The sequence below is a fragment of the Thiocystis minor genome (genome assembly GCF_016653465.1).
Taxonomy (GTDB): domain Bacteria; phylum Pseudomonadota; class Gammaproteobacteria; order Chromatiales; family Chromatiaceae; genus Chromatium; species Chromatium minus.
Genome location: NZ_NHSQ01000132.1, coordinates 1 through 57,671, shown reverse-complemented (window position 1 = coordinate 57,671; position 57,671 = coordinate 1). Strand labels below are relative to the sequence as shown.

The following is a 57,671-nucleotide window of genomic DNA, read 5'->3' as shown; positions in this document are numbered from 1 at the left end:
CAGCCCCCTTCATCTTTTCGGTGGATCCGCCGTCGCTGGTGTTGAGTCACTGCGCGGCCACGGCCGCTGCGGCGTCCCCGTCGGCGGTTGCCTTTAACGCCGCCACCGACTGATCCCGAACCTGCCACCGCGAGGAGGGCGGAGGCAGGTCGCGTCCATGTAGTGGGCGCTCACCACCTGAATGTATCCCTTTGCGATTCCCGCCTCGCTTGTTGCCGCGATCCGCCAGGGGCGCAGACAACATGGCGCGATTGACCACGAAAATAGGCTAAAAACCGAGCGGTTTTTTTGTGGAAATCGTTATCCATACTTTAAATCGAGTTGACCATCCTGTGTTGGGGGCGGCGCGGAGACGATTGCTCGCGGGTTCTGCCGTTCGGGCACAGGGGTCAAGGTATGCATGATATTTCGTGTTTCCACTTGATGAGGTATCGAGATGAAGACGAAAGGCAGTTTTGCGCTAGGCTTGCTTGCGGCCGGTCTGTTGCAGACGAGTCTGGTGTCGTCCTCAAACATGCCCGAGTACGGCGAAGCGGATCGTGGCGGCTTCGAGGGATGGAGCGGTTGGCGAACCAACAACTTCCTCAACTACGAATCGCCTTACCATGGGACGAGCGGGGAGCGGGCCGAATTCTCCGCCTTTGAATCGTACAGCGGAGGATCGAATCCGCACGGTGTCGGGGGGTGGAGCGGTTGGTATACCAACAACTTCCTTAACTACGAGTGGCCCTACAATCGGACGAGCGAGGAACGGACCGAATTCTCCGCCTTCGAGCGCATGCCGATGGGATCGTCATCCAGCACGTCATCCTCCGGCATGTATGCGTCCGGCACGGGCATGGGATCGGCTGGGAGCGATTTTTGGCGTCAAGATTCGGACAGCAACATCTTCTTGCGCTATGAGGACTAACGCGCATCCAACGTGACGTGTGGCTCCGGGGCGGTCATCGATCGTCCGTGGAGCTTCTCAGGTCGGGTTTCGCCCATCTCCCGTCGGGGGAAATGGGTCTGATCATATCTCGACCTGGTCCGCATCGGTCGCCCCGATTGATTCACGGGATGGATTCATGAACGACGACCGCCGTATCGACATCCAGATCGGTCAGGAAGAATGCCTGGCACGGATCCGTGCCAACCCACTCAATGTCGAGGTCTTGGCCGCCCGTTATGGACAGGAGGGACGGCGGGCCTCCGATGCCCTCTCCGAGGACAGCATTCATGAACGACTCGAAACGCTCGTGTATCGGGTGCTGTCGATGCGCCGCAGTGTGCGCCCGCCCGCCGAGGCGCTGGCCTGGTTCCCCGCCGCTCGGGTAGAGGCGATGTTCGGCCATCTGGCACGGGTCGCCCGCACCAGCCTGGAGCTGACCTATCATCTTTGCATCCACGCGCCGGAGATCCTGCGCCATCTCCCGGACGACGAGATCCATGACTGGATCGTCCAGCTCTTGGACACCTACGACCGCTCGGGTACCCAGGGCGGCATCCGCGTCATGCAAGGGGTTGCCGACGACGCCAGAACCTTGCGCGAGCGTCGCTGCCAAGTGCGTTTCGCTGAGGTTCAGCCGGTGCTGGAGTCATGGACCATCGGCCTTGCGGGGCGCGGGCTCCGTCTGGAAACCGACGCGGTCATCCATACCGACACCGAAACGCTCTTTCTGCCCCCGTTCCTGAGCCAATTTCCCGACCCGGCTGATAATTTTCGACTTTACAAGGCGATCGTCGCCTACCTCTGGGCCCAGACCTGGTGCGGCACCTGGCGCGAACCCGCGTTAGTCCATCTGGCGACGTATCCAGATTCCAGTCGCGCACTCGCCCTGTTCCAGTCGATCGAGAGATTCAGGCTGGATGCCCGGCTCGCCACCGAACTCCCCGGTCTCTGGCGCGAGATGCGTCGACTGGCGGGCCGCGAGTCGCTCTCGCCGAGCTGGCGCACCATCGCCGAGCGGGTGACCCGTCCCGAGGCCGACGCAGCCCTGAGTTGGGCGCTGGTCGCCGAGCTGTACGCCGCTGATGTCGTTCCGCTGGCGCCTCTCTGCTATCAGGGCGACCTCCGCCCGGAACGGGTGGCCGAGATCGCCGCCGTGCGAATCGCCCGCGAACGCGAGTTGTTGCACGCGACGCTGGCCCAGATCGTCGCCGAGCAGGCCGTCGGCCGTCGTTCGCCCGCTGGCGAAACGCCGACGTTTCGGGTCGATCCCGAGCCCGATGATGACTGGCCCGACGGTTTCGCCTTCCAATTGCGGCTGGGCGACCAGCCGGTGCGCTCGATCCCCGCGACCGTGCAGCTCCTGCAATCCATCGCGCAGGACTTCGGCCATATCCCGCCCGAGTATCTGGAGGCGGCGGGGCAGGGCGTCTATCAGCGCCAGTCGGTCCAGGCGCGGGATGATGGCGCGCCCACGCACGCGCCCGATACCTTCCTCTACGACGAATGGGACGCCGGCCGTCAGGGCTATCGCAAGGGTTGGTGTCAACTGCGCGAGAAGGATGTTCACCCCCAGCCGGATGACTTCGTTGCCGCGACCCGTCACAAATACCGGGGACTGTTGAAACACCTCTACCGCACCTTCGAGGCGATCCGCGGCGAGGAGCGGCTGATCAAGCGTGAACCCTTCGGCGACGATCTGGATATCGATGCACTGGTCGAGGCCCACGCCGATCAGGCACAGGGACTGGAGATGACCGACCGCCTGTTTCTGCGTCGCCGCAAGCTCGACCGCAATCTCGCGGTGCTGTTCATGGTGGACATGAGCGGATCCACCAAGGGCTGGATCAACGACGCCCAACGCGAATCGCTGGTGCTGCTGTGCGAGGCGCTGGAACGTCTGGGCGACCGCTACGCCATCCACGGCTTCTCCGGCTATACCCACACCCGCTGCGACAGCTATCGAATCAAGAATTTCGACGAGTCCTACGACGCCAAGGTGCAGGCCCGTATCAGCGGCATCCGGCCCCAGGACTACACCCGCATGGGCGTCGCCATCCGCCATCTGACACGCAAGCTGCTGGCGGTCGAGGCGCGCACCCGCGTCTTGATCGTCCTGTCCGACGGTCGACCGGACGACGAGGATGGCTACCGTGGCGATTATGGCATCGAAGACACCCGCCAGGCGGTGCTGGAAGCGCGCGGTCGGGGCGTTCACCCTTTCTGCATCACCATCGACGACCAGGCCCAGGAATACCTGCCCCACGTGTTTGGACCGGCTGGTTACGTCCTGGTCGAAAAGGTCGGTAAGCTACCGTTGCGCGTCTCGGAGATTTATCGGCGGATGACGGTGTAGGCTCACTCTTTATAGACGGGATCCCGTTGTATCTTGCATCGCCATCATGCACTCGACCCATTGCGCCGCCGGCTCTATGCGGCCCCGTCGCCGATTCATGGTCAAGGTTGTTTTGCCCGCATGCGTTTCGCTGTCGGGGATTACATCGGAACCTTCGAAGGCGTCGAGGTCGATGAGGACGGCCCTCATGTGCTCTGGCTTTATGCGGCCGAGACGGGCGTCCTGATCGGCCGGCGCGGCAATAATCTGCTGCGCTGGCTGAATCACAGCGATCGGCCGAATGCGGAATTCGACGGTTTCGACCTCTATGCCCGGCGGACGATCGCCGTGGATGAGGAAATCAGCATCGACTATGCCGCCGGATCCTGAACCAAACCGCTTCGTCTCGCGTTCCGCGCGGTGCGTCCCCATCTGTTCAGAACATTTTAACGGAGCAAGCCGATGCAAGACCGTCCAGCGATCAAGACCGCGATTCCGAAACGCCGTTATCAGGTGGGCGACCATACCGCCTCGCTCCTGGGCGAGATCGAGAGCGGGGATAGCCGTTTCTACCGGTATATCCTGGCGCTCGTCCCGCCGGCGCAGCGCGAGCCCGTCCTCTATGTCTGCGCCGAGCAGACGCCAGCCGCCGAGCGGGCCGATGGCGCCTATCGACTGCGGGTCGTGAGCGCGCTCATGTCCGAGGTGGTCGATACGAACGACTGCTGGGGCGATCTGGAGACCTTCGCCGAACAGGCGATCAAGCTTGGCAGGCAGATGCTTGGGCTCCAGCAGGCGCCAGTCGTCAGGCAACTGTAGACGCGAGATCCGTCGGCAGATTCGGTTGCCTCACGCGCGTCGCACCGAGCAATGGCGGTCTACTCCAGTCCCAGGATGAACCGCCACTGCTCCGGGCTGACCGGCATAATCGAGAGCCGATTGCCTTTGCGCACCAGCGGCATCCCATCCAACTCGCCCTGCGCGTATTCCTTGAGTTGCGCAAGCGGGATGGTCCGTTTCAGATGACGTACGTAGCGCACATCCACCAGATACCAGCGTGGCTGTTCGAGACGGCTCTTGGGATCGAAATACTTTGCCTCGGGATCGAAAGCGGAGGGGTCCGGACGGGGAGCGCTCGACGCCTCGGCGATCCCGACCACCCCTGGCACTTCGCAATTGGAGTGGTAGAAGAGAATCCGGTCGCCGATCCGCATCTGATCGCGAAGCATGTTGCGCGCCTGATAATTGCGTACCCCGTCCCAGGGCTCGGTTTGATCGGGGCGCGATGCCAGATCGTCGATGCCGAAGGTCTCGGGTTCGGATTTGAAGAGCCAGTAGTTCATGCGTGATTTCAAATTTGTTCAGGTTGGATGCGATTCAGCTCGGTGCCTGAGCCTGGATCCGTGCATCGATGTCGCTGAAGGATCCGCCAAACGATTCGGTGGCGTAGCGGGACACCCGCAAGGTGTCGGACCAATACCCGAAGGGCAGCCCGGCCTTGCGTTTGAGATGTTCCAGGAAGGACGCGGGATCCGGCAACTGTTCCCACACGGACGGTAGGAAGGTTCCGCGCCGTCCCTGGTCCGTGAGAATGAGTCCGTCAACCCCTGGACGGATGCGGTCGAGCAGATCGGACTGGGAGGCGAACTCCAGCGGTTCCGGCGGGGTGAGGATGGAGAGCTTGATCGTCAGCCGGGGAAATTCGTCCGGGTGCAGCCGGGGGAAGCGGGGATCCTGGAAGGCGGCGGCGAAGGCATGGTGGGCGACGTCTTCCACCAAAGGGCGACAGGCGTCCAGGACGCCGATGCAACCGCGCAGCGCGCCGTCAATCTCAAGGGTGACGAAGGTGGCGCGGATTGTCTGCAGCGGCTCGGGGTAGTCGGCGGGATCCAGCTCCAGCGGCATCCCGCGCTCCAGGCCGGTGGCGATGGAGCGCACCGCCACCTCCAGCAAGATCCGGCGTTGCTGGTTCTGAGCGATGTCGAGTGGCTCGGTGTCGTCGGCCGGCTTGGACTCAATGGAAGACATAGGCGCCATACCCCACGACGTGATCGCGCGATCCGGCGGTATCGCCCGAATTGCGTAGGTCCAGAGTCCGCGCCTGCAAACCGCGCCGTTTCGCCACCGTCAGGAGTCCGTTGACCGGGGTGCGGCCGCAGGCCTGGTCGTAACTGATATCGTCCGGACGCAGCGCCTCGATGGCCGCAGAGGTGGCGGCATCCAGGCGTCGCGCGGTGCGGTCGTCATGATAGTGGCTCAGGTCGGAGCTGATGACGATGAGTGTTTCGGGACCGCCCCAGAGCAGTTCCAGCACCTCGGCCACCGCTTCGGGGCTGGCGTCGCCGACCACGAAGGGCGCCAGGCTGAAATCCGCCAACACCCGCTGCAGAAAGGGAAGCTGAACCTCCAGGCTGTGTTCCAGCGCGTGCGCCTCGTCCATGGTCCGGACCTGGGGCAGGGCGAGCGCCTGATTGATGGCCGTCCGGTCCAGCGGCACCGCGCCCAGCGGGGTGTCGAACCGGTCGGCGCTGCTCGTCGCCAGACCGCGAAACGGAACCCGGTGGCTTGGTCCCATCAGGATGACGCGGGTGACGCTCTCGCGTGCCGGCGCCAGCGTGGCGTAGGCGGTCGCGGCGATCGGGCCGGAGTAGATATAACCGGCGTGCGGGACGATCACGGCCTTGGGCGGCGGGGTGCGCGGCGGCGTGTCGGCCAGGAAACCGTCCAGCATCCGCGTCAGTTCACGCGGGTCGCCGGGGTAGAAGCGGTCGGCCACCGCGGGTTGTCGAACCAGTAACATGGCGGTACCTCCTGCGGATCTGGTGTTGGACAAAACCGGTTGCAGGCAAAATCCATACAGTAACTATAACGTCTCTCGCGCAGAAGGTTCATGCCTCTCCGGTGCCGAGCCAGCGATCTTAAGGGCGTCCCGATTCATGCAGGCTGGCCCGCGGCGGACGCCGATTCAGTTCGCGGTGGGCTTGTGGCAACCTGCGGCATCCTCGATCCACTCGATTCCCGCCTCGACGGGGACGGCGGCGCTTTGCGCGCGAATTTCGGCGATGGCGATGGTTCGTGCCTTGGATCGTGACCATGCTCAAATCGGGGCTGGAGTTCAAGGTACACTGGGCTCCTTGCGTATCCATGACTGGTTTCCGCCATCTCACGCGACCGATGACTGCCAACCTCCCTTGTGTTTCTTCTTCCCGGCGTCTTGCCTCCGATGTCTTGCGCCTAGTGCTGGCCAGCCTGTTGACGTTGACCGCAATGGCGGCCAGCGCGGACGGTCGGGATGATTTTCTCGCCGCCGAGCAGGCGCTCAAGGATGGCGATCGGGCGCGTTTCGAGTCGCTGGCCGACACGCTGCGCGAGCATCCACTCTATCCCTATCTGCGCTTCGCCGATCTGACCGGAAACCTGAAGGCGGCACCGGACGCCGCGATCGAGGACTTTCTCGCCGCCGATCCGGATTCGCCGCTGGCCGACCGTCTGCGCCTGGCCTACCTGCGCCGGCTCGCCGACGCCGGACGCTGGACCGAGTATGCGCGGATCTATCGGGCGGACGAGTCGGTCGAACGTCGCTGTCTGTTTCTGCGCGCGCTGATCGAGTCTGGGCGCGCCGAGGAGGCCATGCCCCAGGTCGAATCGGTCTGGCTGTCGGCGCGTTCGCGGCCGGATGTCTGCGATCCCGTCTTCGCGGCCTGGCGGCAGGCCGGTCATCTGACGCCCGAGTTGACTTGGCGGCGTATCCGGTTGGCGATGGAGTCTGGCGAGGCGGGCTTGGCCCGTGGGCTCGGGAAGCTTCTGCCCGAGGCCGAGCGTGCCTGGCTGGAACGCTGGCTGGACGTGGATCAGAACCCCGTCCAGGTGTTGGAGTCGGCGGGATTTGCCGGGGAGCATCCGCTGCGCGCGGCGATTCTGGCCCATGGGATTGTGCGGTTGGCACGGCGCGCGCCGGATGACGCGGCCTGGGCGCTGATGCAGTGGCGCGAGGCGCTGTCGGTCGACCCGGTGGCGCTCGACCGCGCCCATGCCGCCGTGGGTCGCGCGCTCGCGCGCACCGGCGATCGTCTGGGACTCGCCTATTGGGACGGTCTGCGGGAGACCGGGGAGAATCTCCCGGATCAGGAGGTGCGTCTGCGCGCCGCCATCGAGTTGAGCGCGTGGGACTGGGTGGCCAAGTGGATCGCGCGCATGCCGGACAGCGAGGAAAAACGCGACCGCTGGCTCTACTGGCAGGGACGCGCCGAGGAGCGGCTTGGCCACGCGGCGGAGGCTCAAGCCAGTTTTGAGCAGGCGGCACGCCAACGCGGTTTCTGGGGCTTCATGGCGGCGGACCGAATCGGACAACCCTATCGTCTGGATCATGCGCCGACCCCGGCGGAGCCGGCGCGGATTCGCCGTCTCGTCCTCACGCCGGCGTTTCAGCGGATTCGGGAACTGCATCCATTGGGGCGTGAGACCGATATCCGCCGCGAATGGCGCGCCTTGACCCGGAATCTGGAATCGGCGGACCTGCTGGCGGCGGCCGTGATCGCCGATGCGCTGCGCTGGCACGATCAGGCTATCTTCACGCTGGCGCGCACCGGTTACTGGGACGACCTGCATCTGCGCTTTCCCGTGACCTATCGCGATCTGGTGACCGAGCAGGCGTGGCAGACCGGAATCGATGCCGCTTGGATCTTCGCGGTGATGCGTCAGGAGAGCGTCTTCGCGCGCACGATCGCCTCGAACGCCGGCGCCATCGGGCTGATGCAGCTGATGCCAGCCACCGCGGCGGAGGTGGCGGCGGAACTGGACCTGGACGCGCCCTCGCGCTGGTCATTGCTCGACCCCGCACTGAACATCGCGCTCGGCAGTACCTATCTGGCACGGATGCGCGATCGCTTCGGGCATGCCGCGCTCGCTACGGCGGCCTATAACGCGGGACCGAGCCGGGTCGCGCGCTGGCTGCCCGAGGAGTGTCTCGACGCGGATCTCTGGATTGCCCGGATCCCCTTTGCCGAGACGCGCGCTTATGTGGAGCGTGTCTTGACCTATCGCGTGATCTATGCGGATCGCCTGGGGCTTGCGCCGGTGCGCCTGAGCGAACTGTTGCCGCCGGTGCCGGCGGCCGTTTTCTGGCGTGAGGCGCGGCTGGAGCCCTGAACGTGATCACCCGACCCTGGAGTGATGGGCGCGGCATCCTGATGCGAAACAGCCCCTGCGCGCCTGGCATGACGAGGTGCTGTGCCCAATGGCGCACACCAGCCGGCATCAAAGCACTTTTTCCAGCGCGCGTATCCTCAAGGGCCGCCGCGTCGTCTTCAAGCTCAAGGGCAACGACGACCGCCTTGTGGTCGCGCTGGCATACATGGCCGTCCGTCCAGCGACCGAGCGGCTTTGCGGTTCCAATTGCCGAACTCAGGCTGAACGATTCGGCATGGCGATCCGCTCGGAATGCGCCCTGGTCTGTTAGACTCTCGCACTTGACGCATTCCGTTAAAGCGGCGTTAGCCTGGCCGACCGACCGTGATCCCCGAGCGTCGCCGTTCCGGCTTTGTCTCGCTCTCCGTACCCTTGGTTGAAATTCTGATGATGTCGATCGCGTATCGCCGTTCCCTTCCGCTCGTCGCGCGATTTCTCCTGGCGCTTGCGCTCTCGTTCGGTCTGACGGGGGGCGCGTGCGCCGAGCAGACGATGGCCGAGGCCATGGCCAATGCGATCGCGCGCATGATGGAATCGATGGGCTTCGCCAATACCGGCGTGGGCGGGCCGGGCACGGGCCTGCCCGCCATGGGTCAGGCGATGCCCTACAATCCCATGAGCATGCCGGGGATGACGGGTCTGCCTTCGCCCTTTGGCGCCGTCCCTGGCGGTCAGACCATGCCCGGCGGCGCCCAAATGAATCAGATGGCGGATCGTTTCTCCCAGAGCCTGCCGCTGTCCGGCGGGGCAGGGGCGACGCCCTGGAGCGGTTCGTCGCTGGAGGGAATCTGGGAGGACAACCAGGGCGGTTTGCTCATCGTGCAGGGCGCGTTCTATCGAATTTACTCCGCCTGCGACGGTTTCATCGAGGGCGGGATTGGCATCGGACCGACCCGTATCGAACTGACCAACTCGCGGGAGAATTTCACCCAGACGTTCGAGTTCGCGCTCGATCAGGGCCGTCTGGTGATGCGCAGTCAGGGCGGCGAGGTCTTTCTCTATCGGCGTCTGGTGCTTGGTCAGGGGGCTGGATCGATTAGCCGCTGAAGGCGAGCCGGAGCGCGACCGCAAGCAGCAGGAGTCCGAAGAGACGTTTCAGAAGATCGACCGGCAGCGCGTGGGCGAGACGTGCCCCGAGCGGCGCGGCCGGCATGCTGGCGAGCAGCATGACCCCGACCGCCGGCCAATAGACGAAACCGGTGCTGAACGCGGGGAGCCCGACCCGCCCCCAACCGGCCAGGATCAAGCCGATGGCGCCCGCGATCGCGATGGGCAGCCCGACGGCGGCGGAGGTGCCGACCGCCTGACGCATCTCCAGCCCATGGCGATTCAGAAAGGGTACGGTCATGGTGCCGCCGCCGATCCCGACCAGCGCGGAGAGCATCCCGATCCCGCCACCGACCGCCCACAGACGGCCTGTTCCAGGCAGCGGGACGCTGCGTTTCGGTGCTGACCGGATCAGCATGCGCAGGCTCACCAAGATCAGAAACCCCGCAAAGAGCCGTTTCAACCACCATTCCGGGATGACCGCGACCAGTCCCGCCCCGGCCCAGGTGCCGAGCACGATGCCGGGCGCCAGCCGGGCCACCAGTTCCCAACGGACACCGCCGCGGCGATGATGGGCGCGGGTCGAGGCGGCCCCGGTGCCGATGATGGTCGCCAGCGAGGTGCCCACCGCCAGATGCGGAATCCAGTCTCCACCGATGTCCATCCGGGTGAAGATCAGGATCAGGGCGGGCACGATGACCACGCCGCCGCCGACCCCAAAGAGTCCGGCGAGCAGGCCCGACAGGATGCCGAGCGTCAGATAGGCGGAGAGTTCGACGGCTGGCATCTGATCTGATCGCTTGCGAAGGGGTTCGAATCCGGGGATGGAGGAGGAAACATCGTCAAGAGCTTTGTGGCTCGGTGGCTATAATACGCGACACCTGCTCAACCCTGATGGCGCTCTGAGCACGCAATCGCGCGATCGCACCGCAACGCGGCGAATCGGCGCTTCAGCACCCCTGCATGAGTCACAACTGAGATGAAACATCACCGCGTCTTTGTCCTTGGAGGAACCGGCTTCGTCGGCCAGCACCTGTTGAACCGTCTGTCCCGCGCCGGGATGGCGTGCCGCGTGCCGACGCGCCATCCGCACCGGCAGCGTCATCTGCGACTGATTCCAGGCTGCGAGCTGTGCGAGATCGCGGGTTGGGAGACGGCGCCACTGGCCGAGGCGATGGCCGGCTGCACGGTTCTGATCAACCTCGCGGGGATTCTCAATGAAAGCGGCGGGCGCACCTTCGAGCAGACCCATGTGCGGACGGTGGAGACCGCGACCCGCGCCGCGCTTCAGGCCGGCGTGACGCGCTATCTGCACATGAGCGCGCTGCACGCGAATGCGGAGAGCGGACCCAGCGACTATCTGCGGACCAAGGGGCGCGGCGAGGCGCTGGCCTTCGCGGCGGTAGGGGAGGGGCTGGCGGTGACCAGCTTCCGCCCGTCGGTCATCTTCGGCCCCGGAGATAGCTTCTTCAACCGCTTCGCCGGGCTGTTGCGACTGCTCCCCGGTCCCTTTCCGCTCGCCTGTCCGGATGCTCGTTTCGCGCCCGTCTACGTCGGGGATGTGGTGGAGGCCATGCTGCGTTGTCTGGATGACCCTGACACCCATGGCAAGACCTACGAACTCTGCGGCCCGCGCGCCTTCTCGCTCCGCGAACTGGTCGTCTATACCGGCGAGCGGATCGGGCGCGAGGTGTGGGTGGTGGGGCTCGACGATCGGCTGTCGCGGCTGCAGGCGAGTGTCTTTCAACGTTTGCCGGGCAAGCCATTCACCCTGGACAACTATCTGTCGCTTCAGGTGGACAGCGTGTGCGCGCGCGAGGGACTCAAGGAACTTGGGATATCGGCCACGGATCTCGATTTCGTGGTGCCGAGCTATCTTCATTAAAAACGCACCCGGCATGGCATGCCGTGTGCGTGGATGGGTTAGATCTTGGTGTAATGGAGCCCGCCGTTTGGCGGGCTCGCCGCGTCTGGATTGTAATCGCCCTATGCGCCGCGGGTCAGCTCCTGGGGCGTTCGGTAGATGGATACGGCATCGAGATGCCCCCATTGATGAGGTGTCCCGGCGGGTAGCTCTCTGATGATGCGCTGAATGCCGGTGTATGAACCGAGGCGATACCGGACCTCGCCATGTTGAGTCGTCGCGACATAGCAACTCGCCCGTAACGATGGTTTGCCGTCGACCGCAACCCCGGCGGCGATGAGTTTTTCGTATCCTTCGCGATGTTTGCCGATTCGATACAGGAGGAACAAGGCGACGACCGCGACAACCGCAACCCTGGCAAAGGCATCCGAGATTGACGCGGATCCAAACGCATCGAGAAGAAAAAAGACGCCGACGATCCCAATCACCCAGGCAATCACCGTTTGCTTACTCAGCATGACTCTCCACCCCTTCGTGATAATCACATTCCCGCCGACAGCGGCGAGATCCCCTGCTTCGATCAAGGTTAACTCCCATCGTCGACCGTGACAATCCTCGAAGCGCTCAGCTTCCCTTGGGTTACTCGTGCTTCTCGTCCTCGGTTTCCTCGGTCTCGATGGCGGCCGCGCTATAGCGTTGACTGAAGCGAATGATGAGGATGGCGAGACTGACCAGCAGGAGGGCACCGCTCTCGTAGAGGAGGTTCTCGGGGGCAATGTTCTTGCCCTGAAGCACGATCAAGCGCGAGAGCGCGGTGACGGCGATGAACATGGGATAGGTGAAGGGCACGGACCGGCGGACGAAATAGACGTTCGCCATCGCCATGATCTCGATGAAGATGAACATCAGGAGCAAGTCTTCCAGTTTGACTTGTCCATGCTGGTAGATGCTCTGGATGAGTTGCCCGATGCCGACGAGCGCCAGCGCGCCGACACCGACCAGAACCGCCTTTTCGATGTAGTGAAAGAGCGTCGACAGCCAGCGATCGATGGGGTTATGTGACTTCATCGTGAGGTCTCCGGGAAATAATCAGTTATCAGATAGTGTGCGCAGCGCCCTGTCTCTCGCCGATGCGCCGATGACTCGTCGGCGAGAGCAGCAGATAAAATGCCGGCACGACAAACAGCGTGAAGACCGTGCCGATGCCAAGTCCGGTGACGATTACCAGCCCGATGTCGAAGCGGCTGACCGCGCCCGGACCGCTGGCGGTGAGGAGCGGGATCATGGCGACCAGCATCGAAACCGTTGTCATCAGGATGGGGCGCAGCCGGATGGCCGATGCCTGCTCGATCGCCTCGCGTCTGGCGAGTCCCTCGCGCTCGCCGAGCTGATTGGCAAATTCCACGATCAAGATCCCATTTTTGGCGACCAGTCCGATCAGGGTAATGAGCCCGACCTGGGTGTAGATGTTGATGCTCGCGAAGCCCAGGAACAGAAACGCCATGGCGCCGGCGATCGATAGGGGTACGGACATCAGGATGACAAAGGGGTCGCGCCAGCTTTCGAACTGGGCCGCCAGGACCAGATAGATGATCAGCAGGGACAGGAAGAAGGTGACCTCCAGCGCCGCGCCTTCGCGCTTGAACTGGCGCGATTCGCCTTTGTAATCGATACGCGCGCCACGGGGAAAGATGGTTCGAGATTCCTGTTCCAGATAGCCCAATGCATCGCCCAGGGTGACGCCGGGGGTCATGACGCCGGAGAGCGTGACCGCATTCAACTGCTGGAATTGGACGCGCTTGGAGGGTTCGACCTGGTGGCGGAGCGTCACCAGCGCGCTGACCGGCACCAGTTCCCCGGCGGCGGTTCGCACCTGATAGTCCAGCAGTTCCCCGGCATCATTGCGATAGCCCCGCTCGACTTGGGGGATGACCTTGTAGCTGCGGCCCGCCAGGCTGAACCAGTTCACATAGTCCTCGTTGAGCATGCCCGAGAGGCTGAGCCCGAGATCCTGCATGCTGATCCCGAGGTCGCCGGCCAGATCGCGGTCCACTTCCAGCACGGTGCGAGGCCGTTCCAGCTTGACGTCCTTCATCAGAAACATGAACTTGCCGCTGGCCATCGCCTGACCGAGTAACTGGTCGGCGAGGCCGGCGAGTTCCTCGGCTCCCCGGTCGGAGAGGACGACGAATTCCACCGGCATCCCGCTGCCAGGGGTCGGCAGGCTGGGGAGCGAAAAGGCGACGGTATCGAGTCCGGCGATCTGGGACAGCGCGCCCTGAAGCTGGGGCTGAATCTCCATTTGCGAGCGCTCCCGCTGGTTCGGCGGGGGCATCTTGAAGCCGCCGAAGGTGGTGCTAGCGTCCCCGAAGCCGACCAGGATGAAGCTTTCCTGGTACTCAGGGAAGGACTCGAAGAGCGGGCTCATTTGCGCGACAAAACGCTGGTTGTAATCGATGGTGGCGGTCTGGGGCGCGGTGGCCATGAAAAACAGAATGCTCTGGTCCTCGGTCGGGGCCAGTTCTTTCTGGGTCATGCTGTACATGCCATAGATGGCCGCGAGCACCACGACCGCCACCAGGAGGGTGGCGCTGGGATAGCGCAGCCAGCCATGCAGCAAGCGCCGGTAGCCGTTGGCGAACCGCTCGAAAAAATGCTCGACCGTCTGCTCGAACCGCCCCTGCTGACCGCCTTCGCGCAGCACCGCAGCGGACAGCATGGGCGAGAGCGTGAGCGCGACGATCCCCGAGACCAGCACCGCCCCGGCGAGGGTGAAGGCGAATTCGGTGAAGAGCGAGCCCACCAATCCGCCCATGAAACCGATGGGGGCATAAACCGCGACCAGGGTGGTGGTCATGGCGATGATCGGCAGCGCCAGCTCGCGGGCCGCGTCCACCGCCGCCTGAATTCGGGGCTTGCCCATTTCCAGATGTCGGTGCACGTTCTCCACCACCACGATGGCGTCGTCCACCACCAGACCAATGGCGAGCACCATGGCGAGCAGGGTGAGCAGGTTGATGGAAAAGCCCATCAACAGCATGAGAAATCCAGCCCCAATGATCGAGAGCGGCACCGCCACCGAGGGGATGAGCGCGGCGCGCAGCGAACCGAGCGACAGAAAGATCACCAGCAGCACGATCAGCACCGCCTCGGCCAGCGTCTTGAAGACCTCCTTGATCGACTCCTGGATGAATTCGCTGGCGTCGTAGGGGATAAAGGCGTTCAGCCCTTCGGGGAAATCGGCCTTGAGACCCGGCATCAGATCATGGACACGCTCGGCGACATCGAGCGGATTGGAGCCGGGCGCGGGCTCGATACCGATGAAGATGGCGGGGATGCCCTTGTACAGTGTGGTCGAGTTGTAGTCGGCGGCGCCCAGCTCGATCTCGGCGATGTCTTCGAGCCGGATCAGGGTGTCGGATTCCGCGCGCACCACCAGCCGGCGGAAGTCCTCGACGCGGCTGATATCGGTCGTGGCGGACAGATCCACCTGGACCAGCTCGCCCTGAATCCGTCCGACACCCGCGAGATAATTGTTGGTCCGCAGCACCCGCGCCACCTCGTCGCCGGTCACCTTGAGTGCGGCCATGCGCGCCGGATCCAGCCAGATCCGCATGGCGAAGGTCTTGTTGCCGATCAACTCGGCCTTGGCGATCCCCTGGAGCGCCTGAAGCTGGGGCTGCACGACCCGGATCAGATAGTCCGTGATCTGGGGCAGATCCATCTCCTCGCTATAGAACGCCAGATACATGAGCGCCGTGCTGTCCCCGGTGGTGGAGTCGATCACCGGATTCTGGGCCGACTCCGGCAGGACGTTGAGCTGGCTCGCGACCTTGGCCTGGATCTCCGCGACCGCCGCGTTGGGGTCATAGTTGAGGCGCATGTTGGCCTCGATGATCGAGACCCCGGCGGAGCTGGTGGACGCGAGGAAATCGATCCCGTTGGCCTCGGCGATGGCCTGCTGGAGCGGTTGGGTGATGAATCCCTGCACCAGATCGCTGCTCGCTCCCGGATAGGCGGTGGTGATGGTGACCACGGTGTTTTGCGTCTTGGGGTACTGACGCAGGTCCAGATCCAGGAAGGCGCGTACCCCCAGGATCAGGATCAGCAGGCTCACGACGGTCGCGAGCACCGGGCGGTGGATGAAAGTGTCGGTGAAGGTCATTCGGGTTGCGCCGGCGCGGCGGCCGCCTCGTCGCTGTCCGAGACGATGCTGACTTCCTGCCCGTTGGTGAGTTTCACCTGACCGGCGACGATGACGCGATCCCCTTCGGTCAGTCCGTCGAGGACCGCGACCTCATCGCCGCGCACGGCGCCGGTGCGAATCTGGCGGCGCTGCGCCAGGGTTTTGCCGTTTGTTTCCTCGATCAGGAACGCCGAATCGCCATAGGTATTGAAGGTGACCGCCTCGCGGGGGAGTGTGAGAACACGTTCCTGGACCGGCAGTTGGGTGGCGACGCGGGCGAACATGCCAGGGCGTAGCGCGAGATCGGGATTGTCGAAACGGGCGCGAATCAATACATTGCGAGTGCCTTGATCGATGCCGGGACTGATCGCCTGGATTTTGCCCGTGAAGCTCCGGTCGGGGTAGGGCGCCGCCCGCACGCTCACCGGTTGACCGACGCGCAACTGGGCCAGATGGCGCTCGGGCAGCGAATAATCGACATAGACCGGGTCGAGCGCCTGGAGCGGCACGATTGCCGAACCTTCGGCCAGGTATTGCCCCAGATTCACCTGGCGGATGCCCAACTGACCGGCGAAGGGCGCACGAATCGCCTTTTTCTCGATGCTCGCCTGCCTGGACTTGACCTGTGCGCGCGCCTGATCGAGCTGAGCGGCGATCTCGTCGACATCGCCTTGGGCGACGGCGCGATCCTTGAGCAAGGCGCGGTTGCGGTCCAACTGGATCTGGGCCAGACGCTCCGCCGCCTGCAAGCCTTCGAGTTCGGCCCGGTCCACATCGTCCTCCAGACGCAGCAGAATCTGCCCCTGCTTCACCTTGGCGCCGGAGTCGAACAGGATCTGTTTGACCTGTCCCGCGACCTCGTTGTTGAGATCAACGCCCTGGACCGCCCGCACGGTCCCGACCGCGTTCAGTGCTGGCTCCCAGGCGCTCGTCTTCACGACCGCTGCGGTGACCGTTGGGGCTGGCATCGGCTGGGAAAACAGCGCGATTTCGGTCTGGATCTGACGGTATTTGAGAAAGGCAAGACCGGCGACGATTGCGGCGAGTGCCAACAGCACCAGTAGGAGACGGACGAACATAGGCGGTCAATGCCTCTTGGCGGAATCGATCAATGTGAGGGGGCGGTCACGGGGGCCAGCTTCAATCAGCAGTTCTAATTTTGGCGTCAAAATGAGAATTGCTGAGCCTCAATCGCTCTTTGCGGCTCGAATGACAGCGTTTTGTAGTATAGGCTGCCATGGCAGTGAAACGAGAACCGAAACCCTGGAGTTTTTATGGCGTCCATCAGCCATCCGATGCAAATCAATGACCCCACCGCCTATCGCCGCAGCGGCGAGCTTGAGGTGATCGAGGATCTGCTCGGTGTGCGGGGGTCGCGGGTTCTTGAACTCGGTTGCGGCGCCGCCTGGACGACCCGCGAGCTGGTGACGCGACTGGGTGCGGCCCAGGTAACGGCGACCGAGGTCGATGCGATCCAGCACGCGAAAAACCTCGCCTTGACGGATCTGCCGGCGATCGAGTTCCGTGTGGGCGGCGCCGAGTCGATCGCCGATCCGGACGCATCCTATGAGCGGGTGTTCATGTTCAAGTCGCTGCATCATGTCCCTATCGAATTGATGGATCAGGCGCTCGGCGAGATCCACCGGGTGCTAACGCCGGGTGGGTTGCTTTATGTCTCCGAACCGGTCTATTGGGGCGATTTTAACGAGATCATGCGTCTGATCGATGACGAGCGCGAGGTGCGAACCGCCGCCTTCGCGGCACTGGGACGCGCGATCGACGCGGGTCTGTTCCGGCTGGAACGCGAGGTTTTCTACGAGTCCGAAGGCGTCTATCCCGACTGGGAGAGCTTCGCTAACAGGTTCATCCAGGTGACCCACAGCGAGCGCAACCTTGATGCCGCCCGTCTCGCCGGGATCCGCGCCGCCTTCGAGCGTCATCTGACGCCGGACGGCGCGCGGTTTTTCAAGCCGCACCGGGTGGATCTGTTGTGTCGGATATAAACCGCGTCCGTCGTGGTATGCGTCGTTGCGAGTGATCGGACGCGGTTTATCGGATAAAAATTATAAACCGCGCCCGCTCCGACCTTCGCGAGTCCTGACAAGACCGCGTGAAGCGCGAATTTCGCATGCCCCACGAGGCGTGGTTTATTGTGATTCGCGCCTCCTTGCCGCATCATGCCCGCCCTGTTTGCGACCGAATCCAAGATGACCCATGACGGATACCCTGCTGTATAACGCGGAGGGCCTGGAACGCCGCCCTCTGAAAGATTTCACCGAAAAGGCGTACCTGGATTATTCCATGTACGTCATCCTCGACCGCGCGCTGCCCTATGTGGGCGACGGACTCAAACCGGTGCAGCGGCGCATCCTCTACGCTATGTCCGAGCTGGGCCTGTCGGCGACGGCCAAGTTCAAGAAGTCGGCGCGCACCGTCGGCGATGTGTTGGGCAAGTTCCATCCACATGGCGATTCGGCCTGTTACGAGGCCATGGTGCTGATGGCCCAGCCCTTCAGCTATCGCTATCCATTGATCGACGGGCAGGGCAACTGGGGCTCGCCCGACGACCCTAAATCCTTCGCCGCCATGCGCTACACCGAGTCGCGCCTGACGCCCTATGCCGAGCTGCTGCTCGGGGAGGTGGATCAGGGCACGGTCGACTGGCAGCCGAACTTCGACGGGACGCTGGAGGAGCCCCGGCTGCTGCCCGCGCGTCTGCCGAATCTGCTGCTCAATGGCACCACCGGGATCGCCGTCGGTATGGCGACCGACATCCTGCCGCACAATCTGCGCGAGGTGGCCCAAGCCTGCATGCATCTGCTCGAACATCCGGATGCGACGGTGGAGGATCTGGTCCGGCTGATTCCGGGGCCGGATTTCCCGACCGCCGGCGAGATCGTCACCCCGCCGGATGAACTCCTGAAGCTCTATCGGACCGGCGGCGGCAGCGTGAAACAGCGCGCCCGCTACGAGATCGAGCGGGGCGAGATCGTCATCACGGCGTTGCCCTATCAGGTCTCGGGCAGCCGGGTCATGGAGCAGATCGCCGCGCAGTTCAACGCCAAGAAACTGCCGATGATCGAGGACTTCCGCGACGAGTCCGACCATGAATTCCCGACCCGCTTCGTGATCGTGCCGCGTTCCAACCGGGTCGATGTCGAACGCCTCATGTTACATCTGTTCGCGACCACCGATCTGGAGCGCAGCTATCGGGTGAACATGAACGTGATCGGCCTGAACGGCCGCCCGCGAGTCATGAGTCTGCGCGACATCCTGGTCGAATGGCTGATCTACCGCACCGAGACCGTGCGCCGGCGTTTGCAGCATCGTCTGGACAAGGTGCTCGAACGCCTGCACCTGCTCGACGGTCTGCTGATCGCCTTCCTGAATCTCGACGAGGTGATTCGCATCGTGCGCGCCGAGGACGAGCCCAAGCCGATTTTGATGGCGCGCTTCGCCCTGACCGACGCCCAGGCCGACTATGTGCTGAACACCCGACTGCGCCAGCTCGCGCGGCTGGAAGAGATGAAGATCCGCGCCGAGCAGGCGGAACTGGCTGCGGAACGCGATGGGTTGCAGCGGATCCTGGGCGATGAAGGTGTGCTGAAAACGCTGATCTGCGACGAGATCGCCGCCGATGCCGAGAAATACGGCGACGCGCGCCGCTCGCCGCTGGTCGCGCGTCGCGCGGCGGCCGCGATCGACGAGAACGAACTGGCGCCGAGCGAGCCGGTGACCGTCGTTCTATCCGAGATGGGTTGGATCCGTGCCGCCAAGGGGCACGAGGTGGACGTGGTTGGACTCAGTTACCGCTCTGGCGACCGCTTTCTGGGTGCCGCGCGCATCCGCAGTCATCAGACCGTGGTCTTTCTCGACTCGACGGGGCGTGGTTATTCGCTCCCGGCCAACGGACTCCCCTCGGCGCGCGGGCAGGGCGAACCGCTGACAGGTCGGCTCGATCCGCCGCCGGGCGCCCGCTTCGTCGCCGTGCTCGGGGATTTGCCCGAGAGCCGCTATGTGCTCGCCTCGGACGCGGGCTATGGGTTCATCGCCCGGATGGAGGATCTGTTCGCCAAGCCCAAGGCCGGCAAGGCGATCATCAGTCTCTCGCCGGGCGCCAATGTGCTGGTTCCGGTTCCGCTTGGCGACGCCGTCGGCGCGCGGCTGGCGGCGACCACCAGCGCGGGCTATCTGTTGGTGTTTCCGGTCTCCGAACTGCCCGAGATGGCGCGCGGCAAGGGCAACAAAATCATCGGGATTCCGACCGCGAAAGTCGCGGCGCGCGAGGAAGTCATGGTGGCGCTGGCGGTGGTGCCGGCGGGCGGCAGCCTGAAGATCCTGTCCGGCAAGCGCGAGTTCACGCTCAAGCCGATCGACCTGGAGGTCTATCAGGGCGAGCGCGGACGGCGCGGACGCCTGCTGCCGCGCGGATTTCAGCGGGTGGAAGGATTGGAGGCGAACTGACTTCCGCCAGCCGCCAGCCGAAGCACGGGCGTCAGATCATGTGGTTCAGCGCTTCCTCGCCCGGATGCGAGAGCCCGGCGATGCGCCAGGCCTCGCGGCAGGAGCCGAACAGCCGCTGCACCGCGTGACGCTCCAGGCCGTGGGCGCGGCAGATTTGCGAGGTTGGCGGCAATGCGCCATAGGTCAGGCGGTGCTCGCGCAGATAGTAGATGATGTTCCAATGCTCGGGACCGAGCGGCCAGACGCCATCGAGTTTGGCGATGAACTTCGCCATGCCCCGATTCCAGAGTTCCGGATCGACTAAAAATCCGTCTTGATCGAGTGGCAAGGGGCGCCCCCTAGCGGGCGTTTGCTGCTGTATGCTGGACTGAATCATCGTGCCGCGCTCCCATGTCAGTTGATAGGCAGTCATTAATTTGATTTATGCCATGATTGATCGATCTTCTTGACCTATTAATTTAGTCGGAAACGCGGCTGCGTCAACCCCTGTTTATACCGCGTTCGCTCGCCGGCCAAGCGAAAAAGGCAAGGTGACAGACCTGATTGGGTGTGTGGTTTATGAAAAATCCATGATAGTTTTATGGTCGAAACATGCCGCGAGGCTGCCGTTCGCCGATTATTCCTCTATGATATCCGTCCACCGTCAGGGATAGACGCATAATCCCCATCTTTTTAGGAGGTTGAATGCTGGACGGAGCCCTGCCGACGATCTTGATCGTCGATGACTCGCCCGAAAACCTCACGGTCTTGAGCGAACTCTTGCAGCTCGACTATCGGGTACGCGCGGCCACGTCCGGCGAGAAGGCGTTGCGGATCGCCGCCACCGCGCCCTGGCCGGATCTCATTCTGCTGGACGTGATGATGCCGGGCATGGATGGCTACGAGGTCTTCACCCGCTTGCGCGCCGATCCCCTGACCCGCGAGATTCCGGTGATCTTCGTCACCGCGATGGACAGCGCCGAGGCCGAACTGCGCGGTCTGGATGTCGGCGCGGTGGACTACATCGCCAAGCCGATCGTGCCGTCGATCTTATTGGCGCGTGTCCGCACCCAGTTGGAACTCAAGCAGGCGCGCGATTGGCTGAAGGACCAGAACGCCTATCTGGAGGCCGAGCTCGCGCGGCGCATGAGCGAGAATCTGGTCGTGCAGGAGGTCAGCATTCATGCGCTGGCGCACCTGGCCGAGATCCGCGATCCGGAGACCGGCAACCATCTGCGGCGCACCCAGGGCTATGTCCGCACGCTGGCCCATCAATTGCGCGATCATCCCCGCTTCTCCGAGTTCCTGACCGACCGCGTGATCGACCAGTTGGCAAAGTCCGCCCCCCTGCACGACATCGGCAAGGTCGGCATCCCCGATTCCATCCTGCTCAAGCCGGGCAAGCTCACGCCGGACGAGTGGGAGATCATGAAGACCCATGCCAAGCTGGGCAGCGACGCCATCGAGCAGGCCGAGCGCGATGCCGACCGGCTGGTCGAATTTCTTGTCCTGGCCAAGGATATCGCCCACTATCATCACGAGAAATGGGACGGTAGCGGCTATCCCGAGGGCCTTGCCGGCGACGCCATTCCGATCGCCGCGCGCCTGATGGCGCTCGCCGACGTCTTCGACGCGCTCATCTCTCCCCGCGTCTACAAACCGCCCATGACCTTCGAGGATGCCTTCAACATCATCGTCGCCGGTCGCGGCAGTCATTTCGATCCGGACGTGACCGATGCCTTTCTCGCCACCTTCGAGGAATTTCGCGAGATTGCCGTTCGTTACCTTGAAAACGAGCCAGACTTGCCAACAGGTAACCGCCCCGGCCGAGCGTGATCGAGCCGGTCTCGATCCGAGCGACGGAGAATCCCGCTCGCGTCCATGCTGACGGCAAGGAGATTGCAGTGACTGACGACCCTGATCGTCGCGCCAGATCGGGCGCTTTGTCGGCGATTCTCGCCGTGGTGCTGGCGTATGCCGCGTTCGCCGGGATGTGGATCCTGTTGTCCGACCGTGCGGTGTCCTGGCTGGTCAGCGTCCCGGCCCAGGTGACTCTGATCAGTACGCTGAAGGGTTGGTTGTTCGTCGCTGTCACCTCACTGCTGCTCTATGTCCTGTTGCGTCGTTTGCCGCTTCCCTGCGAAGCTGCCGCGGACACCCCGCTTCCCGAGCCGCCGCTCCGCGCCCTGCTGCTGCCCTTCATCCTGCTGGCGGCGGCGATTGTCATTCTGACGCTCGGCGGCATTGCGATCGATTTCAGCCACCAGAAGGAGAGCGAGGCCGCCCGTCTCAAGACCATCGCCGAGCTCAAGACCCGGCAAACCGCCGATTGGATGGAGGAGCGGCTGGGCGACGCCCGATTCCTGCAACACAGCCGCCTGTCCACGGAGCTGGATGCAAGCCTCTTCGCGGCTGACGGACCGGAAGCGAACGGCGAACTGCTGGAGCATCTTAAGACTTTCGCGCGCTACAACGCCTTTCATGGCGTCATGCTGCTGAATGCGCTGGGCGAACCGCTCTGGGATCTGGATGGCGCGGAAACGGCCCTTGATCCACGCCTGGTCGCGGCGGTCAAAGCGTCCGTCGCCGACCGGAAGGTCCGTCACTTCGGTCCCTATCGCGACGAGCGAGGCGCGACCCATCTGGATTTCCTGGTCCCTCTGCCAGCGCGTGACGGCCAGCCCGGACCGGTCGTCGTCCTGCACACGGATCCGACGGCTCGTCTCTATCCCGCGCTTCAGAGTTGGCCGATTCCCACCGAGACGGGCGAGACCCTGCTGGTCCAGCGTGATGGCGATCATCTGTCGTTTCTAAACGAACCGCGCCATCGGACCGATGCGGCGTTAATGCTGCGCCTGCCGCTGACGAACCCGCGCCTGCTGGCCGCGCGGTATCTGCTTGCCCCGGCCAATTTCGGCACCCTTCAGGAAGGCGAGGACTATCGCGGCAAGCCGGTCCTGGGCGTGGCCATGACCGTGCCCGAGACCGACTGGTTTCTGGTGGTCAAGCTCGATCGCGCCGAGCTGTACGCCAAAGTGGCGAACAATGCCGTCTGGATCTGCCTTGCCGGTCTGCTGGCGCTCTTCATGACCGGGACCGGAGCCTTTCTGCTGCGTCAGCGTCAGCAACTGGCGCTTGCCGCGTCCTTGCACCGCTCCCAGATGGAGCGGTTGAACGCACTGAGCCTCCTGGCCGCCATCGCCGAGGGTTCCACGGACGCCATCTTCGCCAAGGATCGCGAGGGTCGCTATCTGCTCTTCAACCGGGCCGCCGCCAGGTTTGCCGGGACATCCGCCGAGGCAACTCTGGGCGGAACCGACGACGAACTCTTTCCCCCCGAGCAGGCGGAACTGATCAAATCCAATGACCGGCGGGTGATGGACGACGATTGCAGCCTGACCTTTCAGGAATTCCTGACGACCACCGAGGGGATGCGACTCTTTCTCGCGATCAAGGGGCCCCTGCGCGACGCGGATGGCAAGATCATCGGCGTGTTCGGGATCTCCCGCGATATCACCGAGATCGATCAGGTGTCGCGCGCGCTCGCCGACGAGACGGCCCGGCGACTGGCGCTGATCGAGGGTTCGCGCGACGGCGTTCTGGTCTTCGACGAGCAGCATCGCATCGTCGAGGCCAATCGACGCTTTGCCGAGATGCTTGGTTATGCGCCGGGGGAACTCATCGGCTTGTACAGTTGGGATATCGACGCGGTGATGACCGAGTCGCAGGTGCGCGAAGGCTTCACCGAGTTTCCGTCTTCGGGCAGGATGTTCGAGACCCTTCACCGACGCCGGGACGGTTCTGTCTACGCCGTCGAGGTCAGTGCCAGCAGCGTCAGTTGGGGCGGACGCAAGCTGGTGCTGTGCATCTGTCGGGACATCAGCGAACGCAAGAAAGCCGAGGAGGAACTGGACCGGTACCGCCATTGTCTGGAGGAACTGGTCGAGGAGCGCACCGCCGAGCTGCGCCGCCAAAGTCAGGCGCGGCGCGCGATCATCGACAATATCCCGCACATGATCTGGCTGAAGGATCGCGAAGGGCGCTTTCTGGCGGTCAATCGGGCGTTCGCCGAGGCGACTCGTCACGCGGCCGAGGAACTGCTGGGCAAGACCGACCTCGACATCTGGCCCCGGGAGATGGCCGAACGCTACCGTGCCGACGACGCCGACGTCATGGCCACGCGCCGCCAGAAAACGATCGAGGAAGGCATTCCCAATCGTCCCGAGGCCTTCGAGACCTTTAAGGCGCCGGTCCTCGACGCGGATGGGAGCGTCCTGGGCACGGTGGGATTCTCGCGCGATATCAGCGTCCAGAAGGAACTCGAACGGATCCAGGAGATGGCGCGGGAGTGGGCCGAGTCCGCCAATCGGGCCAAGAGCGCCTTTTTGGCCAACATGAGCCACGAGATCCGCACGCCCATGAACGCCATCGTCGGCCTGACCTATCTGCTGCAACGCAGCGGGGTGACGCCCGAGCAGGCCAGACGCCTGGACAAGATCGAGTCGGCCGCCCAACATCTGCTCTCCATCGTCAACGACATTCTCGATCTGTCCAAGATCGAGGCGGGTCGGCTGGAACTGGAGCAGACCGATTTTCACTTGATGGGCATCCTCGACCATGTGCGTTCGCTGATCGCCGATCAGGCTCAGTCCAAGGGGCTGAAGATCGACGTGGATACGGACGACGTGCCTCCCTGGTTACACGGCGATCCTACCCGCCTGCGTCAGGCGCTGCTCAATTTTGCCGGCAACGCGGTCAAGTTCACCGAACGCGGAACGATCGTCCTGCGCGCTCGTCTGCTGGAAGAATACGAGCATCGACTGCTGGTGCGCTTCGAGGTGGTCGACACCGGCATCGGCATCGCGCCGGATGAACTGACACGTCTGTTCACACCCTTCGGACAGGCCGACGTCTCGACCACGCGCAAGCATGGCGGTACGGGTCTGGGGCTCGCGATCACCCGCCGGCTGGCGCAGCTCATGGGCGGCGACGCCGGCGTCGAAAGCGAGCCGGATCGGGGCAGTACCTTCTGGTTCACCGCCCGGCTCGGCCGCGGTCGGGGGATCGCGCCGCCGCCATCCGCCATGCCGTCGACCGATACCGAGTCTGCGTTACGCCGCCGCGCGACGGGCGCGCGCATCCTGCTGGTCGAAGACAATGCCATCAATCGCGAGGTGGCGATGGAACTGCTGCATGCGGTGGCCCTGGCGGTGGATGCGGCCGAAAACGGTCGGGAGGCGGTCGCCATGGTCGCCGCGAACACTTATGACCTGGTGCTGATGGACGTTCAGATGCCTGAAATGGATGGTCTGGAAGCCACGCGCACGATCCGCGCCCAGGCCGGACATGAAGCCGTCCCGATTCTGGCCATGACCGCCAATGCCTTCGAGGAAGATCGGCAGGCGTGTCTGGACGCCGGTATGAATGACTTTGTGCCCAAGCCCGTGGAACCGGACGTGCTCTACCGCGCCTTGCTGAAATGGCTGCCGGAGAGCGACGAGCGCGACAGTCTGCGGCCCGTGTTGCGCGAGGGCGCCGAAGGCGTTGCATGGATGCCCTGGCTGGCCGGGGTGCCGGGACTCGACAGTCTGCGCGGACTCGCGGCGGTGCGCGGACAGCGCACGATCTATCTACGTCTGCTGCGGTTGTTCGCACAGTCGCATGGCGAGGATCCGGCGGCGCTGCGCGCCTGTCTGAAGTCGGGGAACGAACTGGGGGCGGTGCGAGTCGCCCACGGTCTGAAAGGGGCTGCCGCGACCCTGGGGGCCGATCGTCTGGCGAGCTGCGCGGGGCGCCTGGAAATTTCGCTCGGGCGACGCGCCGAGGCGGAGGTCATCGACTCCGCGACCGATGAACTCCAGCGGGAACTTGACTGTTTGGTCGCCGCGATCCTGGCGCTGCCGGAGGAGGACGAGTGGAGCAATCCCGAAACGCCTGTTCAGGGGGACGTGCCGCGTCGGGTCATGAGCGAATTGGATGCCCTGCTGGCGGAAGACAATGTGCGGTCCGTCCAGTTCGCGCGCGACTCGTCCGCCCTGCTGCGCGCGGCATTGGGCGAGACGTTCGGCGATCTTGAGCGTGAGATCAATCGCTTCAACTTCGACGCGGCGCTGGAGATTCTGAGAGCCGCGCGCCTGTTGTAGGGGCGAATTCATTCGCCACGTCGGTTGTTCCGATGCAGGCAGGGGCGAATGAATTCGCCCCTAACTAAGGATGCCGCGCAACCTTCGCGTCGAGCGCATCGATCCGATGCCTGAGAACATTGGCGGGGCGGCGATCATCCCACACGAATCCAATTGATGACACGCACTAAAGCCGTATCCGATGATGCTCCAGCGGATAGCCACGCTCGCGATACGCGCGGAAGCGCTCGCGCCCGGTGGCGCGGGCATTGGGGTCATGGTCGATCAGCTCGCACGCGCGCTCGAAACGATCCACGAAACCGGGAATCTCGTGGGAGAGATTGAGCAGAACCTGGTGCTCGGTTTCCGGCCTTCCGTCGTCGCTAATGAGGACGGGCGTGAGTTCGGGATCGGTTTGGCCCACCAGCCCATGGGGCAGGAAACTGTCCTGGCGAAAGGTCCAGAGCAGGCGGTCCAGATGGCGCGCCCGCTCCGGATCCGGACAGTGGATGAGGACGCGCAGTTCCTTGGCGCGAATCCGCTCGACAAGCCGGCAGGCCAGGAGAAAGCGATCGCCGCAACTCTCCGGCTCCAGGCTGTAGAAGTCGATTCGGGTCATCCCAGGCTGCGACCGCTCAGAACCCTTCCGTCGACGTGAACAGACCCACTCGCAAATCCTTGGCGGTATAGATGGTCCGCCCGTCGACCTGCACCACCCCGTCGCCGATGCCGAGCACCAGCTTGCGGGTGATGACCCGTTTCATGTCGATGTGGTAGGTGACCTTGTTCGCGGTGGGCAGAACCTGGCCGGTGAATTTGACCTCGCCCACGCCCAGCGCCCGGCCATGGCCGGGATTGCCGATCCAGCCCAGATAGAAGCCGACGAGTTGCCACAGCGCATCCAGACCGAGACAGCCGGGCATGACCGGGTCGCCCGGAAAATGGCATTGGAAAAACCAGAGTTCCGGTGTGATATCCAGTTCGGCGAGAATCTCGCCCTTGCTGTTGGCTCCGCCGAAATTCGCGATGCGGGCGATCCGGTCCATCATCAGCATGTTCGGGACCGGCAACTGTGCGTTGCCTGGTCCGAACAGTTCGCCCCGGCCGCAGGCGAGGAGTTCATCGCGATTGAAAGTGGCTTCTTTGGTCATGTAGCTCCTTGATTTTCTTTGAATGTTTAAACCGCGACCAGCCGATCCTGGCGGGTAAGCGCAAGGCTGGAACTATCCGAGATAATGCCGGTGACGCTAGACGCGGTTTAAGCGGTCGCGGATGAACGCGACGATCTCCGCGAGTGGAACCAATTGCATCTCCTCGTCGGCGCGCCCCTTGTACTCGACCTGGCCGTCGTCGAGTCCCTTGTCGCCGACTACGATGCGGTGAGGGATACCGATCAGTTCCATGTCCGCGAACATGAAGCCGGGGCGGGCGTCGCGGTCGTCGAGCAGAACCTCGATCCCGGCCGCCTGGAGGTCGGCGTAGAGTTGTTCGGTCGCTTCGCGGACGCGGTAGGATTTACCGAGCTTCATCGGCAAGAGCGCGACCTCGAAAGGGGCGATCGGCGCGGGCCAGCGGATGCCGCGCTCGTCGTGATGCTGTTCGATGGCGGCGGCCACGACCCGCGAGACACCGATGCCATAACAGCCCATGGTCAGGGTGGTGGCGCGCCCGTCCTCGCCGAGGACGGTCGCCTTCATCGCCTCGCTGTATTTGCGCCCGAGCTGGAAGATATGTCCCACCTCGATACCACGGGCGATGGTCAGGGTGCCCTGTCCATCCGGGCTTGGGTCACCCTCGATCACGTTGCGCAGATCGGCGACCTCGGGCAGTGGCAGATCGCGGCCCCAGTTAAGGCCGAACCAATGTTTGCCGTCCTGGTTGGCGCCGGCGCTGAAGTCGGCGGTGACCGCGACGGTGCGGTCGACGATGCAGGGGATGGGCAGGTCTTTTGGACCGAGCGAGCCGGGGCCGGCGCCGATGACCGCGCGGATTTCGGCCTCGGTCGCCATGCGTAGCGGCGCGGCGACCTGTGGCAGTTTTTCCGCCTTGATGGCGTTGAGTTCATGGTCGCCACGTACCAGCAGCGCGACCAGATCGGCCTCGATGGCGTCCGAGGCGGCGACCACCAGCGTCTTGACCGTGCGCGCGATCGGCTGACCGAATTCTTCGACCAAATCGGCGATGGTACGCGCGTTGGGCGTGTCCACCAGACGCGCGTCCTCGGCGGGCGGCGGAAGCGCGGCGGCGAGCGCCACGGCCTCCGCCATCTCGACGTTGGCGGCATAATCGCTGCCGGTGGAGAAGGCGATGGCATCCTCGCCGGAGGCCGCCAGCACATGGAACTCGTGCGAGGCGTTGCCGCCGATGCTGCCGGTATCCGCCTGCACCGGACGAAAGTCGAGCCCGCAGCGGGTGAAGATGCGGCAATAGGTCTCGTGCATCTGGCGATAGGTCTCGGCCAGCGAGGCTTCGTCGAGATGGAAGGAATAGGCGTCCTTCATCAGGAATTCGCGCGCGCGCATGACGCCGAAGCGCGGGCGGATCTCGTCGCGGAATTTGGTCTGGATCTGATAGAAATTGATCGGGAGTTGTTTGTAGCTCTTCAGTTCGTTGCGGGCCAGATCGGTGATGATCTCCTCGTGGGTCGGGCCGAAACAGAACTCGCGCCGGTGGCGGTCATGAAAGCGTAGGAGTTCGGGGCCGTATTTCTCCCAGCGGCCGGATTCCTGCCAGAGTTCGGCGGGCTGCACGGCCGGCATGGAAACCTCTAGCGCCCCCGCGCGGTCCATTTCTTCACGGACGACCCGCTCGACCTTGCGCAGCACGCGCAGGCCCAGGGGCAGCCAGGTATAGAGTCCGGCGGCGAGTTTACGGATCAGACCCGCGCGCAGCATCAGCCGATGACTGGCGATCTCGGCGTCGGCGGGGATTTCCTTGATGGTCTGCAAAGGGAACTGTGAGGTGCGCATGGGGACAGTCATTGCAAGGGAAAGCAGGCGAGTTTAGGGTTCAATGAGCTTGGAAACAACTCTTCCGATGCCGGGCCTGTTCCCGCCGAAGTCTGGAACGCCATTCAGGACAGGATGCATTGTCCGGATAATCTTGTTCTAATCGACGTATTTTTTCCGAACCGTTGGAGTCCGCGATGTTATTGAAACGTGGCTTGATTCATCTGGACACAACCCGACAACAGCGAAAGAAATCCTTGCTGACCGGTCACGGGGTAATGACGATATGAAGCAGCTCCAGAACGAGGCGGTCAGGCTTGATCGCCGCACCCAGGCGCGGATTCAGGTCAACATTCCAATTCAGGTGACGTTTTCGGGAATGACCGACCCGATCACCGCGATCAATCTGGATATTTCCTGGGGCGGGGTGCTCTTCTCCATTGACCAAGCGCCTCCCGCGCAGGCGAGTTCGATGCAGATCGTTCTGCCGTGGAAAAAAGGCGAAAAGATTACGGCCGACGCCCATCTGATCCGCGCGAAATCGCTGCAAAACGGAACCTATCTGATTGCCGCACGGTTTTTTAGTCTGACTCCGCGCAGTCATTCGCGGCTCGAACTCTTGCTGAAGATGCTGCACGGGGGGCGGTCGACGGAACAAAGCGGTCGATCCGGCGATCTGGTCAGGGAACTGGAGGTGACCGCCAATGATATCGAAGACCTGCGTTACATGCTGGCGCAGATTGTGACGGGACGTCACGTTGTGACCGTCTTCGATGCTTATGACATCAATCAAAGTATCAAGCTATCGATCGCGGGGACCGGCGGAGCCCCCGGGATTCGGCTGAGGGCCCGCGTGGTCGACGCGCAAAAATCCCGGCCGACCGGATTTGACTGGACTCAGTTGTACACGCTGACGCTGGAGTTTGAGCATCCCAGAAAATCGATCCAGTCATTCGTCGATCTCTTTCTGAGCCATTTGCCGGAAGCGCGCGACGAGTCCGTGTCCGGGCATCTCTCCGATGCTCCCGACTGGATTCGCGCCACTCCTCTGGCCAGGGTCTCAAGCGCCGAAAAGGCGCAGCGGTTGGGCAAAAGCGGCCTGCCCTGCGTACTGGAAACGGATTTTCCGGAAGCGCTCAATCGTCTGACGGTTGGCTGGGGAGATGTCGATGCCTTCGAAGTTCTGTTTCGCGACCTGGTGTTAGGGGATCAGGGACAACCCGATGGCTGGCCAGCGGAGGCGTGGGAAGAGTTGGAATTTTTGCAGAATGTGCATGACCTTTCCTACGGCATTTCCGCCGCAAGAGGTAACACGCTCAAGGTTGGCCGACGGGTTTAGGTCATGTCCGGGACGCTTCGGGTCAACCCGAGAATGGCCAACTCCGGCTCCGCCTGGCTTGACCGTCAGGAACGATCGCTGTAACTTCGATCCCTTTTCAACGTTTTCATTATCCCCCGTGCAACCGGGGAACCATGGATTGTCGACGCCTCCTGAAGATCGCGGGTTCGCCGTGATCGCGGTCGCGTCACGCGGACGCCGCTTCATTTGCGGGCATCCGCCGACGGGCCATGCGTCCCCCCGGTTGAACGGGCTGACCGGAGGTCGCTGAAGGTGGCACTGACTGGGGCGAAACCGAATGGGGCGGACAAGGCTGAGGCCGATGCCAAGGCAAACAGGGAACTGAGCGGAGCCGAAATTGTCGTTCAGGCACTGCTGGACGAGGGAGTCGAACTCGTTTTCGGCTATCCCGGCGGATCGGTCCTGCATATCTACGACGCCCTGTTCAAACAGGAGACGGTCAGGCACATCCTGGTCCGTCACGAACAGGGCGCCTCCCACGCGGCGGACGGTTACGCGCGCGCCACCGGCAAGTGCGGCGTCTGTCTCGTCACCTCGGGGCCGGGCGCGACCAATGCCGTCACCGGCATCGCCACCGCCTACATGGACTCCATCCCCATGGTGGTGCTAACCGGGCAGGTGCCCACGCCGGTGATCGGCAGCGACGCCTTCCAAGAGGTCGATACCGTCGGCATCACCCGGCCCTGCGTGAAGCACAACTTCCTGGTCAAGGATGTGCGCGATCTGGCCCTGACCATTCGCAAGGCGTTCCATATCGCGACCACGGGTCGACCCGGCCCGGTGGTGGTGGACATCCCCAAGGACGTGACCGATCCCAACATCAAGATCCCCTATCATTACCCGCGCGAGATCCGGATGCGTTCTTACAATCCGGTCGAGAAGGGACATCCGGGGCAGATCAAAAAGGCCGTGGATCTCATGCTCCAGGCAACGCGCCCCGTGTTCTACACCGGCGGCGGCGTGGTGCTCGGCGAAGGCTCGGCCCAGCTCACCGAGCTGGTGCGCGCCACCGGCTTTCCGGTCACTAGCACCCTCATGGGCCTCGGCGCCTATCCCACGACCGATCCTCAGTTCATCGGCATGCTCGGGATGCATGGCACCTACGAGGCCAACATGGCGATGCACGAAACCGACGTGCTGATTGCCATCGGCGCCCGCTTCGATGATCGGGTGACCGGTAAGATCGAGCATTTCTGTCCGCATGCCAAGATCATCCACGTCGATGTCGATCCGTCATCGATCTCGAAGAACGTTCGGGTGGACGTGCCCATCGTCGGCCAGGTGGCGGGCGTGCTGACCGAGATGCTGCGGCTCTATCAAGCGCAAAAACCCCAGCCGGATCCCGCGCCGATCGCCGACTGGTGGGCCAAGATCGCCGACTGGCGCCGTCTGGACTGTCTCCAGTACGACCGGACCAGTGCCGCCATCAAGCCGCAGTTCGCCATCGAGACACTGTGCAAGGTCACCGATGGGGATCTGTATCTGACCTCCGACGTGGGTCAGCATCAGATGTTCGCGGCGCAGTTCTATCCCTTCGACAAGCCGCGGCGCTGGATCAACTCCGGCGGCCTCGGCACCATGGGCTTCGGACTGCCGGCGGCGATGGGCGTGCAACTGGCGTTTCCCGAGGCCCAGGTCGCCTGCGTCTCCGGCGAGGCCAGCATCCTCATGTGCATCCAGGAGTTAGCCACCTGCAAGCAGTATTCGCTGCCGATCAAGGTGATTCTGCTCAACAACGGCTACATGGGCATGGTGCGCCAGTGGCAGGAACTCTTCTACGAAAGCCGCTACTCGCATTCCTATGTCGACGCGCTGCCGGACTTCGTGAAACTCACCGAGAGCTTCGGCCATGTCGGAATGCGGGTCGAACGGCCCGGCGATCTGGAAGACGCCATGCGCGAAGCCTTCGCGATGAAGGACCGCTTCGTGTTCATGGATGTCGTGGTCGATCCGACCGAGAACGTCTATCCCATGATCGCGGCGGGGAAGGGGCATCACGAGATGCACCTGTCGCCCAGCCTGACTGACCGCGAACTGGCCTAAACCGCGTCCAACAGGATTTTGCGTGGCTGGTGTTTTGGTTTGGCCACGCATGTATCCAATGCGCGTCATCGCTGACGCGGTTTAAGGATTGAATTTTAAATGATTTAAACCGCGTCGACGCCGACGGTCACCGGTTCATGCAAACCTGGCCGACCGCTCAACACGACGCATATCCGGATGGACGCGGTTTAATACGACACGAGATTTTCACCATGAGACACATCATCGCCGTGTTGCTGGAGAACGAGGCCGGAGCGCTGTCGCGCGTTGCGGGCCTGTTCTCGGCCCGTGGCTACAACATCGAATCTCTGACCGTCGCCCCCACCGACGACCCGACCCTCTCGCGCATGACGCTGGTCACCACCGGCAGTGAGGAGATCGTCGAGCAGATCAAGAAGCAGTTAAACAAGCTGATCGACACCGTGAAGCTGCTGGACCTCTCCGACGGACCGCACATCGAGCGCGAGATGATGATGGTCAAGGTGCGCGCCGAGCGCCCGGATCGCGAGGAACTCAAGCGTCTCACCGAGATTTTCCGCGCTAAGATCATCGACGTGACCGAGACCAGCTATGTCGTCGAACTCACCGGCGCTTCTAAAAAGCTCGACGCCTTCATCGACGCCATCCCCGAGGGACTGCTGATCGAAGTTGTCCGCTCCGGTCCCACCGGCATCACCCGCGGCGAAAAGGGTCTGACGCTGTCGTAATGGGTCGCGCGCGACCCATCGGAGACACTGCAACGATGACCGCCACCGCTTACGACGACGACATCATTGCCTGGGCTGACGAGCAGGCGCGGTTGCTGCGCGCTGGGCTGTTCGCGCAACTGGACATCGCGCACATTGCCGAGGAAATCGAGGACGTGGGGAAAAGCGAACGCCGCGAACTTGCCAGCCGCATGGCGCTCTTACTGGCCCACCTGCTGAAATGGCGGCATCAGCCAGAGCGCCAGGTCAACAGTTGGCGCCGCACGATCAAGGAACAGCGCAAAGCCATTGCGCTGTGCATCAGGAACACCCCCAGCCTGAAGGTCAGTCTCGACGATGCCGACTGGTGGGCGGGCGTCTGGTCGGATGCCGTCGCCAAGGCATCCGAAGAGACGGGTTTGGACGATTTTCCGGAATCCTGTCCGTGGCGCGTCGACGCGATTCTCGATCCAGACTGGTTTCCTCTCGCGCGTCCTGGATCTGAACGCGCGTCCGTTGGCGGATGACCATCTGTTTTTCACGAGTCGGGTAGGCTGGGGTGAACGGAAGTGAACCCCAGCATTGGCGGTGTCTGCTGGGGTTCGTTCCTCACCCCAGCCTACCGGGCTATAAAAATCAGCAAGCTACAGATTTGTGTGTAATGCGATAAGTTTAAAACACGTTAAGCATAAGAGGCAGGTAATGCACCGTTCATTTCTATTAGCTGTAATTCTCTTTTCATCAGGGCAGAGTTTTGCGTCACCTGTATCTATGCTGTGCAATACGTCTTCAGATAATAATGAGACGTATGAGTTTGAGGTGACTGCTGATGAGAAAACACACAATATCGCTCACAAGGGTAAGAGCGAGGGCGGGAGGGTATTTTCTACCGACGGTGTGTTTTCAGTGGGAGAGTTGAGCTATAAGGACGTGCGTTGCAGTTCTGGTGCATGTTTTATTGATCAGTTCACAATCAATCGCGTCGATCTCTCTGTAATGCACTTATGGAAAGGTGAGGCGGTGGATAAGTCGCTTGGAGTTGCACCACGCGAGATCATTCGTCGAGGCTCGTGTACGATTATTGATGTCCCTGAGCGGAAGTTCTAGATGTGTACAAATATTTAGCGAGGTAGATACCGTCTTGCCCATCAAGCCGCTTTGACGTCATCGGCTTGGTACGGTGTCCGATTTTTGAGGACACTGAAGCACAGATGAACGAGTTTTTTCATCGCGGCACCCAGGGCGGCCATTTTGGATTTGCCGCGCGCCAGCAAGCGTTCGTAGAGCGCCTTGACATGGGGGTTGTAACGGATCGCCACGATGGTGGCCATGTACAGCCAGCGTAGGATGGGTAGAGTGACCGTGGCACAACGTTGATGATTGAGTACGGAAGCCCGTCGGTCACGAAACCCATCGAGCCACTGAACTGGAAGGCAGACTTGAAAGCTCCCGGTATCCCCGGAGCGCTGTTTGCGGTGCGAACAGGATACTTCGGCGCGTGTGACTACGCTGGCAAAAACAAAACATTAGGCTTTTATGGAATTTGAATGGGATGATCAAAAAGCCCAGAAAAATGAAGCGAAGCATGATATTTCGTTTGCTGAAGCGATCACAGTATTTCAATATTTTCTATCGATGACTTATCCGGATATCGATCATTCTGATAGTGAGGATCGTTATCTGATAATCGGTGCAACAACATCTGCTAAAGTATTGGTTGTTTCTCACGTTTTTCGTGAAGATACAATTCGGATCATTAGCGCAAGAAAAGCGACGACAAAAGAGTACGCTTTCTATGAACAGCAATCAAACCACTAACGAAGTTGATGACATGCGTGAAGAGTATGATTTCGCGAATATGGAAGGATGCGTTCGAGGAAAGTACGCCAAAGAATTTTCTGTCAATGCTACCACCGTATTACTCGATTCGGATGTCGCGAAAATCTTTCCGGATTCTGCATCGGTCAATGAAGCGCTACGAACCCTGGCTCGGGTTTTGTCCCGCTAAGCGAGGTGGATGGGTAGAGTGACCGTGGCACAACGTTGATGATTGGGTACGGAAGCCTGTCGGTCACGAAACCCATCGAACCACTGAACTGGAAGGCAGAATTGAACGCTCCCGGTATCCCCGGAGCGTTTTATATGGTGCAAACATGATGCTTCGGCGCGTGTGACTACTCTGGCTCGCCTCCCGACCTTGTGTCTGCAGGCTCACGAGCGACGCTCGCGGCCTCGGATACTCTTCGGGATGGGCGAAGAGGGCGGGGAGCCAATCGACCGACAAGCTCGAAGGCTCGGGATGGGACGGCTTCCCCGGTTCACTCTTCATAAAATCCATTGATCGAAAATCCCTGTCAATGACTGGAATCAGAACATACAAGGATGGGGTGAACGAAAGTAGAGACAAGGCATTGCCTTGCCTCTACACCATCAACGAAAGGAAGATTTGGCAACCGATGAAGATCACGGAAATCTTCGCCATGCTCAAAGATGACGGCTGGTTCTTGGTTGCGACAAAGGGAAGCCATCGTCAATTCAAACATCCAACGAAGCCGGGGCGCGTAACGGTCCCCGGAAGACCGAATGATGATGTCGCGCCGGGAACCAAGAACAGTATCTTCAAACAAGCAGGCTGGACGTGAAATGATGCGCTACGCAATCGTTATCGAAAAAGCAGCAGGCAATTTTTCCGCCTATGTTCCTGACCTTCCCGGTTGCATTGCGACAGGGAACTCGGTTAAGGAAGTCTCGAAGGAAATCAAGGAGGCGATTGATTTCCACCTGGCGGGTATGCGAGAAGATGGAATCGCACCTCCTGTTCCACAGAGCCATGTCGAGTACGTGGAAGTAGCAGCCTGACAAACGTTTCAATCACGAACCCAGCAGACGGCACGGTGCTCTTCTGCAACGCCCTGCCAAGCGGGCTGCTTAGCCGCGCTTTAGGCGAGAAATCACCAGACGGTGCAGAGAGCGATCAAGGAATCACAACCATGATGAAAGAGAGTGCCCGATACGCAAAGATCGTTGAATGGTCGGAGGAAGATGGCTGTTATGTGGGAAGTTGCCCTGGTCTCATGTTCGGAGGCTGCCACGGCGACGACGAGAAGGCTGTCTTTGAGGATCTTTGCCAAATCGTTGAAGAAATGATTGAACTCTGCCGTCTCGACAACAAGCCCCTTCCTCGGGCGACCTCTGGAAGAGATTTCGCGAATCTGCTGCAAAACGTCGCCTAAGAAGCCGGCTTGAACTGTCACGAAAGTTGAAATGCTTTGTCACCTGCTTGCCCACGCTGCCTGAACCGTCGCAGGCCATTCGATGAGGGCGTTTATCGCGACCGGATCAGGTAGTATTTATCTGACCACCACCCATTTTTAGACCCTTAGGATCGCTCGCATGACCATCAACGTGTATTACGACAAAGACGCCGACCTCTCGCTGATTAAGAGCAAGCAGGTTGCCATCATCGGTTATGGCTCGCAGGGCCATGCCCACGCCAACAACCTCAAGGACTCGGGCGTTTCGGTCACGGTCGGTCTGCGTCCGGGCTCCGCCTCGGCGGCCAAGGCGTCCAACGCCGGGCTGACCGTCAAGTCGATCGAGGACGCGGTCGCCGGCGCCGATGTCGTGATGATTCTGGCGCCCGACGAACATCAGGGCTCGCTCTATCGCGAGCAGGTCGCCCCGCACATCAAGCAAGGCGCCGCGCTGGCCTTCGCCCACGGCTTCAACGTCCATTTCGGACAGATTGCCGCGCGCGAGGATCTGGATGTCATCATGATCGCGCCCAAGGGGCCGGGTCATCTGGTGCGCTCCACCTATACCCAGGGCGGCGGCGTGCCGAGCCTGATCGCCGTTCATCAGGACGCCACCGGGCAGGCTCGCGACATCGCGCTGGCCTATGCCTCCGCCAATGGCGGCGGACGCGCCGGCATCATCGAAACCAGCTTCCGCGAGGAATGCGAGACCGATCTGTTCGGCGAACAGGTTGTGCTCTGCGGCGGTCTGACCTCGCTGATCCAGGCCGGTTTCGAGACCCTGGTCGAGGCCGGTTATGCGCCCGAGATGGCCTATTTCGAGTGTCTGCACGAGGTCAAGCTGATCGTCGACCTCATCTACGAGGGCGGCATCGCCAACATGCGCTACTCGATCTCGAACACCGCCGAGTATGGCGACCTGACTCGTGGTCCGCGTATCGTCAACGCCGAGACCAAGGCCGAGATGAAACGCATCCTGACCGAGATCCAGACCGGCCAGTTCGCCAAGGAATTCATCCTGGAGAATCAGGCTGGCGCGGCTTCGATGAAGGCCATGCGTCGCTTGGGCGCGGAGCATCAGATCGAAGTGGTTGGTGAGCGGTTGCGCGAGATGATGCCTTGGATCCGCGAGAAGAAGCTGGTCGATAAAAGCCGGAACTGAGGGGCCAGCTATCAGCTATCAGCTATCAGCTATCAGCTATCAGCTATCAGCTATCAGCTATCAGCTTCGGTGTGGGTTGCAAAATAGTTCCGAGGCGATTCCAGTTTCTGGCGGCTGGCGGCTGGCGGCTGGCGGCTGGCGGCTGGCGGCTGGCGGCTGGCGGCTGGCGGCTGGCGGCTGGCGGCTGGCGGCTTTAGCCTCGAATAAAGGACATGAACTCGGCGCGGGTGCGCGGATCTTCCTCGAAGGTGCCGCGCATGGCGCTGGTGACTGTGCTGCTGCGCTGTTTCTGTACGCCGCGCATCATCATGCAGGTGTGACTGGCTTCCATCACCACCGCCACGCCGTGGGCGCCGAGATGATCCATCAAGGCGTCCGCGACCTGGTTGGTGAGCCGTTCCTGCACCTGGAGCCGGCGGGCGAAGACATCGACCACGCGCGCGACCTTGCTCAGACCCACGACCTTGCCGTTGGGCAGATAACCGACGTGGGCATGACCGAAAAAGGGCAGCATGTGGTGCTCGCACATCGAATAGAACTCGATGTCGCGGACCACGACCATTTCCTTGACGTTCTCCTCGAACACAGCCCCCTTGATGATTTCCTCCGCGGACAGGTCGTAGCCGCTGGTCAGGAAATCCATGGCCTTGGCGACCCGTAGCGGAGTGCGGCGCAGCCCTTCGCGGTCGGGATCCTCGCCGATTTCGATCAGCATGCTCCTGACCAATGCCTCCTTGGGGGCGTCGTAGACCTCTTCCTCGGATTCGGCCTCGAAACTTGCGGCATAGTGACTCCGGGCCAGAATGTTCGACAATTTTGGTTTTTCCATCATCGTATTGCCTCGTGAGAGCGGCGGAGTTGTCTGGCGGGAGCGATACGGAACCATTCCGTTCCACGCATGGCAGCACAATGGGGGCTAGTTGCGGAAAAGAGAACGCGGTGGACGCCTCGGTGATCATTCCAGTCCAGGCTGGCATGGACGCGAGCAGACGCGCCATGGCTGAACATCATCCATTTATCAGCCGCAAGGCAGATCAACGCTTGGCGGAGATGCCGCAATGAAAGACGCTGTCAGAATCGCCATGATTGAAGCCGCCCGACTGACCCAGGCGGGTCGGCTTGCCGAAGCGACCGATCTTATCCAGAGCGCCCTCATGGGCGCGCCCACCGCTGCCGAAGGGGGACGATCCAGGGCCAATGCCGACCTGGCGGTCATCGACCATGGCCTTGATGTCGTGGACGCCGAGGTTCGTGGCCGGGATGCCCGTTTCATCAGCGGCACCTTCATCAATGGGGCCGGTACGCGCGACTATAAACTGTACCTCCCCAGCGATGCGCTCGCCAGCGATCGGAAGCGAAGCCGATTTCTGGTCGTCATGCTGCACGGTTGCGGGCAGAATCCGGACGATTTTGCCGCGGGAACCCGCATGAATCAGCTTGCCGAAGAACAGGGTTTTCTGGTGCTGTATCCGGCGCAGTCGACCTCGGCCAACGGGTCGGGCTGCTGGAGCTGGTTCAACGCGGCGGATCAGCAACGGGGCCTGGGCGAACCGTCGATCATCGCCGAGCTGACGCGTCAGGTCATGATGTCCCATGGAATCGATCCGGAGCGCGTCTATGTCGCCGGTCTGTCGGCGGGCGGGGCGATGGCGATCACGCTGGCGGTCGCCTATCCCGATCTATACGCGGCGGTCGGCGTCCATTCCGGTCTTCCGCATGCGGCGGCGCATGATCTGCTCTCTGCGGTCGGCGCGATGCGGCAGGGCGCGATACGCAGCGGTTGGTCGTTGCCGCCAGACGCCGGGCGCGCCTTTCCGGCCATCGTCTTCCATGGCGACTGCGATACCACCGTCCATCCGGCCAATGCCGCTCAGGTGATCGCGCAGGCTCGCGCGCATCCGTTCGAAACCGATCGCCTGTCCTTTCCGGAGGACGAGTTGCGTGTTGAACAAGGGCGGATTCCAGGCGGCTATGCCTTTACCCGTACGCGCTATCAGGACAGTGAAGGTCATTCAAAGGCCATTCTCTGGATCGTCCATGGGGCGGGTCATGGCTGGTTCGGCGGGAGCGCCGCCGGATCCTATACCGAACCGCGCGGACCCGACGCATCCCGCGAGATGCTGCGGTTCTTTGCCGGACAGCGTCTGCGGGAGCGTTAAGGATCTCAAGGATGGAACAACGTCTCGCGCTTACGAAGACATCCGTTCCAGCGCGGCGATGCGTTTTTCCAGTGGCGGATGGCTACGGAAGAGCGCCGAGAAACCCTCGCCGATCCGGCCCGAGATGCCGAAGGCGGCAAACTCGCCGGCCGGCAGATCCTGGGGCTCATGGACACGTTGCAGCGCCCGCAGCGCATTCGCCATCTGGGTCCGGCTGGTCAGACGCGCGCCGCCCGCGTCGGCATGGAACTCGCGGTAACGCGAGAACCACATCACGATCATGGTGGCCAGGACCGACAGCAGCACCTGCGCGACCATCGAGGCCACGAAATAACCGACCCCAGGGCCGCGTTCGTTCTTGAAGACCACCCGATCCACGAGGCTGCCGATGATGCGCGCCAGGAAGACCACGAAGGTGTTGACCACGCCCTGAATCAGCGACAGCGTCACCATATCGCCATTGGCGACATGGCTGATCTCATGACCGACGACGGCCTCTACCTCCTCGCGCGACATGTGCCGGAGAAGGCCGGTGCTCACCGCCACCAGCGCGGCGTTCCGGTTCCAGCCGGTGGCGAAGGCGTTGGGGTCCGGCGAGTCGAAGATGCCTACTTCTGGCATCCGGATGCCAGCCCGCTCGGACTGGCGCGCGACGGTTTCCAGCATCCATTGCTCCAGTGTCGTCGAGGGATGTTCGATGATTTGCACGCCCATGCCATGCTTCGCCATCGTCTTCGAGAGAAATAGCGAGATCAGCGAACCGCTGAAACCGATGATGGCCGCCATCACCAGCAGGGAGGTCATGTCGATCCCACCGCTCGCCATCAGCGCGCTGTCCAGACCTAGGAGTCGGAAAACCACGCTGATCACGACTAGGATCGCGACATTGGTCGCGAGAAACAAAAAGAGACGCAGCATATCGTTAGAAACCCCGGAGTGTGAGTGCAGGACGCCACGGCATTGCCTTGGGCCAGGAGGATCGGCTTGCGGCAAGGGTGGGGGCGGATCAATCATAACGCGGGCATTTTCCCCGGACCTGAACCTTAAATCTATAGTAGACAAACGAGAAAACAGCCAGTAATATTCTCGGACTCAGGGCGAATTGCCTTGGAATGCGGGGCCATAGCTCAGCTGGGAGAGCGCAACACTGGCAGTGTTGAGGTCGGCGGTTCGATCCCGCCTGGCTCCACCAAACAATGCATTATAAAAAATCCGTACTCAGTTTCCCGCGCTAGAGTATCGATAAAAGTTTAGTCCCCATCGTCTAGTGGCCTAGGACATCGCCCTTTCACGGCGGTAACCGGGGTTCGAACCCCCGTGGGGACGCCAATCGGAAAAAGGGCTTACGTGAAAACGTAGGCTCTTTTTTTTCGTCCGGAACTTTTCCGGAGAGATGATTTGGTGCAGGGCTTTTTTGCCATGAATCCACCCCCACAAAAAACCGCCACGCGGGCGGTTCGGTCCATTGACACGGACGCATCGATCTTGAACCAATGCTGCGCCCCAGCCCCGCGAGGGAGCGCCAGATCCCCCATCCGATCCAAAGCTCGATCCAGCGCCGCGGCCTTCCTGGTCAGTTGCTCCTGCAATCGCTGATTCTCGGCTCTCAGCCGGTTCATGTACTGCGCCTGTCGTTCCCGGCTAGTTAGTGCGTGCGTGCCGCTGGGTTTCCTTCCACGCCTTCTTGCGTCGACATTTCGTCGAAAAACCTAAAATCGGCTGTTTTTGTTATCGAAACGGAATCTTGGTCGTTTTATCCCTGCTCAATCTCAAATAGTCCCATATCTCAAAGCAGGCTGCGCCTCACATCCGAATCAAATGCCTTTGCCCAAGTTGTGTCTGATCTACTCGATCAGGCCCATTTTTTGGTCGCCGCACAGGCACGCCAACTCCGTTTTTGACAGCAACACATTGTTGAGACATTCGTCACATCCCGCTTTCGCGGAATTGCCGAAAATATCAATGGGCGATATTTCCTCGCTGTGCATGTATTCAGGTAATCACTGCCTTATTGCGCCAATCAGCCTTTTGGCGTGTAGTGTGCGGTTGAATTGTGATCACATGCTCAACCCCATAATCAACGACTTTGCGGAATATGGAGATATCTAAACGAGACTCCATGCCGAATAAAACTCGCGGCAGAACAAAATCGGTGAGACGAAAACCGAAAAGGTCAAAAGGGCATCGTCTCTTCCCTGACTGACCTGATCTTCCATTGGCAAGCCATCAGGTAATTCAACAATGTCAGCGCATCAACTGAAAGCACGCCATCTTCTTTACCTAAATTCCTCTGGATGTTCGGATGTATTGCCAGAAATTGTCCGGCGCCAAGGCTGGGAAGTCCAGGTCGCGAGCCATTCCGGTCAAGCGCACGACTTAATCGCGAAAAGAAACTATATGGTTGGGCTGGTACATGTCGATGGATCCAATCTGCAACAGCTCGCGCGTGATCTTCAGCATCTTAAAGAAACAAACAACGCTATCCATTGGGTTGCTTTATTATCTGATCGCGAACTTTTGCTTCAGCCTTCTTCCGGTATTCTCGCCAATTATTTCTACGATTACCATACGCTTCCGATGGACACGAAAAGGTTGGACTTTACACTCGGACATGCATATGGAATGGCAGAGATTGCCAGTCAAGCCGCCTTGGCTCGGAATGAGAGCCGCTTCGTTCAGCATCGCATGATTGGAAAGAGCGCGTGTATGCAGGCGCTCTTCCGCAAGATACATCGAGTCGCGAATCTCGACCTAAGCGTTTTAATTCGTGGAGAAAGCGGGACAGGAAAAGAACTCACGGCAGAAGCCATACATCGCACATCTAGTCGAGCTGCAGGGCCTTTCGTCGCAGTGAATTGCGGAGCTCTTCCGAAAGATCTGATTCAGACAGAACTCTTCGGACATGAACGTGGCGCATTCACGGGCGCTCAGCGCCGCCATATTGGCCGCATCGAGGCGGCATCCGGAGGCACCTTATTTCTCGATGAGATCGGCGATCTGTCACTCGAACTGCAAGTCAATCTGCTTCGATTTCTCCAAGAGAAAGTCATTGATAGAATTGGCGGGTCGGCATCGCTACCTGTCGATGTTCGTATCATTGCTGCAACCAATGTCGACTTGGAGAAAGCGGTGGAAAAAGGTTTGTTCCGTGAAGATCTTTATTATCGTCTGAACGTCCTGCAATTACAGATCCCTCCCCTTCGTGAGCGCCCGGAAGATATCCCCGTGCTAGCCGAGTTTTTTTTCAATGAGTTGTCGAAACGTCTGCCAGACGGACCGAAAGGGTTTAGCCAATCCTCTATCGATATCATGAATTCTTACTCATGGCCAGGGAATGTCCGGGAATTGATAAACAGAGTGCAGCGAGCAGTCGCGATGTGCGAGGAGCGTATTATCAAGCCACAGGATCTTGATCTATCGGGCATGGCCGCGGTGCGGAATTTGATCACGCTGACGGATGCGCGACTGCAGGCAGAGAGAGATGCGATCATCACGGCCCTAAAGACGACTCGAAATAATGTCACTCGTGCATCCAAGGCCCTTGGAATTTCTAGGGTTACCCTTTATCGCCTCATGGAAACGCACGGTATCGACTGGCAAAAGCAAAAAATACCGGAGTGTATTTAAGTATTCAATTAAATCAAGATGCTGCTGTTATTGTTCGGCTTTGCCTTCATACGCTTGCCCGCCAGGGGGAGGACGCGTGGCGGGTTGTCCCTGGTGCTGCGGACCATCAATGATTGGCCGCAACTCCCCGAGTTTCGGCGGCGGCAGGAACTTCTTGCTGGCGTCATGATGACGATACGCTACACTCCCTTAGGTGTATCAGACGCACAAAAGGCATTCTGTTGGGGGCGCGGAGTGGACATCGGCATCCGCTGATCGAAAGCCAATGGCTCCGCCATTTTTGGGGTGGGCTTGCCTCGATCCCCAGACTCCCAGACTCCCAGACTCCCAGACTCCCAGACTCTCAAAACCGAAACTGTAAATTTCTTGTGCTATTTTTACGCAATTACCATGGAAGTTGCATAGCTGTCGCCCCACTTCTCATGCTCGCTCTAAGACCAAAATTCGGGCAGAGGGGATGTCTTTAGGGTAGAAGTAGAAGTACTTTGGTCGTTTTTTAGCCCATGAGCGCGCGTTTCGGCAGGCACCGCTAGATACCGATGCATCAGGGTCGCCTTGGATCTGGCGCGATCATTGCTTAAATAAAAAATATCAACCGAATCCGTATCGTGTGAAAATATGTTAATTACTGACATCCACAAACAGCATGTCTCTGTGACACCTGGATATTTGAAGTCCGCCATCACCAATAATTTAGAACCAGCGGACGTGATGGCAACAATCATTCGGACGCGCACTCAAGAGGATCGCATGGCGGTGGCTCCTCAACACCAATTTATTGACATGATTCGCCGATCAATTCGGGGTGTGCGCAACATCCGCAAGATTGCCGGAGATTTGCTTGTTTATTGGGACGCTACTGCAGGTCTTCATGAAAGTGACCATGAGTATCGCTGCTTGTTGCAGCGCTTTCTTTCAAGTAGTCGAGGTCAGACGTTCGTCCATTTTCAATTTGACACTGGAGCTGTGTCGCCTGTTGTGGAGGCGAGGACGGCTCGTGAGCAAGATGACTTGGTCAACTCGGTTCCGAATTGGAGTGAGACACGATCGGATTTGCATGGAAACGAGCTCGGATTTGTCATGTGTACTGGTATCGAGTGCTTATATAATCCCGCTCAGATCATTGCCGAAATTCGCGAAAAGATGGCGCCGGGCGGTCAAATATGGATCGAAGCGCCTTTCAATACTCCCTACGCACCCGATACAAAGGAATATTGGCGCTTTTCTCCTGCTGCGTTAAAAGCTCTTATGCTGGATTTTGACGAGATTTTCTGCTCGATCCATCAGGTTCGCGGCAGCTTCCTGCAGAGCAATAGTTTTTTTTATGGTTTAAACCGAACCGAAGAAGATTCTGGTGAGCATGGAAACGAGAAGCGAGCTAAAGGCTGTGCTAAACGGCACTTGTATAGTGTTCCAAAGAACCAATAGTGGTTACGACGCCTGAAAAAAGACTTTTAACATCGTTCGCTTCTTTGTCATATTTGAGATATCTAAACCGCAGCAGGAGCAGTGTGCATTGATTTGCGTCAACTTGTTTCGCGAGCGAGCATTCATCTCGATCCTGCAGCGGTTTTCATCGCCAACGTTGACTATTTGGAGTGAATAATGAATGACGATGGGATCGCCGGGGTATTGAACCAGGTCCATCGAGGAGTCCGTTTACGACAACATCAAAGCCTGGTCACGTTTATTCAGCGCGCCTTCGATATATTGACGATCACGCTTTGCTTATGGGCGGCATTTGTTCTCACAGGAACGCCATGGATCGTTGAGTTCAACGTGACGGCTGCACTAGCGGTCGGTTTTTTTTCGATTTTCGCCGATATAAAGAACATCTATCGATCTTGGCGAACAGGCTCGATCTTCACTGAAATACTCTACACATTAGAAGCTTGGTTGGCCGTCTTCGCCATTTTATTTATAAGCGGTTATCTGTGGCCCGAGACCGCCTATCCGCGCGAGGTCATGTTGAGCTGGTTGTTAGCGACGCCAGTCTTGCTGGCCGCTTCTCGCTTCGGTGTCCGTCAAATACTGCGTATTGTCAGAATGCATGGTGTCAACACCCGTCTTCTGGCGATTGTTGGCACGGGCCAAATCTCGCACCATTTCTCCAGAACCATCGCGGCGAACCCTTGGATGGGTTTTCGAACTGTTGGCATATTTGACGAAATCGCAGACGAGGACAGTGGCGAAAATGGTGCCTTGGACTTTCCTGTGGAAAGTGTCGACTCACTTGTGAAACTTGCCCGTAATGGCGAGGTTGATACAGTTTTTATTGCCATGCCTTTGGCCGAAGAGGCGGCAAAGATCAATCAATTGCTTTTGCGATTAAGCGATTCTACCGCGTCGGTCTATATTGTCCAGGATCGTCGCGAGCGAAAAAGATCTCGCCAGATGGGCATTGCGCGCAGCGATGATGCGATTAGTGTGACCGCCGCCCGGATGGAACATGATTTACTGCATCGCTGTTGGATGGAGATCGATGGGATCCCCGCATTCAGTGTGTATGAATCTCCTTTCCTTGGTGTGACAGGATGGGTGAAACGTGTCGAAGATCTGCTGCTTGGTACGATCGCAATCGTACTTCTGGCAATCCCGATGATCGTCATCGCCATCGGCGTTAAGCGATCTGGGCCTGGCCCCATTATTTTCAAGCAACGGCGCTATGGCCTCGCGGGGGAGCAAATCATGGTGTGGAAATTTCGCAGTATGAGCGTCTGCGAAAACGGCGACCTCGTAGCGCAGGCCACGAAAAAAGACTCGCGAATTACGCCCTTTGGCTCCTTCATTCGTCGCACATCGCTCGATGAATTGCCTCAGTTCATCAATGTCCTGCAAGGTAGTATGTCAATTGTTGGTCCACGGCCTCATGCGGTTGCTCATAATGAGTACTATCGCCCCCTCGTCGGTGGATACATGCTGAGACATAAAGTAAAACCCGGCATTACCGGCTTAGCTCAAGTCAATGGCTGGCGGGGCGAAACAGAAACTCTGGATAAGATGGCAATGCGAGTCCAGTTCGATCTGGAATATATTCGGAATTGGTCACTGTGGTTGGATATTAAAATCCTGATCCGGACGATCTTTAATGGTTTCGTTCATGAAAACGCTTACTGATCCCCTGGCGAGCGCAGCACTGCTGAGTGCGCTCTTCGGCGCTGGGCTACGCCCTGCTTGGCGCGCATACTTCGCGTTCACCGATCCTGGGCGCATGACGGTGGGCGATGCGTGAGATTTAAAGTATTGAGCGACTTCCCCACGTCTCTCTCGCAGTATTTCTGGCGAATTTCGTGAAGCTTTGGCGATGGCCAGGGCGAGAGCGCGCATTGGACGCGATCCCTCTCGATGTGCGTCTGATACTCTGCTTGATGCGTACACTTCACTCTCGATATCTCCATGTCCTCAGATCGTGGCTGGGAAACGGCTCGCTGTATCCAAGATTCGGGACAGATCAAGCACACCCGCCGAGCGGGGAAATGACGCATCCAGGTTGGCTATGCCATAATCCGCTTTTTTCCAAGATCGATGGTGGCATCTTTATCGACCTCCACTGTGGCCGAAGACTCACAAATCAAACGTTTGGGATCCCTGGCTTGAGATCAGATTTTACGGAGACTGAATGGACGAGAACCGCAAAAAGGCGTTGGCCGCCGCGCTAACCCAGATCGACAAGCAGTTCGGCAAGGGCACCGTCATGCGCATGGGTGACGTGGGTGCCGTGCGCAACATCGAGGCGATCTCCACCGGCTCGCTCGGTCTCGACCTGGCGCTTGGGATTGGCGGCGTGCCCAAGGGACGCGTCATCGAAATTTACGGCCCCGAGTCTTCCGGCAAGACGACGCTCACGCTGCATATCATCGCTGAGGCACAGAAATTGGGCGGCACGGCGGCCTTCGTCGACGCTGAGCATGCGCTCGATCCGGTCTACGCCGAAAAGCTCGGCGTCAATATGAAGGAACTCCTGGTCTCCCAGCCGGACACCGGCGAACAGGCGCTGGAGGTCACCGACATGTTGGTGCGCTCGGGCGCGCTCGACGTGGTGGTCGTGGACTCGGTGGCGGCGCTGACGCCCAAGGCCGAGATCGAGGGCGAGATGGGCGACTCGCACATGGGCCTGCATGCGCGACTGATGTCCCAGGCGCTGCGCAAGCTCACCGGGAATATCAATCGCTCCAATTGCTGCGTGATCTTCATCAATCAAATTCGCATGAAAATTGGGGTCATGTTTGGCTCCCCTGAAACCACAACGGGTGGAAACGCGCTCAAGTTCTACGCCTCGGTGCGACTCGACATCCGCCGCACCGGCAGCATCAAGAAAGGCGACGAGGTGATCGGGAGCGAGACCAAGGTCAAGGTCGTGAAGAACAAGGTCGCGCCGCCCTTCAAACAGGCTGAGTTCGACATCCTCTACGGACACGGCATTTCGCGTGAGGGCGAGATCATCGGACTCGGCGTGGAGGAGGGTTTTATCGAGAAATCCGGTGCCTGGTACAGTTACGAAGGGAATCGTATCGGTCAGGGCAAGGACAACGTGCGCAATTATCTCTGCGAAAATCCCGCCATCGCGCAGTCGATCGAGGCCAAGATCCGCGACAAGCGGTTGCCGAAGGCAGGCGGCGAACCGGTGCCCGAACAAGAGCCACCCGCGGCGCCTGTCGAGGATTGAAATTCTGAGCGTTCAGGCCCAAGAGACGAACGAGGCAGATCCGGCGGCGGCGATCGAACGCCTGGCCCTGAAGCTGCTCGCGATCCGCGAGCATGCGCGGCGGGAATTGGCGCGCAAACTTGCCGCGCGCGGTTTTGCCGAGGAGGACATTGACGCGGCGCTTGATCGTCTGGTGGCCGAAGGCTCTCTCGATGAGGTGCGTCTGGCGGAACACTATGTGGCTGAGCGGATTGGCAAGGGCTTCGGTCCACTGCGCATTCGCGGCGAGCTGCGCGAGAAAGGGCTTGAGGATGACCTCATCGAGCGCGCGCTGGAACCGCTGCGGGACGAATGGCCGGCCTGTCTGGCCGACGCCTGCGATCGGCGTTTCGGTGCCGAGCCGCCCGTCGATCACGCCGAGTATGGCCGACGCGCCCGCTTCCTGGAGCAGCGAGGCTTTCCCACGGATTCGATCCGGCGCTTCCTGCGCTGGCCTGACTGACCGGACCCTCTCAAGCGGTCCATTCGAGACTTCCCAATGATGACCAGTGCAGAGCTTCGAGCGAGCTTCCTTGACTATTTCGCGCAGCGCCAGCATGAGCGGGTGGCGTCCAGCCCCTTGGTGCCCGCCAACGATCCGACCCTGTTGTTCACCAACGCCGGAATGGTCCAGTTCAAGGAGGTTTTTCTGGGTCGCGAACGGCGGGCCTACACCCGTGCTGTCAGTTCTCAGCGTTGCGTGCGCGCCGGCGGCAAGCATAACGATCTGGAGAACGTTGGCTACACCGCCCGGCATCACACCTTTTTCGAGATGCTCGGGAACTTCAGCTTCGGCGATTATTTTAAGCGCGAGGCAATCGGGTTCGCCTGGGACTATCTGACCCGCGAACTGACCCTGCCGCCCGAGAAGCTCTGGATCACGGTCTTTACCGAGGACGACGAGGCGGCGGCGATCTGGCTGAACGAGATCGGCATCGATCCCGCGCGTTTCTCGCGCTGCGGCGCTAAGGATAATTTCTGGTCGATGGGCGAGACCGGCCCCTGCGGCCCCTGCTCTGAGATCTTCTACGATCACGGCCCCGAGATTCCCGGCGGACCGCCCGGCTCCCCGGATGCCGAGGGCGACCGCTATGTCGAGATCTGGAATCTGGTCTTCATGCAGTTCAACCGGGATGCCGACGGCAACCTGACCCCGCTGCCGCGTCCCTCGGTCGATACCGGCATGGGACTGGAACGCCTCGCGGCGGTGATGCAGGGGATCCATAGCAATTATGAGATCGACCTCTTCCGGCGCCTGATCGATGCGGCGGCCCAGGTCACCGCCTGCGCCGACCGCGCGGATAAATCGCTGCGGGTGATCGCCGATCACATCCGCTCGGCGGCCTTTCTGATCGTCGATGGCGTCACCCCCGGAAACGAAGGACGCGGCTATGTGTTGCGGCGCATCATGCGGCGGGCCATCCGGCATGGCTACCGGCTGGGCTGCGCCGAGCCTTTCTTTCATCGTCTGGTGGCCCCGCTGGTCAGGGAGATGGGCGCCGCCTATCCCGAACTTCTGACCAGTCAGGCGCAGGTGGAACGCATCGTGCTGCTAGAGGAGGAACGCTTCGCCGAGACCCTGGAGCATGGCATGCGCATCCTGGACGAGGCGATTGCAGGACTTGCGGACGACCGCATCCCCGGCGCGACCGTGTTCAAGCTCTACGACACCTTCGGTTTTCCGACCGACCTCACGGCGGACATCGCGCGCGAGCGCAGTTTGAGCCTGGATATGGAGGGTTTCGACGCGGCGATGGGGCAGCAGAAAGAGCGCGCCCGTGCCGCGAGCCAATTCGGCGCCACGCAGACGCTGGATATCCAGATCCAGGGCGAGACCGATTTCTGCGGCTATGAACGGCTCCAGGAAGAGGCGACGGTGGTTGCGCTCTACCGCGATGGCCATTCCTGCGACACCCTGGACGCCGACCAAGAGGGACTGGCGATCCTGGATCTCACGCCCTTTTATGGCGAGTCCGGCGGACAGGTCGGCGACCGTGGCTGGCTAACCACAGAGACGGCCCGGTTCGAGGTGCTTGACACCCAAAAGAAAGGCGAGGGAGTCGTGATCCACATCGGGCGCGTCACCGAGGGTCAATTGACCGTCGGCGACCGGGTCGATGCGCGCGTGGACGCGGCACGACGTTCGGCGATCGCACTGAACCATTCGGCGACCCATCTCCTGCATGCCGCCTTGCGCCAAGTTCTGGGCGAGCATGTCCAGCAGAAGGGCTCGCTGGTGGGACCGGAGCGTCTGCGGTTCGATTTTTCGCATTTCGAGCCGGTCACGCGCGAGCAGTTGCTGACCATCGAACGTCTGGTCAATCGCGAGGTTCGCGCCAATCATCTGGTCGAAACCCGGATCATGAATCTGGAGGACGCCAAGGCGTCCGGGGCCGTCGCGCTCTTCGGCGAAAAATATTCCGAGCAGGTGCGCGTGCTGCGCATGGGCGACTTCTCCACCGAACTCTGCGGCGGCACCCACGTCAAGGCGGTCGGCGACATCGGTCTGGTCAAGATTCTCGCCGAGGGCGGGATCGCTTCCGGCGTGCGCCGCATCGAGGCCGCCACGGGCGCCGTGGCGCTGGACTCGGTCGAGGCCGACGAGGATCGTCTGTTGCGCCTCGCCGGGCTGCTCAAGGGCGGACGCGAGGAGGTCGACGAGCGCGTCATGCAGTTGATGGAGCGCGCGCGCCGGCTCGAAAAGGAACTGGAGCAGATCAAATCCAAGCTCGCCAGTTCCGCCGGTCAGGATCTCGCCTCGCAGGCGATCCTGGTGGAAGGCGTCAAGGTGCTCGCCGCCCGGCTCGATGGCGCCGATCCCAAGAGCCTGCGGACCACGCTCGATCAGATCAAGGACAAACTCGGCTCCGCCGTGGTCGTCCTGGCCACGGAGTCGGACGGCAAGGTCAGTCTGGTGGCCGGGGTCACCAAGGATCTGACCGATCGGCTCAAGGCCGGCGAACTCATCGGCCTGGTTGCCGGGAAGGTCGGCGGCAAGGGCGGCGGGCGGGCGGATATGGCGCAGGCTGGCGGGAACGATCCCGCGGGTCTGCCCGCCGCCCTGGAGTTGGTGGATGGCTGGGTGAGAAGCCGGCTGGCCGGATGAAGCTGGCGAGTGCTTTGCTGCCTGCCCAAGTTCCGAGACCGTGGCCTCGTTGTCGTTGTCGTTGTCGTTGTCGAATATTCGCCATGTCGAGACCGCGATCACGACAACGACAACGACAACGACAACGACAACGAACTGAGACGGTCCTGGGACTTTCGCACAGTTGCACTAGACATCCAGATCGATGTTTCCCGGACATCGTCTTAAGGCGATTTTCTAACTAAGCTGGAACAACTGATGGCGCTGATTGTGCAGAAATACGGTGGAACCTCGGTGGGGAGCGTCGAACGCATCCACCGGGTTGCCGACCGGGTCAAACGTTGGACCGACCAGGGGCATCGGGTCGTGGTCGTGCTCTCCGCCATGTCGGGCGAGACCGATCGCCTGATCGGGCTGGCCAAGCAGATCCAGGAACGCCCGGAACCGCGTGAACTCGACGTGCTGCTGTCCACCGGCGAGCAGGTCACCATCGCGCTGTTGAGCATGGCGCTCGCCGCCAAGGGCTGTCCGGCGCGCTCCTATACCGGCGGTCAGGTGCATATCCTGACCGACAGCGCCCATAACAAGGCACGTATCCGCGACATCGACGCGGCGCGGGTGCGGGCTGACCTGGACGCCGGGCGCGTGGTCGTGATCGCCGGTTTTCAGGGCATCGACGAACACGGCGATATCACCACCCTGGGGCGCGGCGGCTCGGACACCTCTGCGGTTGCCATCGCCGCCGCGCTCACGGCCGACGAATGTCAGATCTATACCGACGTCGACGGGGTCTATACGACGGACCCGCGCGTCGAACCCAAGGCCCGCAAACTCGACCGCATCACTTTCGAGGAGATGCTGGAAATGGCGAGCCTTGGCTCCAAGGTTCTGCAAATCCGCTCGGTCGAGTTCGCCGGCAAATACCGGGTTCCCTTGCGCGTGCTCTCCAGCTTCGACGAGGGCGAGGGCACCCTGATCACCTTCGAGGAAGATATTGTGGAAGACGCCAAGATTTCCGGAATCGCCTTCAGTCGCGACGAGGCCAAGCTGACCGTGCTCGGTGTGCCGGATCAGCCCGGCGTGGCGCACCGGATTCTGGGACCGATCGCGGACGCCAACATCGAAGTTGACATGATCATCCAAAACATCGCCGCCCAGGAAATTACGACGGATTTTACTTTCACCGTCCATCGCAACGACTATGCGCGCGCACTTGAAATTCTCCAGAGTACCGCTGAAATACTTGGCGCGCGTCAGGTGCTCGGCGATGCGCGGATCGTCAAGATTTCATTGGTCGGGGTCGGGATGCGCAGCCATGCCGGAATCGCCAGCCAGATGTTTGCCAGTCTGGCCGGGGAGGGGATCAATATCCGCATGATCTCGACTTCTGAAATCAAGATTTCGGTTGTGGTGGATGAAAAATATCTGGAACTGGGCGTGCGGACACTTCACGAAGCCTTTGGCCTTGATCGTGATACGCCAGTCTGAGTCGTCAAGATGGAACGGCTGAGCACTGGTCTGAAAACTATCCTGTGACGACCTTGCGAGCGATTTCCTTGGCTAAATATTATTGCAGGAAAGAAAAAGACTATGGCGATGCCGCCGCAATTGCTAGAATTGCAACATAAGACCATTTGTCTATACATGGTCTGGAGGTGATTCAGCCCTCCGGGGAGCGGCCCTTGAGCAGGTCGGGGCTGCCGGTTTGGGCGGATCATCGAATCGGAATACTAGGTTGAAGAAGGGAGAAAGTAACGATGTTAATCTTGACTCGCCGCGTAGGTGAAACGCTTATGATCGGTGATGAAGTAACCGTAACCGTCCTTGGGGTCAAAGGCAATCAAGTTCGCATTGGCGTCAACGCACCCAGGGAAGTATCCGTGCATCGTGAAGAAATTTACGAGCGGATCAAGCGGGAACAGGCTGAGGTAGGACAAGGTGAGATGCTAATGGGGCATCCCGGCCAACTAGATTGAGTTGGAAAAACCATGTCTGCCATGGTAGGATGTTTAGTCTGATCAAGACTACTTGATCACTCCTAGTGAGTTGATGTGTCAGGTCACTAAACAGCCTATCAGGATGATCGTTAGGAAACTTTCTTAAGTTCGCCTAATCGCTAGGAATCAGGAAATCTGTTACTGGAGAGATGGCCGAGCGGCTGAAGGCGCTCCCCTGCTAAGGGAGTATAGGCTTTAAAACCTATCGAGGGTTCGAATCCCTCTCTCTCCGCCAATCATGCAGCAATAACGCGCCTTAGAGCGCGTTTTTATTTTCTACCCGCCAACCTACCCGCCATCTCTGGTGCGATTGGCAGCGACACGTTGCGACACGATTTCGCTGTGCCTAGTTGACATCCAAAAATCAAAGCGTATGATGAATTCCGCTTTGTTGGCCTGCAACACAAAGCGCATACATCCGCAGGATCTCCGGCAATCTTGACCGCTGAGAGATAGGCTCACGCCCTCCACGTCCTATGCTACTCGCAGATGGAACATTTGATCTGGTTTGATCAGCCAGAGAGTTCGCACTCGGGAATGATTCAACCCCCGCCGTCGTCTAGCAAGCGACACACCGCTACCAGCGGTTTCTGCCGTGACTGGCATCTGGTTGAGACCTCTGCTAACGGAGGTCTGCTGATGCAGCCCCACAATCCAACGGCAATGACCATTGCTGATTTTTGCACGAAGTACAACATCCATCGTTCGACGTTTTACCGCAACGTCAAAACGGGGCTGATGCCACCTATCATCAAGGTTGGCACCGCCACACGCATTCTTGTGGAAGACGAGCAGGCATGGTTATCCGCACAGAGGATAACCTTGCACTAAACGATGCTGCGCCTCGCCGGTTGACACCGGCGAGGCTGTCGAAGCGTACCTAAGTAGATGGAGAGCAGGCATGTTGTTACACCCTGGGATGATTGACGAGCCGCTACTCGTTGGACGCCTAATCGAAATGGTTCTCTCGAAAAAAGATCTCAACGAGTTCAGATCGCTCGTCCCCAACATGCTGCAAGGCCATGCGGAAAAATGGGAGGAGCTGCATCGGAAATCCATCAGCAGCATTCGGGAACTCTGCGACGCCGATAACTTGGCGTGTTTCGGCTGGCCAGAAGGCCACTCTGATCGAGAGCCAATATCACTATCCATCGATGAATTCTGCGAGAGCGAATTCTTCTTCAGCGAGAATGCCGTGCAGACTTGCGATGGAACGCGCTATTTGTCGTGTCTCTTCGTCCCAGAAGATTTGTTGTCGTTCGATGAGGATGGCCTCACCAGATGCCACCAGAAACCGCTTTTCTTTTACCACGCAAACCCACCCCGTTATTGGTACGCAGTACCGACAGCAGCGGAAACCGATCTTCCTGGTCCTAATGTGCAGCCAAGGATGATACTGGCCTATGCCGAGGCAATTGCGTTGATCGCTCGGGGCAGTTCTAAAGACCCTGTGGCGTCCGACATGGCTGCGAAGTGGCAGGTGTATGAGCAGACGCTCCGCGATTATCTGAAGCCTAGCAAGACACCAGCCTGGGCAAAAAATCTGCCAGTCTTGGGAACGCTCTGAAAATAATCATCTTTTCGGTCTATCACCTCTGTCCCCCCACTGTCCACTGATAATCCCCCTGTTCTTGCGCGGACACTTGCTCTACCGGCGATATAGCCGGCAACCAAATAGAGCAAAATGACCATGACAGACATGACACAAGAAACCGGGGATTTTTCGCTGGCGCTCCCAAGCGATGGAACGCTTACTGAGTTACCGGCAGGCTACTGGAGCAGTGCTGTTGACGCCGCGCCAGAGCAAAACGTTGACGACCACGCCGCCGAAGATGGAGAGAGCGACGATCAGGACCGCATCCCCGAATACAGCGCGGATGGACGACGGATTATCTACTGCGATTACACGAAGCCCAATCTCACACAGATGGTCACGAGCGTTGAGGATGCCGTCCGAACCATTCCTGGTAAATCAGAGGTGTTGCGCCACGGTGGTATTCACTGCTACATCGCGGCCACGAGTCCGCGTTACTTCCATGCCATCGGCGATGTGAAAACGAAAGCGCCGAGTATCCCGAGCCTCGTGCCTTACGAAAAAGCGGCGATGCTGCTGCGCATCGATCAAAGCGCCACGTTCATGTCCAATGCCAAGAAGAAAGGTTGGGAACCCATCGAGGTTCCAAGCAAGCTGGTGCCTCTCATTCTCGATAACCCCGATAGTCACTTTCCTGAGACTGTCGGACTCGTGACGCATCCGTTGGTACTGCCCAACGGGGAACTCTTGATTGAGGAGGGACTACACACGGACTCTGGCATCTACGTGTATTTCGGTGGTATCACGTTTGAAGCGCCTGGCGAGATGACGCCAGAGGAAGGTGTCCATATTCTGCGCGAGGAGATGCTTGGCGAGTTCGAGTTTGCCACAGAGACGGATGCAGCGGCGGCGCTAGCTCTCGTCTTAACCGTGATTGAGCGCAAGACTCTGGATATGGCCCCAGGCTTTATGATCAACGCCAGTACGCAAGGGAGTGGAAAAACAACGCTTGCGAGGATGATTCATCTGTTGGTGACGGGCCATGATCTACCTGTAGCGTCGATGTCGGAGAACGTGGCAGAGCAGAACAAAGAATTAACCGCCATGCTGATCGCGTCCGTGCCTATCGTGTGTTTCGACAACATCCCCGATGCACACAAGATTTCGAGTCCGGTCTTAGCGAAAGCGATCACCTCTCCGACGCACACAGGCCGGATTCTGGGTTTCTCGAAAATGGCAGCGCTGCCTACCAACGCCACGTTCCTGATCACTGGCAACAACATCACAACCGACATGGATCTCAGTCGGCGCTTACTGGAAGTGCGCCTGACATCTCAGGACGCGCGCCCAGAACAACGACGCTTCACGCATCCTCATGTCATCAGCCACGTCTTGAACCATCGAACGCGCTGGATGCAGGCCGCACTCTCGATCTTGCATGGACACCGTGAGGTAGAGATGGAGGCACGGCCATCCGGATTCCATCAATGGGATGAGATGGTCCGTTGGCCTTTGCTCCGTGCCGGGGTTACTGATCCTGTTACCAAGTTCGACGATTTACGTGAACAGTCGCCAGACTATGAGCAGATGTTCTCTTGGATGCTCGGCCTGATCCACGGATTTGGTATCGGCAAGGCATTTCGAGCACAGGATTTGGTGAGAAAAGGGGAAACCTCCGTCACGCTCCAAGCGGCATCCAGCCATCAAGAAAGCGAGCGACTGAAAGAAATGTACGCCGATTATCTGAGCGGGCATCCACCGCAGAAAGGCTGGAGTAACGTCAACTCGATTGGCATCTCACTCAAGCGGCTCGTAGGTCGGAACATTGATGGCTACACGCTGACGACACGGAAAATCCATGGCACAACCCATTACTCGGTCGAAGAAAAACTCGCACTGGCGAGTTAATCGGCACGGCAGAATGCGTTGCAGGGTGGGTTTCAAACCCACCCTGTCAACCGAGAGGCATCGTGGGTGGTTTTAAACACCCATCCAACAAAGCGATCAAATACTGGGTGAGTTTCCAAGCCACACCTGGATACAGTTTTGCCGCCATCGTCAAATGATTGACTCATTCGCCACATGAAAAATAACTTATAAAAGTAGTGTATACTACGCATGAATCGGCGTAGAATCCTATTCCTCAAAGTACCTCGTCTCGCAATACAGGCTGCCAAGCCCTCTATCAATCGATAGAGTCGTTCCTAATACCAGCGTTCAAGCCACTGTTCTAGCTTCTTAGTCCCTTCGTTCCAAACCTCCTAGTCCCTAATTCCTGCGTTTCAAGTCGCTGTCTCTGACAGCGCTGTTTCTAGCTTCCTAGTTTCTGTCTACTTCTACTTTGTCACTTTGCATTCAGGCATATTGACTATCCTGTTGCAGTCAGCTTGTAATGGCGTTCGATATCCTTGCGTCTTTGCTCATGCCTGACCCGCATTTGCTCGATTCTTTTTTCGACTGCATCCGGATTTTTGAGTAGTAATGCGATAATGAGAAGCCGAATATCGCGGCAACTCACCAGCGGATAGTCAGCTTTGTGCAATATGCGCTCTTTAACAACAAAGGACAACGACAACATCACCAGTGCCATGTGATGGTGCCAGGCATTCCATTTTCTGACTTGATAATCTGACATCCCCAATTCGCTTTTGGCTTCTTGAAATGCCCGTTCAACCCAATAGCGCTGTGCTTGCATGTAGGCCAGTCTTTCGATCGGGGTGCTCCGATCATCAACATTACTGAGTGAGTATTTGATCTTGTTGTCCGCGTGATTTCGGCTGATGACCAATACCCGCTCGGTCACGCGCTCCGACTCGCCATCCCAGACCCACACGGGAGCGGTATGAACGGACAGCGTGATCGGCCCTTTGGTCCCATTGCGAACGGCAATTGTGCTCCATTGGAAAGGATGGAGATGTTTGGCATACCATCTCACTTGAGTGGGGTCGCGATCAGCTTGAAGTTTGGTTGGCTTTCGTCCTCGCCCAGCGAATTCCGGAACCGATAGCATGGGCTTGATG

The 57,671-nt window shown here is 60.3% G+C and carries 50 protein-coding genes, 3 tRNA genes and 2 pseudogenes (1 of these 55 running past the window's edge); 39 read left to right on the top strand and 16 right to left on the bottom strand.

Annotation, left to right across the window (positions count from 1 at the left end):
- The 5 genes from CCR95_RS18200 to CCR95_RS18180 form a co-directional block, all read left to right on the top strand.
- On the top strand, positions 1-113 hold the end of the coding sequence (locus CCR95_RS18200) for a retropepsin-like aspartic protease (RefSeq protein WP_201097071.1). The gene continues 406 nt to the left of window position 1, outside the view; the window shows 113 of its 519 coding nt (coding positions 407-519); its start codon lies off the left edge, out of view; it ends in the stop codon at positions 111-113.
- Positions 114-436: 323 nt separating this feature from the next.
- Positions 437-910: a hypothetical protein gene (locus CCR95_RS18195; protein WP_201097069.1), complete on the top strand. Its 474-nt coding sequence runs from the start codon at positions 437-439 to the stop codon at positions 908-910.
- A gap of 157 nt (positions 911-1,067) precedes the next feature.
- The gene (locus CCR95_RS18190) at positions 1,068-3,284 is read left to right on the top strand and encodes a nitric oxide reductase activation protein NorD (RefSeq protein WP_201097067.1); all 2,217 of its coding nucleotides are present in this window, start codon (positions 1,068-1,070) and stop codon (positions 3,282-3,284) included.
- Between the two features lie 33 nt (positions 3,285-3,317).
- Positions 3,318-3,653 (top strand): SET domain-containing protein, encoded by a 336-nt coding sequence (locus CCR95_RS18185; protein ID WP_476718529.1) that lies wholly within the window; start codon positions 3,318-3,320, stop codon positions 3,651-3,653.
- Positions 3,654-3,725: 72 nt separating this feature from the next.
- The gene (locus CCR95_RS18180) at positions 3,726-4,082 is read left to right on the top strand and encodes a hypothetical protein (RefSeq protein ID WP_201097052.1); all 357 of its coding nucleotides are present in this window, start codon (positions 3,726-3,728) and stop codon (positions 4,080-4,082) included.
- Between the two features lie 59 nt (positions 4,083-4,141).
- Here the strand turns inward: CCR95_RS18180 and CCR95_RS18175 are convergent, their stop codons facing one another.
- From CCR95_RS18175 to amrB, 3 genes are read right to left on the bottom strand one after another with little or no spacing between them, the layout of a single operon-like run.
- On the bottom strand, positions 4,142-4,606 hold the full coding sequence (locus tag CCR95_RS18175; protein WP_201097050.1) for an EVE domain-containing protein: 465 nt from the start codon (positions 4,604-4,606) through the stop codon (positions 4,142-4,144).
- Between the two features lie 34 nt (positions 4,607-4,640).
- Positions 4,641-5,300 carry an AmmeMemoRadiSam system protein A gene (gene amrA / locus CCR95_RS18170; RefSeq protein WP_201097043.1) on the bottom strand — a complete coding sequence of 220 codons (660 nt, stop codon included), beginning with the start codon at positions 5,298-5,300 and terminating at the stop codon, positions 4,641-4,643.
- A complete protein-coding gene (gene amrB, locus CCR95_RS18165) occupies positions 5,278-6,063 on the bottom strand; it encodes an AmmeMemoRadiSam system protein B (RefSeq protein WP_201097034.1) in 786 nt (261 codons plus the stop codon). Before amrB ends, amrA begins: the two co-directional genes overlap by 23 nt.
- A 374-nt stretch (positions 6,064-6,437) precedes the next feature.
- On the opposite strand from amrB, the gene CCR95_RS18160 reads away from it, so the two are divergent.
- The 3 genes from CCR95_RS18160 (at position 6,438) to CCR95_RS18150 (ending at position 9,497) form a co-directional block, all read left to right on the top strand.
- The gene (locus tag CCR95_RS18160; RefSeq protein ID WP_201097026.1) at positions 6,438-8,411 is read left to right on the top strand and encodes a transglycosylase SLT domain-containing protein; all 1,974 of its coding nucleotides are present in this window, start codon (positions 6,438-6,440) and stop codon (positions 8,409-8,411) included.
- 55 nt (positions 8,412-8,466) lie between these two features.
- On the top strand, positions 8,467-8,721 hold the full coding sequence (locus CCR95_RS18155; RefSeq protein WP_420825669.1) for a type II toxin-antitoxin system HigB family toxin: 255 nt from the start codon (positions 8,467-8,469) through the stop codon (positions 8,719-8,721).
- Positions 8,722-8,837: 116 nt separating this feature from the next.
- Entirely contained in the window at positions 8,838-9,497 is a 660-nt protein-coding gene (locus tag CCR95_RS18150; RefSeq protein WP_201097011.1) for a hypothetical protein, read from the top strand.
- Here the strand turns inward: CCR95_RS18150 and CCR95_RS18145 are convergent.
- A complete protein-coding gene (locus CCR95_RS18145) occupies positions 9,487-10,284 on the bottom strand; it encodes a sulfite exporter TauE/SafE family protein (RefSeq protein ID WP_201097009.1) in 798 nt (265 codons plus the stop codon). The genes CCR95_RS18150 and CCR95_RS18145 overlap by 11 nt on opposite strands.
- Positions 10,285-10,476: 192 nt before the next feature.
- On the opposite strand from CCR95_RS18145, the gene CCR95_RS18140 reads away from it, so the two are divergent.
- A complete protein-coding gene (locus tag CCR95_RS18140) occupies positions 10,477-11,382 on the top strand; it encodes a complex I NDUFA9 subunit family protein (RefSeq protein ID WP_201097008.1) in 906 nt (301 codons plus the stop codon).
- Between the two features lie 101 nt (positions 11,383-11,483).
- Here the strand turns inward: CCR95_RS18140 and CCR95_RS18135 are convergent, their stop codons facing one another.
- From CCR95_RS18135 to CCR95_RS18120, 4 genes are all read right to left on the bottom strand, one after another.
- A complete protein-coding gene (locus tag CCR95_RS18135) occupies positions 11,484-11,879 on the bottom strand; it encodes a hypothetical protein (protein ID WP_201097006.1) in 396 nt (131 codons plus the stop codon).
- A gap of 121 nt (positions 11,880-12,000) precedes the next feature.
- Positions 12,001-12,429, bottom strand: a complete 429-nt coding sequence (locus tag CCR95_RS18130) for a phosphate-starvation-inducible protein PsiE (RefSeq protein WP_201097004.1) — start codon at positions 12,427-12,429, stop codon at positions 12,001-12,003.
- A 28-nt stretch (positions 12,430-12,457) separates the two neighbouring features.
- A complete protein-coding gene (locus tag CCR95_RS18125) occupies positions 12,458-15,526 on the bottom strand; it encodes an efflux RND transporter permease subunit (protein WP_201097002.1) in 3,069 nt (1,022 codons plus the stop codon).
- Positions 15,523-16,626 (bottom strand): efflux RND transporter periplasmic adaptor subunit, encoded by a 1,104-nt coding sequence (locus tag CCR95_RS18120; protein WP_201096997.1) that lies wholly within the window; start codon positions 16,624-16,626, stop codon positions 15,523-15,525. The genes CCR95_RS18125 and CCR95_RS18120 overlap by 4 nt, the downstream gene beginning before the upstream one ends.
- 195 nt (positions 16,627-16,821) lie before the next feature.
- Here CCR95_RS18120 and CCR95_RS18115 point away from each other — a divergent pair, with 195 nt between their 5' ends.
- Together CCR95_RS18115 and parC are read left to right on the top strand one after the other, a co-directional pair.
- Positions 16,822-17,550, top strand: a complete 729-nt coding sequence (locus CCR95_RS18115) for a class I SAM-dependent methyltransferase (protein ID WP_242523329.1) — start codon at positions 16,822-16,824, stop codon at positions 17,548-17,550.
- Positions 17,551-17,761: 211 nt separating this feature from the next.
- On the top strand, positions 17,762-20,011 hold the full coding sequence (gene parC / locus CCR95_RS18110) for a DNA topoisomerase IV subunit A (protein WP_201096995.1): 2,250 nt from the start codon (positions 17,762-17,764) through the stop codon (positions 20,009-20,011).
- 31 nt (positions 20,012-20,042) lie between these two features.
- On the opposite strand, the gene CCR95_RS18105 is transcribed toward parC, so the two are convergent.
- Positions 20,043-20,387, bottom strand: coding sequence for a TusE/DsrC/DsvC family sulfur relay protein (locus tag CCR95_RS18105; RefSeq protein ID WP_201096991.1), 345 nt, complete (start codon positions 20,385-20,387; stop codon positions 20,043-20,045).
- Between the two features lie 308 nt (positions 20,388-20,695).
- On the opposite strand from CCR95_RS18105, the gene CCR95_RS18100 reads away from it, so the two are divergent.
- A complete protein-coding gene (locus CCR95_RS18100; protein WP_201096985.1) occupies positions 20,696-21,826 on the top strand; it encodes a response regulator in 1,131 nt (376 codons plus the stop codon).
- Between the two features lie 68 nt (positions 21,827-21,894).
- Entirely contained in the window at positions 21,895-26,133 is a 4,239-nt protein-coding gene (locus tag CCR95_RS18095) for a PAS domain-containing protein (RefSeq protein ID WP_201096983.1), read from the top strand.
- A 166-nt stretch (positions 26,134-26,299) separates the two neighbouring features.
- Here CCR95_RS18095 and CCR95_RS18090 read toward each other — a convergent pair whose 3' ends face one another.
- The 3 genes from CCR95_RS18090 to CCR95_RS18080 all read right to left on the bottom strand — a co-directional run bounded on the left by CCR95_RS18090 (position 26,300) and on the right by CCR95_RS18080 (position 29,081).
- Entirely contained in the window at positions 26,300-26,731 is a 432-nt protein-coding gene (locus CCR95_RS18090; RefSeq protein ID WP_201096976.1) for a DNA polymerase III subunit chi, read from the bottom strand.
- Positions 26,732-26,747: 16 nt separating this feature from the next.
- Positions 26,748-27,263 carry a 3-hydroxyacyl-[acyl-carrier-protein] dehydratase FabA gene (gene fabA, locus CCR95_RS18085; protein WP_201096974.1) on the bottom strand — a complete coding sequence of 172 codons (516 nt, stop codon included), beginning with the start codon at positions 27,261-27,263 and terminating at the stop codon, positions 26,748-26,750.
- 96 nt (positions 27,264-27,359) lie between these two features.
- The gene (locus CCR95_RS18080; RefSeq protein WP_201096971.1) at positions 27,360-29,081 is read right to left on the bottom strand and encodes a proline--tRNA ligase; all 1,722 of its coding nucleotides are present in this window, start codon (positions 29,079-29,081) and stop codon (positions 27,360-27,362) included.
- Between the two features lie 265 nt (positions 29,082-29,346).
- On the opposite strand from CCR95_RS18080, the gene CCR95_RS18075 reads away from it, so the two are divergent.
- From CCR95_RS18075 to CCR95_RS18055, 5 genes are all read left to right on the top strand, one after another.
- Entirely contained in the window at positions 29,347-30,399 is a 1,053-nt protein-coding gene (locus tag CCR95_RS18075; protein WP_201096969.1) for a PilZ domain-containing protein, read from the top strand.
- Between the two features lie 279 nt (positions 30,400-30,678).
- Positions 30,679-32,463, top strand: a complete 1,785-nt coding sequence (locus tag CCR95_RS18070) for an acetolactate synthase 3 large subunit (RefSeq protein WP_338115436.1) — start codon at positions 30,679-30,681, stop codon at positions 32,461-32,463.
- Positions 32,464-32,675: 212 nt separating this feature from the next.
- Positions 32,676-33,170, top strand: a complete 495-nt coding sequence (gene ilvN / locus CCR95_RS18065) for an acetolactate synthase small subunit (protein WP_014777520.1) — start codon at positions 32,676-32,678, stop codon at positions 33,168-33,170.
- 35 nt (positions 33,171-33,205) lie between these two features.
- Positions 33,206-33,676, top strand: a complete 471-nt coding sequence (locus CCR95_RS18060) for a DUF29 domain-containing protein (protein ID WP_201096967.1) — start codon at positions 33,206-33,208, stop codon at positions 33,674-33,676.
- A gap of 175 nt (positions 33,677-33,851) precedes the next feature.
- Positions 33,852-34,256 (top strand): hypothetical protein, encoded by a 405-nt coding sequence (locus CCR95_RS18055; RefSeq protein WP_201096965.1) that lies wholly within the window; start codon positions 33,852-33,854, stop codon positions 34,254-34,256.
- 41 nt (positions 34,257-34,297) lie between these two features.
- Here CCR95_RS18055 and CCR95_RS18050 read toward each other — a convergent pair.
- Positions 34,298-34,486: pseudogene (locus tag CCR95_RS18050) on the bottom strand (IS110 family transposase); the annotation flags it as partial.
- 199 nt (positions 34,487-34,685) lie between these two features.
- Here CCR95_RS18050 and CCR95_RS18045 point away from each other — a divergent pair.
- The 6 genes from CCR95_RS18045 (at position 34,686) to ilvC (ending at position 37,565) form a co-directional block, all read left to right on the top strand.
- Positions 34,686-34,967, top strand: coding sequence for a BrnT family toxin (locus tag CCR95_RS18045; RefSeq protein ID WP_201096963.1), 282 nt, complete (start codon positions 34,686-34,688; stop codon positions 34,965-34,967).
- The gene (locus CCR95_RS18040; RefSeq protein ID WP_201097217.1) at positions 34,945-35,157 is read left to right on the top strand and encodes a hypothetical protein; all 213 of its coding nucleotides are present in this window, start codon (positions 34,945-34,947) and stop codon (positions 35,155-35,157) included. Before CCR95_RS18045 ends, CCR95_RS18040 begins: the two co-directional genes overlap by 23 nt.
- Positions 35,158-35,605: 448 nt before the next feature.
- Positions 35,606-35,791: a type II toxin-antitoxin system HicA family toxin gene (locus CCR95_RS18035; RefSeq protein WP_201096961.1), complete on the top strand. Its 186-nt coding sequence runs from the start codon at positions 35,606-35,608 to the stop codon at positions 35,789-35,791.
- A gap of 4 nt (positions 35,792-35,795) precedes the next feature.
- Positions 35,796-36,008: a type II toxin-antitoxin system HicB family antitoxin gene (locus tag CCR95_RS18030; RefSeq protein ID WP_201097206.1), complete on the top strand. Its 213-nt coding sequence runs from the start codon at positions 35,796-35,798 to the stop codon at positions 36,006-36,008.
- A gap of 131 nt (positions 36,009-36,139) precedes the next feature.
- A complete protein-coding gene (locus tag CCR95_RS18025) occupies positions 36,140-36,382 on the top strand; it encodes a type II toxin-antitoxin system HicB family antitoxin (protein ID WP_242523328.1) in 243 nt (80 codons plus the stop codon).
- Positions 36,383-36,548: 166 nt separating this feature from the next.
- A complete protein-coding gene (gene ilvC / locus CCR95_RS18020) occupies positions 36,549-37,565 on the top strand; it encodes a ketol-acid reductoisomerase (RefSeq protein WP_201097202.1) in 1,017 nt (338 codons plus the stop codon).
- Positions 37,566-37,758: 193 nt separating this feature from the next.
- Here ilvC and folE read toward each other — a convergent pair whose 3' ends face one another.
- Positions 37,759-38,397, bottom strand: coding sequence for a GTP cyclohydrolase I FolE (folE, locus tag CCR95_RS18015; RefSeq protein WP_201096959.1), 639 nt, complete (start codon positions 38,395-38,397; stop codon positions 37,759-37,761).
- 226 nt (positions 38,398-38,623) lie between these two features.
- Between folE and CCR95_RS18010 the strand changes: the two genes are divergently transcribed.
- Positions 38,624-39,724, top strand: a complete 1,101-nt coding sequence (locus tag CCR95_RS18010; protein WP_201096957.1) for an extracellular catalytic domain type 1 short-chain-length polyhydroxyalkanoate depolymerase — start codon at positions 38,624-38,626, stop codon at positions 39,722-39,724.
- Between the two features lie 30 nt (positions 39,725-39,754).
- Here the strand turns inward: CCR95_RS18010 and htpX are convergent, their stop codons facing one another.
- Positions 39,755-40,642, bottom strand: coding sequence for a protease HtpX (gene htpX / locus CCR95_RS18005; protein WP_201096955.1), 888 nt, complete (start codon positions 40,640-40,642; stop codon positions 39,755-39,757).
- 198 nt (positions 40,643-40,840) lie between these two features.
- Between htpX and CCR95_RS18000 the strand changes: the two genes are divergently transcribed.
- The 14 genes from CCR95_RS18000 to CCR95_RS17935 all read left to right on the top strand — a co-directional run bounded on the left by CCR95_RS18000 (position 40,841) and on the right by CCR95_RS17935 (position 56,559).
- A tRNA-Ala gene (locus tag CCR95_RS18000) sits at positions 40,841-40,916 on the top strand.
- Positions 40,917-40,977: 61 nt separating this feature from the next.
- Positions 40,978-41,053 (top strand) — tRNA-Glu (locus CCR95_RS17995).
- 912 nt (positions 41,054-41,965) lie between these two features.
- Positions 41,966-43,351: a sigma-54 dependent transcriptional regulator gene (locus tag CCR95_RS17990; RefSeq protein ID WP_201096953.1), complete on the top strand. Its 1,386-nt coding sequence runs from the start codon at positions 41,966-41,968 to the stop codon at positions 43,349-43,351.
- A 618-nt stretch (positions 43,352-43,969) separates the two neighbouring features.
- Positions 43,970-44,779 carry a hypothetical protein gene (locus CCR95_RS17985; RefSeq protein ID WP_201096951.1) on the top strand — a complete coding sequence of 270 codons (810 nt, stop codon included), beginning with the start codon at positions 43,970-43,972 and terminating at the stop codon, positions 44,777-44,779.
- A 177-nt stretch (positions 44,780-44,956) separates the two neighbouring features.
- Positions 44,957-46,468, top strand: a complete 1,512-nt coding sequence (locus tag CCR95_RS17980) for a sugar transferase (RefSeq protein ID WP_201096949.1) — start codon at positions 44,957-44,959, stop codon at positions 46,466-46,468.
- Positions 46,469-46,970: 502 nt separating this feature from the next.
- Positions 46,971-48,017: a recombinase RecA gene (gene recA, locus CCR95_RS17975; protein WP_201096947.1), complete on the top strand. Its 1,047-nt coding sequence runs from the start codon at positions 46,971-46,973 to the stop codon at positions 48,015-48,017.
- The gene (locus CCR95_RS17970) at positions 48,004-48,498 is read left to right on the top strand and encodes a regulatory protein RecX (protein ID WP_420825668.1); all 495 of its coding nucleotides are present in this window, start codon (positions 48,004-48,006) and stop codon (positions 48,496-48,498) included. Before recA ends, CCR95_RS17970 begins: the two co-directional genes overlap by 14 nt.
- 36 nt (positions 48,499-48,534) lie before the next feature.
- Positions 48,535-51,141: an alanine--tRNA ligase gene (alaS, locus tag CCR95_RS17965; protein WP_201096945.1), complete on the top strand. Its 2,607-nt coding sequence runs from the start codon at positions 48,535-48,537 to the stop codon at positions 51,139-51,141.
- Positions 51,142-51,378: 237 nt separating this feature from the next.
- A complete protein-coding gene (locus CCR95_RS17960; protein ID WP_201096943.1) occupies positions 51,379-52,608 on the top strand; it encodes an aspartate kinase in 1,230 nt (409 codons plus the stop codon).
- Positions 52,609-52,877: 269 nt separating this feature from the next.
- Positions 52,878-53,096: a carbon storage regulator CsrA gene (gene csrA / locus CCR95_RS17955; RefSeq protein WP_201096941.1), complete on the top strand. Its 219-nt coding sequence runs from the start codon at positions 52,878-52,880 to the stop codon at positions 53,094-53,096.
- Positions 53,097-53,260: 164 nt separating this feature from the next.
- Positions 53,261-53,352: transfer RNA gene (locus tag CCR95_RS17950), tRNA-Ser, on the top strand.
- A gap of 404 nt (positions 53,353-53,756) precedes the next feature.
- On the top strand, positions 53,757-53,948 hold the full coding sequence (locus CCR95_RS24965) for a helix-turn-helix transcriptional regulator (RefSeq protein ID WP_207188675.1): 192 nt from the start codon (positions 53,757-53,759) through the stop codon (positions 53,946-53,948).
- 70 nt (positions 53,949-54,018) lie between these two features.
- Positions 54,019-54,684 carry a hypothetical protein gene (locus CCR95_RS17940; protein WP_201096937.1) on the top strand — a complete coding sequence of 222 codons (666 nt, stop codon included), beginning with the start codon at positions 54,019-54,021 and terminating at the stop codon, positions 54,682-54,684.
- A gap of 132 nt (positions 54,685-54,816) precedes the next feature.
- Entirely contained in the window at positions 54,817-56,559 is a 1,743-nt protein-coding gene (locus tag CCR95_RS17935; protein WP_201096935.1) for a hypothetical protein, read from the top strand.
- A gap of 460 nt (positions 56,560-57,019) precedes the next feature.
- On the opposite strand, the pseudogene CCR95_RS17930 reads toward CCR95_RS17935, so the two are convergent.
- A pseudogene (locus CCR95_RS17930) lies at positions 57,020-57,671 on the bottom strand (IS701 family transposase); the annotation flags it as partial.

What these genes read in the sequence shown, in the direction of transcription:
- CCR95_RS18135 (WP_201097006.1), bottom strand. Translation starts at nt 11,879, where the DNA reads ATGCTGAGTAAGCAAACGGTGATTGCCTGGGTGATTGGGATCGTCGGC.
- CCR95_RS17960 (WP_201096943.1), top strand. Translation starts at nt 51,379, where the DNA reads ATGGCGCTGATTGTGCAGAAATACGGTGGAACCTCGGTGGGGAGCGTC.
- alaS (WP_201096945.1), top strand. Translation starts at nt 48,535, where the DNA reads ATGATGACCAGTGCAGAGCTTCGAGCGAGCTTCCTTGACTATTTCGCG.
- CCR95_RS18150 (WP_201097011.1), top strand. Translation starts at nt 8,838, where the DNA reads ATGATGTCGATCGCGTATCGCCGTTCCCTTCCGCTCGTCGCGCGATTT.
- CCR95_RS18080 (WP_201096971.1), bottom strand. Translation starts at nt 29,081, where the DNA reads ATGCGCACCTCACAGTTCCCTTTGCAGACCATCAAGGAAATCCCCGCC.
- CCR95_RS18030 (WP_201097206.1), top strand. Translation starts at nt 35,796, where the DNA reads ATGCGCTACGCAATCGTTATCGAAAAAGCAGCAGGCAATTTTTCCGCC.
- csrA (WP_201096941.1), top strand. Translation starts at nt 52,878, where the DNA reads ATGTTAATCTTGACTCGCCGCGTAGGTGAAACGCTTATGATCGGTGAT.
- CCR95_RS18090 (WP_201096976.1), bottom strand. Translation starts at nt 26,731, where the DNA reads ATGACCCGAATCGACTTCTACAGCCTGGAGCCGGAGAGTTGCGGCGAT.
- CCR95_RS17990 (WP_201096953.1), top strand. Translation starts at nt 41,966, where the DNA reads ATGTCAGCGCATCAACTGAAAGCACGCCATCTTCTTTACCTAAATTCC.
- folE (WP_201096959.1), bottom strand. Translation starts at nt 38,397, where the DNA reads ATGATGGAAAAACCAAAATTGTCGAACATTCTGGCCCGGAGTCACTAT.
- CCR95_RS18145 (WP_201097009.1), bottom strand. Translation starts at nt 10,284, where the DNA reads ATGCCAGCCGTCGAACTCTCCGCCTATCTGACGCTCGGCATCCTGTCG.
- CCR95_RS18075 (WP_201096969.1), top strand. Translation starts at nt 29,347, where the DNA reads ATGAAGCAGCTCCAGAACGAGGCGGTCAGGCTTGATCGCCGCACCCAG.
- CCR95_RS18025 (WP_242523328.1), top strand. Translation starts at nt 36,140, where the DNA reads ATGATGAAAGAGAGTGCCCGATACGCAAAGATCGTTGAATGGTCGGAG.
- recA (WP_201096947.1), top strand. Translation starts at nt 46,971, where the DNA reads ATGGACGAGAACCGCAAAAAGGCGTTGGCCGCCGCGCTAACCCAGATC.
- amrB (WP_201097034.1), bottom strand. Translation starts at nt 6,063, where the DNA reads ATGTTACTGGTTCGACAACCCGCGGTGGCCGACCGCTTCTACCCCGGC.
- fabA (WP_201096974.1), bottom strand. Translation starts at nt 27,263, where the DNA reads ATGACCAAAGAAGCCACTTTCAATCGCGATGAACTCCTCGCCTGCGGC.
- htpX (WP_201096955.1), bottom strand. Translation starts at nt 40,642, where the DNA reads ATGCTGCGTCTCTTTTTGTTTCTCGCGACCAATGTCGCGATCCTAGTC.
- CCR95_RS18195 (WP_201097069.1), top strand. Translation starts at nt 437, where the DNA reads ATGAAGACGAAAGGCAGTTTTGCGCTAGGCTTGCTTGCGGCCGGTCTG.
- CCR95_RS18035 (WP_201096961.1), top strand. Translation starts at nt 35,606, where the DNA reads ATGAAGATCACGGAAATCTTCGCCATGCTCAAAGATGACGGCTGGTTC.
- CCR95_RS17940 (WP_201096937.1), top strand. Translation starts at nt 54,019, where the DNA reads ATGTTGTTACACCCTGGGATGATTGACGAGCCGCTACTCGTTGGACGC.
- CCR95_RS18175 (WP_201097050.1), bottom strand. Translation starts at nt 4,606, where the DNA reads ATGAACTACTGGCTCTTCAAATCCGAACCCGAGACCTTCGGCATCGAC.
- CCR95_RS17985 (WP_201096951.1), top strand. Translation starts at nt 43,970, where the DNA reads ATGTTAATTACTGACATCCACAAACAGCATGTCTCTGTGACACCTGGA.
- CCR95_RS18055 (WP_201096965.1), top strand. Translation starts at nt 33,852, where the DNA reads ATGCACCGTTCATTTCTATTAGCTGTAATTCTCTTTTCATCAGGGCAG.
- parC (WP_201096995.1), top strand. Translation starts at nt 17,762, where the DNA reads ATGACGGATACCCTGCTGTATAACGCGGAGGGCCTGGAACGCCGCCCT.
- CCR95_RS18010 (WP_201096957.1), top strand. Translation starts at nt 38,624, where the DNA reads ATGAAAGACGCTGTCAGAATCGCCATGATTGAAGCCGCCCGACTGACC.
- CCR95_RS18105 (WP_201096991.1), bottom strand. Translation starts at nt 20,387, where the DNA reads ATGATTCAGTCCAGCATACAGCAGCAAACGCCCGCTAGGGGGCGCCCC.
- CCR95_RS18160 (WP_201097026.1), top strand. Translation starts at nt 6,438, where the DNA reads ATGACTGCCAACCTCCCTTGTGTTTCTTCTTCCCGGCGTCTTGCCTCC.
- amrA (WP_201097043.1), bottom strand. Translation starts at nt 5,300, where the DNA reads ATGGCGCCTATGTCTTCCATTGAGTCCAAGCCGGCCGACGACACCGAG.
- CCR95_RS17980 (WP_201096949.1), top strand. Translation starts at nt 44,957, where the DNA reads ATGAATGACGATGGGATCGCCGGGGTATTGAACCAGGTCCATCGAGGA.
- CCR95_RS24965 (WP_207188675.1), top strand. Translation starts at nt 53,757, where the DNA reads ATGCAGCCCCACAATCCAACGGCAATGACCATTGCTGATTTTTGCACG.
- CCR95_RS17935 (WP_201096935.1), top strand. Translation starts at nt 54,817, where the DNA reads ATGACACAAGAAACCGGGGATTTTTCGCTGGCGCTCCCAAGCGATGGA.
- CCR95_RS18100 (WP_201096985.1), top strand. Translation starts at nt 20,696, where the DNA reads ATGCTGGACGGAGCCCTGCCGACGATCTTGATCGTCGATGACTCGCCC.
- CCR95_RS18180 (WP_201097052.1), top strand. Translation starts at nt 3,726, where the DNA reads ATGCAAGACCGTCCAGCGATCAAGACCGCGATTCCGAAACGCCGTTAT.
- CCR95_RS18060 (WP_201096967.1), top strand. Translation starts at nt 33,206, where the DNA reads ATGACCGCCACCGCTTACGACGACGACATCATTGCCTGGGCTGACGAG.
- ilvN (WP_014777520.1), top strand. Translation starts at nt 32,676, where the DNA reads ATGAGACACATCATCGCCGTGTTGCTGGAGAACGAGGCCGGAGCGCTG.
- CCR95_RS18190 (WP_201097067.1), top strand. Translation starts at nt 1,068, where the DNA reads ATGAACGACGACCGCCGTATCGACATCCAGATCGGTCAGGAAGAATGC.
- CCR95_RS18125 (WP_201097002.1), bottom strand. Translation starts at nt 15,526, where the DNA reads ATGACCTTCACCGACACTTTCATCCACCGCCCGGTGCTCGCGACCGTC.
- CCR95_RS18040 (WP_201097217.1), top strand. Translation starts at nt 34,945, where the DNA reads ATGAACAGCAATCAAACCACTAACGAAGTTGATGACATGCGTGAAGAG.
- CCR95_RS18045 (WP_201096963.1), top strand. Translation starts at nt 34,686, where the DNA reads ATGGAATTTGAATGGGATGATCAAAAAGCCCAGAAAAATGAAGCGAAG.
- CCR95_RS18115 (WP_242523329.1), top strand. Translation starts at nt 16,822, where the DNA reads ATGGCGTCCATCAGCCATCCGATGCAAATCAATGACCCCACCGCCTAT.
- CCR95_RS18140 (WP_201097008.1), top strand. Translation starts at nt 10,477, where the DNA reads ATGAAACATCACCGCGTCTTTGTCCTTGGAGGAACCGGCTTCGTCGGC.
- CCR95_RS18130 (WP_201097004.1), bottom strand. Translation starts at nt 12,429, where the DNA reads ATGAAGTCACATAACCCCATCGATCGCTGGCTGTCGACGCTCTTTCAC.
- CCR95_RS18120 (WP_201096997.1), bottom strand. Translation starts at nt 16,626, where the DNA reads ATGTTCGTCCGTCTCCTACTGGTGCTGTTGGCACTCGCCGCAATCGTC.